The sequence below is a fragment of the Alsobacter sp. genome (assembly GCF_059501845.1).
The window spans coordinates 445,243-500,937 of the sequence record NZ_JCACDK010000011.1 but is presented as its reverse complement, the minus strand read 5'-3'; the positions used below and the strand labels follow the sequence as shown (position 1 = coordinate 500,937).

At 68.0% G+C, this 55,695-nt stretch carries 52 protein-coding genes and 3 pseudogenes (2 of these 55 cut by a window edge); 29 read left to right on the top strand and 26 right to left on the bottom strand.

All coding sequences use genetic code 11. The annotated features are described in order from the left end of the window. The 3 genes in view from rpiA to gorA are tightly spaced (at most 46 nt apart) and all read left to right on the top strand, a layout consistent with a single transcriptional unit that may run on beyond the window. Positions 1–75, top strand: the final stretch of a protein-coding gene (gene rpiA, locus AC5JCN_RS09855; RefSeq protein ID WP_495754853.1) for a ribose-5-phosphate isomerase RpiA. The gene continues 651 nt to the left of window position 1, outside the view; the window shows 75 of its 726 coding nt (coding positions 652–726); its start codon lies off the left edge, out of view; its stop codon occupies positions 73–75. A 40-nt stretch (positions 76–115) separates the two neighbouring features. Next, positions 116–673 carry a DUF2059 domain-containing protein gene (locus AC5JCN_RS09850; RefSeq protein WP_495754852.1) on the top strand — a complete coding sequence of 186 codons (558 nt, stop codon included), beginning with the start codon at positions 116–118 and terminating at the stop codon, positions 671–673. 46 nt (positions 674–719) lie between these two features. Further along, positions 720–2,078, top strand: a complete 1,359-nt coding sequence (gorA, locus tag AC5JCN_RS09845) for a glutathione-disulfide reductase (RefSeq protein WP_495754851.1) — start codon at positions 720–722, stop codon at positions 2,076–2,078. A 3-nt stretch (positions 2,079–2,081) separates the two neighbouring features. On the opposite strand, the gene AC5JCN_RS09840 is transcribed toward gorA, so the two are convergent. The 13 genes from AC5JCN_RS09840 to phnC form a co-directional block, all read right to left on the bottom strand. Further along, positions 2,082–2,654 (bottom strand): MOSC domain-containing protein, encoded by a 573-nt coding sequence (locus AC5JCN_RS09840; protein WP_495754850.1) that lies wholly within the window; start codon positions 2,652–2,654, stop codon positions 2,082–2,084. 11 nt (positions 2,655–2,665) lie between these two features. Next, on the bottom strand, positions 2,666–3,232 hold the full coding sequence (phnN, locus tag AC5JCN_RS09835) for a phosphonate metabolism protein/1,5-bisphosphokinase (PRPP-forming) PhnN (protein WP_495754849.1): 567 nt from the start codon (positions 3,230–3,232) through the stop codon (positions 2,666–2,668). After that, a complete protein-coding gene (locus AC5JCN_RS09830) occupies positions 3,222–4,367 on the bottom strand; it encodes an alpha-D-ribose 1-methylphosphonate 5-triphosphate diphosphatase (RefSeq protein ID WP_495754848.1) in 1,146 nt (381 codons plus the stop codon). Before AC5JCN_RS09830 ends, phnN begins: the two co-directional genes overlap by 11 nt. A gap of 1 nt (position 4,368) precedes the next feature. Next, on the bottom strand, positions 4,369–5,073 hold the full coding sequence (gene phnL, locus AC5JCN_RS09825) for a phosphonate C-P lyase system protein PhnL (protein WP_495754847.1): 705 nt from the start codon (positions 5,071–5,073) through the stop codon (positions 4,369–4,371). Between the two features lies 1 nt (position 5,074). Beyond that, positions 5,075–5,860: a phosphonate C-P lyase system protein PhnK gene (phnK, locus tag AC5JCN_RS09820; RefSeq protein WP_495754846.1), complete on the bottom strand. Its 786-nt coding sequence runs from the start codon at positions 5,858–5,860 to the stop codon at positions 5,075–5,077. Continuing rightward, positions 5,857–6,726 (bottom strand): alpha-D-ribose 1-methylphosphonate 5-phosphate C-P-lyase PhnJ, encoded by an 870-nt coding sequence (locus tag AC5JCN_RS09815; protein ID WP_495754845.1) that lies wholly within the window; start codon positions 6,724–6,726, stop codon positions 5,857–5,859. The genes phnK and AC5JCN_RS09815 overlap by 4 nt, the downstream gene beginning before the upstream one ends. After that, positions 6,723–7,838, bottom strand: coding sequence for a carbon-phosphorus lyase complex subunit (locus tag AC5JCN_RS09810; RefSeq protein WP_495754844.1), 1,116 nt, complete (start codon positions 7,836–7,838; stop codon positions 6,723–6,725). Before AC5JCN_RS09810 ends, AC5JCN_RS09815 begins: the two co-directional genes overlap by 4 nt. Positions 7,839–7,845: 7 nt before the next feature. Then, the gene (gene phnH, locus AC5JCN_RS09805) at positions 7,846–8,439 is read right to left on the bottom strand and encodes a phosphonate C-P lyase system protein PhnH (protein WP_495754843.1); all 594 of its coding nucleotides are present in this window, start codon (positions 8,437–8,439) and stop codon (positions 7,846–7,848) included. Then, positions 8,436–8,912: a phosphonate C-P lyase system protein PhnG gene (gene phnG / locus AC5JCN_RS09800; protein ID WP_495754842.1), complete on the bottom strand. Its 477-nt coding sequence runs from the start codon at positions 8,910–8,912 to the stop codon at positions 8,436–8,438. The genes phnH and phnG overlap by 4 nt, the downstream gene beginning before the upstream one ends. A 43-nt stretch (positions 8,913–8,955) precedes the next feature. Continuing rightward, on the bottom strand, positions 8,956–9,846 hold the full coding sequence (gene phnE, locus AC5JCN_RS09795; protein WP_495754841.1) for a phosphonate ABC transporter, permease protein PhnE: 891 nt from the start codon (positions 9,844–9,846) through the stop codon (positions 8,956–8,958). Then, positions 9,843–10,727: a phosphonate ABC transporter, permease protein PhnE gene (gene phnE / locus AC5JCN_RS09790; RefSeq protein ID WP_495754840.1), complete on the bottom strand. Its 885-nt coding sequence runs from the start codon at positions 10,725–10,727 to the stop codon at positions 9,843–9,845. The genes phnE (AC5JCN_RS09795) and phnE (AC5JCN_RS09790) overlap by 4 nt, the downstream gene beginning before the upstream one ends. 137 nt (positions 10,728–10,864) lie before the next feature. Beyond that, entirely contained in the window at positions 10,865–11,800 is a 936-nt protein-coding gene (phnD, locus tag AC5JCN_RS09785; protein ID WP_495754839.1) for a phosphonate ABC transporter substrate-binding protein, read from the bottom strand. Positions 11,801–11,847: 47 nt separating this feature from the next. Then, a complete protein-coding gene (phnC, locus tag AC5JCN_RS09780; protein WP_495754838.1) occupies positions 11,848–12,654 on the bottom strand; it encodes a phosphonate ABC transporter ATP-binding protein in 807 nt (268 codons plus the stop codon). Positions 12,655–12,809: 155 nt separating this feature from the next. Between phnC and AC5JCN_RS09775 the strand changes: the two genes are divergently transcribed. From AC5JCN_RS09775 to AC5JCN_RS09760, 4 genes are all read left to right on the top strand, one after another. Further along, a complete protein-coding gene (locus AC5JCN_RS09775) occupies positions 12,810–13,433 on the top strand; it encodes a DapH/DapD/GlmU-related protein (RefSeq protein WP_495754837.1) in 624 nt (207 codons plus the stop codon). Beyond that, on the top strand, positions 13,430–14,143 hold the full coding sequence (locus tag AC5JCN_RS09770) for a DUF1045 domain-containing protein (protein ID WP_495754836.1): 714 nt from the start codon (positions 13,430–13,432) through the stop codon (positions 14,141–14,143). Before AC5JCN_RS09775 ends, AC5JCN_RS09770 begins: the two co-directional genes overlap by 4 nt. A 284-nt stretch (positions 14,144–14,427) precedes the next feature. Further along, entirely contained in the window at positions 14,428–15,444 is a 1,017-nt protein-coding gene (locus AC5JCN_RS09765; RefSeq protein WP_495754835.1) for a CorA family divalent cation transporter, read from the top strand. A 114-nt stretch (positions 15,445–15,558) separates the two neighbouring features. Beyond that, positions 15,559–18,444, top strand: coding sequence for a PAS domain S-box protein (locus AC5JCN_RS09760; RefSeq protein ID WP_495754834.1), 2,886 nt, complete (start codon positions 15,559–15,561; stop codon positions 18,442–18,444). Between the two features lie 64 nt (positions 18,445–18,508). Here AC5JCN_RS09760 and AC5JCN_RS09755 read toward each other — a convergent pair whose 3' ends face one another. Together AC5JCN_RS09755 and hdhA are read right to left on the bottom strand one after the other, a co-directional pair. Next, positions 18,509–19,945 carry an arylsulfatase B gene (locus tag AC5JCN_RS09755; protein WP_495754833.1) on the bottom strand — a complete coding sequence of 479 codons (1,437 nt, stop codon included), beginning with the start codon at positions 19,943–19,945 and terminating at the stop codon, positions 18,509–18,511. Between the two features lie 250 nt (positions 19,946–20,195). Beyond that, a complete protein-coding gene (gene hdhA, locus AC5JCN_RS09750; protein WP_495754832.1) occupies positions 20,196–20,963 on the bottom strand; it encodes a 7-alpha-hydroxysteroid dehydrogenase in 768 nt (255 codons plus the stop codon). Between the two features lie 359 nt (positions 20,964–21,322). On the opposite strand from hdhA, the gene AC5JCN_RS09745 reads away from it, so the two are divergent. Next, positions 21,323–23,788, top strand: a complete 2,466-nt coding sequence (locus AC5JCN_RS09745) for an arylsulfatase (protein ID WP_495754962.1) — start codon at positions 21,323–21,325, stop codon at positions 23,786–23,788. A 172-nt stretch (positions 23,789–23,960) separates the two neighbouring features. Further along, entirely contained in the window at positions 23,961–24,872 is a 912-nt protein-coding gene (locus tag AC5JCN_RS09740) for a type 1 glutamine amidotransferase (protein ID WP_495754831.1), read from the top strand. 31 nt (positions 24,873–24,903) lie between these two features. Here AC5JCN_RS09740 and AC5JCN_RS09735 read toward each other — a convergent pair. Continuing rightward, a pseudogene (locus tag AC5JCN_RS09735) lies at positions 24,904–25,284 on the bottom strand (DoxX family protein); the annotation flags it as partial. Positions 25,285–25,563: 279 nt separating this feature from the next. Between AC5JCN_RS09735 and AC5JCN_RS09730 the strand changes: the two are divergent. Beyond that, entirely contained in the window at positions 25,564–26,997 is a 1,434-nt protein-coding gene (locus tag AC5JCN_RS09730; RefSeq protein ID WP_495754830.1) for a DUF1254 domain-containing protein, read from the top strand. 76 nt (positions 26,998–27,073) lie between these two features. Here the strand turns inward: AC5JCN_RS09730 and AC5JCN_RS09725 are convergent, their stop codons facing one another. The 4 genes from AC5JCN_RS09725 to AC5JCN_RS09710 all read right to left on the bottom strand — a co-directional run bounded on the left by AC5JCN_RS09725 (position 27,074) and on the right by AC5JCN_RS09710 (position 31,841). Beyond that, a complete protein-coding gene (locus AC5JCN_RS09725) occupies positions 27,074–27,502 on the bottom strand; it encodes a potassium channel family protein (RefSeq protein WP_495754829.1) in 429 nt (142 codons plus the stop codon). Beyond that, positions 27,499–29,190, bottom strand: coding sequence for a SulP family inorganic anion transporter (locus AC5JCN_RS09720; protein ID WP_495754828.1), 1,692 nt, complete (start codon positions 29,188–29,190; stop codon positions 27,499–27,501). The genes AC5JCN_RS09725 and AC5JCN_RS09720 overlap by 4 nt, the downstream gene beginning before the upstream one ends. Positions 29,191–29,263: 73 nt before the next feature. Then, positions 29,264–31,072 (bottom strand): adenylate cyclase, encoded by a 1,809-nt coding sequence (locus tag AC5JCN_RS09715; RefSeq protein WP_495754827.1) that lies wholly within the window; start codon positions 31,070–31,072, stop codon positions 29,264–29,266. A 325-nt stretch (positions 31,073–31,397) separates the two neighbouring features. Beyond that, positions 31,398–31,841, bottom strand: coding sequence for a cysteine rich repeat-containing protein (locus AC5JCN_RS09710; protein ID WP_495754826.1), 444 nt, complete (start codon positions 31,839–31,841; stop codon positions 31,398–31,400). 338 nt (positions 31,842–32,179) lie between these two features. On the opposite strand from AC5JCN_RS09710, the gene AC5JCN_RS09705 reads away from it, so the two are divergent. From AC5JCN_RS09705 to AC5JCN_RS09680, 6 genes are all read left to right on the top strand, one after another. After that, entirely contained in the window at positions 32,180–32,860 is a 681-nt protein-coding gene (locus tag AC5JCN_RS09705; RefSeq protein WP_495754825.1) for a hypothetical protein, read from the top strand. 253 nt (positions 32,861–33,113) lie between these two features. Further along, a complete protein-coding gene (locus AC5JCN_RS09700; protein WP_495754824.1) occupies positions 33,114–34,319 on the top strand; it encodes an acetate/propionate family kinase in 1,206 nt (401 codons plus the stop codon). 28 nt (positions 34,320–34,347) lie between these two features. Further along, positions 34,348–34,848, top strand: a complete 501-nt coding sequence (locus AC5JCN_RS09695) for a hypothetical protein (RefSeq protein WP_495754823.1) — start codon at positions 34,348–34,350, stop codon at positions 34,846–34,848. Between the two features lie 34 nt (positions 34,849–34,882). After that, on the top strand, positions 34,883–35,674 hold the full coding sequence (ppk2, locus tag AC5JCN_RS09690) for a polyphosphate kinase 2 (RefSeq protein WP_495754822.1): 792 nt from the start codon (positions 34,883–34,885) through the stop codon (positions 35,672–35,674). A gap of 14 nt (positions 35,675–35,688) precedes the next feature. Next, positions 35,689–36,093: a hypothetical protein gene (locus AC5JCN_RS09685; protein ID WP_495754821.1), complete on the top strand. Its 405-nt coding sequence runs from the start codon at positions 35,689–35,691 to the stop codon at positions 36,091–36,093. A 3-nt stretch (positions 36,094–36,096) separates the two neighbouring features. Continuing rightward, positions 36,097–37,332, top strand: coding sequence for an HlyD family secretion protein (locus AC5JCN_RS09680; protein ID WP_495754820.1), 1,236 nt, complete (start codon positions 36,097–36,099; stop codon positions 37,330–37,332). A gap of 39 nt (positions 37,333–37,371) precedes the next feature. Here AC5JCN_RS09680 and AC5JCN_RS09675 read toward each other — a convergent pair whose 3' ends face one another. Beyond that, a complete protein-coding gene (locus tag AC5JCN_RS09675) occupies positions 37,372–37,692 on the bottom strand; it encodes an ATPase inhibitor subunit zeta (RefSeq protein ID WP_495754819.1) in 321 nt (106 codons plus the stop codon). Between the two features lie 596 nt (positions 37,693–38,288). Then, on the bottom strand, positions 38,289–39,029 hold the full coding sequence (locus AC5JCN_RS09670) for an EAL domain-containing protein (RefSeq protein WP_495754818.1): 741 nt from the start codon (positions 39,027–39,029) through the stop codon (positions 38,289–38,291). Between the two features lie 352 nt (positions 39,030–39,381). Here AC5JCN_RS09670 and AC5JCN_RS09665 point away from each other — a divergent pair, with 352 nt between their 5' ends. The 10 genes and pseudogenes from AC5JCN_RS09665 (at position 39,382) to AC5JCN_RS09620 (ending at position 49,914) form a co-directional block, all read left to right on the top strand. After that, positions 39,382–40,539: an FIST signal transduction protein gene (locus AC5JCN_RS09665; RefSeq protein WP_495754817.1), complete on the top strand. Its 1,158-nt coding sequence runs from the start codon at positions 39,382–39,384 to the stop codon at positions 40,537–40,539. 5 nt (positions 40,540–40,544) lie between these two features. Then, positions 40,545–41,021, top strand: a pseudogene (locus AC5JCN_RS09660) (PAS-domain containing protein); the annotation flags it as partial. A 259-nt stretch (positions 41,022–41,280) separates the two neighbouring features. Next, positions 41,281–41,859, top strand: coding sequence for a hypothetical protein (locus AC5JCN_RS09655; protein WP_495754970.1), 579 nt, complete (start codon positions 41,281–41,283; stop codon positions 41,857–41,859). Continuing rightward, complete coding sequence (locus tag AC5JCN_RS09650; RefSeq protein WP_495754816.1) at positions 41,856–43,226, top strand: ABC transporter permease; 1,371 nt, start codon at positions 41,856–41,858, stop codon at positions 43,224–43,226. The genes AC5JCN_RS09655 and AC5JCN_RS09650 overlap by 4 nt, the downstream gene beginning before the upstream one ends. A 46-nt stretch (positions 43,227–43,272) precedes the next feature. Then, entirely contained in the window at positions 43,273–43,974 is a 702-nt protein-coding gene (locus AC5JCN_RS09645) for a bacteriorhodopsin (protein WP_495754815.1), read from the top strand. A gap of 57 nt (positions 43,975–44,031) precedes the next feature. Beyond that, positions 44,032–45,717, top strand: a complete 1,686-nt coding sequence (locus tag AC5JCN_RS09640) for a flotillin family protein (RefSeq protein WP_495754814.1) — start codon at positions 44,032–44,034, stop codon at positions 45,715–45,717. Between the two features lie 137 nt (positions 45,718–45,854). Then, positions 45,855–46,280: a hypothetical protein gene (locus AC5JCN_RS09635; RefSeq protein ID WP_495754813.1), complete on the top strand. Its 426-nt coding sequence runs from the start codon at positions 45,855–45,857 to the stop codon at positions 46,278–46,280. Then, a complete protein-coding gene (locus AC5JCN_RS09630) occupies positions 46,277–48,226 on the top strand; it encodes a sodium:solute symporter family transporter (protein WP_495754812.1) in 1,950 nt (649 codons plus the stop codon). Before AC5JCN_RS09635 ends, AC5JCN_RS09630 begins: the two co-directional genes overlap by 4 nt. A gap of 31 nt (positions 48,227–48,257) precedes the next feature. Then, the gene (locus AC5JCN_RS09625; RefSeq protein ID WP_495754811.1) at positions 48,258–49,415 is read left to right on the top strand and encodes an iron-containing alcohol dehydrogenase; all 1,158 of its coding nucleotides are present in this window, start codon (positions 48,258–48,260) and stop codon (positions 49,413–49,415) included. 34 nt (positions 49,416–49,449) lie between these two features. Next, complete coding sequence (locus AC5JCN_RS09620; protein ID WP_495754810.1) at positions 49,450–49,914, top strand: acyl-CoA thioesterase; 465 nt, start codon at positions 49,450–49,452, stop codon at positions 49,912–49,914. Positions 49,915–49,924: 10 nt separating this feature from the next. On the opposite strand, the gene AC5JCN_RS09615 is transcribed toward AC5JCN_RS09620, so the two are convergent. The 3 genes from AC5JCN_RS09615 to AC5JCN_RS09605 all read right to left on the bottom strand — a co-directional run bounded on the left by AC5JCN_RS09615 (position 49,925) and on the right by AC5JCN_RS09605 (position 51,545). Further along, complete coding sequence (locus AC5JCN_RS09615) at positions 49,925–50,236, bottom strand: DUF1272 domain-containing protein (RefSeq protein WP_495754809.1); 312 nt, start codon at positions 50,234–50,236, stop codon at positions 49,925–49,927. 245 nt (positions 50,237–50,481) lie between these two features. Continuing rightward, positions 50,482–50,817, bottom strand: coding sequence for a hypothetical protein (locus AC5JCN_RS09610; RefSeq protein WP_495754808.1), 336 nt, complete (start codon positions 50,815–50,817; stop codon positions 50,482–50,484). Positions 50,818–50,852: 35 nt separating this feature from the next. After that, positions 50,853–51,545, bottom strand: a complete 693-nt coding sequence (locus AC5JCN_RS09605) for a DUF1223 domain-containing protein (RefSeq protein WP_495754807.1) — start codon at positions 51,543–51,545, stop codon at positions 50,853–50,855. Positions 51,546–51,827: 282 nt separating this feature from the next. Here AC5JCN_RS09605 and msrB point away from each other — a divergent pair, with 282 nt between their 5' ends. After that, the gene (gene msrB, locus AC5JCN_RS09600) at positions 51,828–52,301 is read left to right on the top strand and encodes a peptide-methionine (R)-S-oxide reductase MsrB (protein ID WP_495754806.1); all 474 of its coding nucleotides are present in this window, start codon (positions 51,828–51,830) and stop codon (positions 52,299–52,301) included. A 104-nt stretch (positions 52,302–52,405) separates the two neighbouring features. Beyond that, on the top strand, positions 52,406–53,131 hold the full coding sequence (msrA, locus tag AC5JCN_RS09595) for a peptide-methionine (S)-S-oxide reductase MsrA (protein ID WP_495754805.1): 726 nt from the start codon (positions 52,406–52,408) through the stop codon (positions 53,129–53,131). A 657-nt stretch (positions 53,132–53,788) separates the two neighbouring features. On the opposite strand, the pseudogene AC5JCN_RS09590 reads toward msrA, so the two are convergent. Continuing rightward, a pseudogene (locus AC5JCN_RS09590) lies at positions 53,789–54,703 on the bottom strand (alpha/beta fold hydrolase); the annotation flags it as partial. A gap of 103 nt (positions 54,704–54,806) precedes the next feature. Between AC5JCN_RS09590 and AC5JCN_RS09585 the strand changes: the two are divergent. Beyond that, a protein-coding gene (locus AC5JCN_RS09585; RefSeq protein ID WP_495754961.1) for a LysR family transcriptional regulator crosses the window boundary here: on the top strand, positions 54,807–55,695 show its 5' portion. It continues 14 nt past the right edge of the window; only the first 889 of its 903 coding nucleotides appear in the window; the start codon lies at positions 54,807–54,809; its stop codon lies beyond the right edge, outside the window.

The following is a 55,695-nucleotide window of genomic DNA, read 5'->3' as shown; positions in this document are numbered from 1 at the left end:
CTTTTCATTGCCATCGCGTCGGCCGCCATTCTCGCGACACCGTCCGGCGTCCGCATCATCGGCGACATGGCCTGAACGGCCGGCCCCTGCCGGCCACCAGAACGGGAGACGTCTCTTGAAGCTCATCACCGCCGCGACCGCCCGGCGCTTTGCGCCGGCGCTCTGCCTGTCCCTCACTCTGGGCTGCGTCACGCCCGTTTTCGCCCAGCAGCAGGCAACCCCGGCCACCCCGGCCCAGCCGGCGGCCCCGCCGATCTCGCCGTCGCATCTCGCCATCGCACGCGACCTCGTGATCAGCTCCGGCATGTCGCGTGGGTTCGACGCGCTGATCCCCCAGTTCATGGAGCAGCTGAAGCAGACCTTCGCGGCTTCGCGGCCCGAGATCGCCAAGGAACTCGCCGACACGCTGACGCAGCTGCGGCCTGAGTTCGACGCCAAGCGCGACGAGATCGTCGACACCGCTGCGCGCCTTTACGCGCAGGCGCTGAGCGAGAACGACCTGAAGAACATCGCGGCCTTCTTCAAGTCGCCGTCGGGCTCGGCCTATGTCGCCTCGCAGCCGCGCGTGCTGGACGGCCTCTTCGGCGCCATGCAGGCGTGGAGCCGCGGGCTCTCCGAGTTCATGCTGACGCGCGTGCGCGCCGAGCTGAAGAAGAAGAACATCGACCTGTGACGGCGGCGGGGGCAACGGCGCCCCCGGTCCATCCCGGAGACGGCGCATGAGCGAATTCGACCTCGATCTCTTCGTCATCGGTGGCGGATCGGGCGGTGTCCGGGCAGGCCGCATCGCGGCCGGCTATGGCGCGCGCGTGATGATCGCGGAGGAGTACCGGGTCGGCGGCACCTGCGTCATCCGCGGCTGCGTGCCGAAGAAGCTCTACGTCTATGCCGGCCGCTACGCCGACGAGTTCGAGGAGGCGGCGGGCTTCGGCTGGCAGGTGCCGGAAGCCCGTTTCGACTTCGCCGCGCTCAAGGCGGCGAAGGACAAGGAGATCGCGCGCCTCGAGGCCGCCTACACGACCAATGTCGAGCGTTCGGGCGCGGAGATCGTCAAGGAGCGCGCCGTCGTCGTCGATCCCCACACGGTGCGCCTCTCCGGCGGGCGCACTCTGACCGCCGGCACCATCCTGGTGGCCACGGGCGCGAGGCCCTACTTCCCCGAGAGCATCCCGGGAATCCACCTCGCCGAGTCCTCCGACGACCTCTTCGAATGGGCCACGCGGCCGCGCTCCGTCGTGATCGTCGGCGGCGGCTACATCGCTGTCGAATTTGCCTGCGCGCTGGCGCGGATGGGCGTCGAGGTCACCGTCGTCATCCGCAGGGAGGCCGTGCTGCGCGGCTTCGACGAGGACCTGCGGGCAGCGCTCACGGCCGAGATGCTGCGGGCGGGCATCCGCGTGCTGCCGCAGACCGACATCGTCGCCCTCGACGGCAGGCCCGGCAACGTCGCCGCCACGCTCCTCGACGGATCCGGCGTCTCGGCCGAGCACATCGTCTACGCCACTGGCCGCGTGCCCAACACCAAGGGGCTCGGGCTCGCCGAGGCGGGCGTGCGGCTGGACCCGCTCGGCGCGGTGGTGGTCGACCGCTTCTCGCAGAGCAGCGTCCCGTCCATCTATGCCGTCGGCGACGTCACCAACCGCGTCAACCTGACGCCTGTCGCCATCCGCGAGGGCCATGCCTTCGCCGACACCGTGTTCGGCGGCCGTGAGGTGATCGTCGACCACTCGCAGGTGCCTACCGCCGTGTTCTCCACCCCGGAGATCGGCACCATCGGCATGTCGGAGGCCGAGGCTCGCGCCTGCGGCGACGTGACGATCTACAAGACGAGTTTCCGCCCCCTCAAGGCGACGCTTTCGGGCGGCGAGAGCCGGGTGCTGATGAAGCTCGTCGTCGACACTGCGACGGACCGCGTCGCCGGCGTCCACATCATGGGCGAGGGCGCCGGCGAGATGGTGCAGTGCCTCGCCATCGCTGTCCGCATGGGCGCCACCAAGCGCGACTTCGACGCCACGCTGGCTGTGCATCCTACGGCCTCGGAAGAACTCGTGACCATGCGCACGCCCTTCAAGGGCTGAGGCTCACACGCGCTCCAGCGGGATAAGCGGGGGATCCGGCAGAATGATGCGGATCTGATCGCCCGGCGCCACCCGCCCTCCGGCGATCATGATCCCCATGATGCCCGCGCGCCGGACGGGCCTGCCTTGTCCGTCTCGCGTCAGGACGCGAGCCAGGAGGCCTTGCCGGTACGCCTCGATCTGCCCACACGGGTTTCGCAATCCGGTCACCTCGACGATGGCCTCGGAGCCGATGTGCAGCCTTGTCCCGCGGGGCAGCGCCAGCCCATCCAGGCCCGCCGTGGTGATGTTCTCGCCGAGCCCGCCGGGAGGCACCTCGAATCCGGCGGCCGCGAGTTCGTCCAGCAATTCGCCGGCCAGCAGGTGCACCTGCCGGAGATTGGGCTGCGTCGGGTCGATGGCTACGCGGGAACGATGCTTGACGGTCTCCCCGGCATGCGCGTCGCCAGCGACGCCCAGCCCCGCCAGGAGATGGATCTCTTTCAGCGGCTGCTTGCTGAAGCCGTGCACGGGGCTCGTATGCACGCTTGCGACCTTGGCCGCGCTGCCCATGCCCTGCCCGTCGCGGGACGTCATGACATTCGCTGTCACGCGCTGCCCTGCAGGAGGTCGAGCAGGCGACGCGCTTCCTGGTGCGGCACCCCCACATTCTCGATGACGAGGTCGGCGTCACAGCTGTCGGGCCCGGGCGCCGTGCGGGCGATACGGCCGTCGAGGGCCGCTTCGCGGCCGCGCCCCGCGACGCGGGCAGCCAGGATGTCCGGCGGGGCCGTGACGTAGGCCACCGAGACATTCACGAAGCACTGTCGCGCCGTACCGATGACGTGCCGGGACACATTGGCGACCACGGTCCGCCCCGCAGCCACGTCGGCCACGATGCTGCCGGGAAGCCCGTAATGCAGGCCATGCGCCTCCCAGTGGAGGGGATAAAGCCCGAGCCGCAGTCCGGCTTCGAACTGCTCGGGGGTGACCGTGTCGTGGTCTTCCCAGGCGTTGCTGTCCCGCGTGACGATCCGCCGGGGGAAGACGATCTGCCCGCCATCCCCGATCTGCTCGCGGGCGAGGCGGATGAGCGTGTCCTTGCCGGCGCCGCTTGGTCCGACCACGAGGACCAGGCGGCCGGGGCCGATGCGCTCCTTCAGCTCACACGACACGCCGCCCCTCCCGCCAGACGGCGCGGATGACGGGCACGTCGCCCTCCTTGACGAGGACGAGATCGGCGCGCAGCCCCGGCGCGATCCGGCCGCGGTCGGTGAGACCCGCGGCCCGTGCCGGATTGTCCGTGACCGTGGCGATCGCCTGCGGCAGCAGGATGCCGGGCACCCGGCGGGGAAGCTCCATCGCCGCCTGCAGCAGGCTTGCGGGGACGTAATCGGACGAGAAGATGTCCAGAGTGCCTTCGCGCGCCAGGTCTTCCGCGGCGACGTTGCCCGAGTGGGAGCCGCCGCGCACGAGGTTCGGCGCGCCCATCAGCACGCCGATGCCAGCCTCGTGCGAGGCACGTGCCGCCTCCACGGTGGTGGGGAACTCGGCAATCTTGACGCCGTCCTCGAGCGACTCCCGCACCTGCTCGACGGTCGTGTCGTCATGGCTCGCCAGCGCCACGCCGTGCGACCTGGCGATGTCGACCAGCCTGCGGCGGTTGGGGATCGCGCGGGCCGCATGCTCGGCGCGGCGGCGATCCACCATCTGCATCAGCTCACTCTCGTTGAGCGTGGTCTTGCCGCGGTAGTAGATCAGGAACTTCTCGACATCGCGGAACTGGCGCTCGCCCGGCGTGTGGTCCATCAGCGACATCAGGTGGATGGGCCGCTTCCGGGCGAAGGCCTCGGTGACCTCGATCACGTCCGGCGTGCAGATTTCGCAGCGCAGATGCGTCAGGTGCTCGGCCCGCATGAGTTTTCTGTCGCGGGCCTCGTCGAGGGCGTCCGCGAGGATCTCGAGGCTTCCAGTCACTGCGTCGCGGCGGTCCTCGAGGCCGGCCCGCAGCGAGTCGAAGACGGTCGTGATGCCGGACGCCGCAATCTGCGCGTCATAGGCCAGCACCGCCGAGAGCGCAGGCCAGCGCACGGCCGGGCGCGGCGTGAAGTGCAGCTCCAGATGGTCGGTATGCAGCTCGACGAGGCCGGGGAGAACGAGGTCACCTCCCAGGTCGAGGCCGCGCTCCGGGGCCTTTCCCTCGCCGGTCTCGACGATGCGGCCGTCAGCCACCGCCACCCAGCCCTGCGCGACCACCCTGTCGGGCAGGACGAGACTTGCGTTCTCCAGCACGTAGCTCGACGGGTCCATCTCACATCTCCTGGGCCGCGGCGAAGCGGGTGACGTCGACAATCCGGTCGGCGACGCGGTCGCGAACGTCCTCGTCATGGAAGATGCCGAGCAGCGCCGTGCCCGCAGCCTTCTTCTCCCGGATGAGTTCGACGACGGCGGCGCGGTTGGCGGCGTCCAGCGAAGCGGTGGGCTCGTCCAGCAGCAGCACCGGGTGCGTCGCGACGAAGCCGCGCGCGATGTTGATGCGCTGCTGCTCGCCGCCCGAGAAGGTGGCGGGCGGCAGGCTCCACAGCCGCTCGGGCACGTTGAGCCGCGCCAGCAGGTCGCGGGCGCGCGACTGCGCCGCGCCGGGTTCCGCCCCGTTCTCGACGGCCGCGGCCGCGACGATGTCGAGCGCTCCGACACGCGGGATGACACGCAGGAACTGGCTGACATAGGCGAGCGTCGTGCGCCGCAGGCGCAGGATCCGGCGTGGCTCCGCGGAGGCGACGTCGACCGCCTCGCTGCCGTCGCGCACCATGACCGAGCCGGTATCGCAGCGGTAATTGCCGAAGACGATCTTGAGCAGGGACGACTTGCCGGCACCGGAGGGACCGCCGAGCACGACGCACTCGCCCGGCAGCACGGTGAAGCTGACGCCGCGCACGACGGGCAGCCGCGTGCCGCCGCGCAGATGCATGGTGAAGGTCTTGCCGACCTGATCGAGGGAGAGGGCGGGCGTCATCTCACACCTGCAGGACGGAGGAGACGAGGAGCTGCGTATAGGGCTCGCGGGGGTCGTCGAGCACTTGGTCGGTCAGCCCGGTCTCGATGACGCGGCCATGCCGCATCACCATGATCCGGTGCGAGATCAGGCGGGCGACGGCGAGGTCATGGGTGACGACGACCACGGCGAGGCCGAGATCGGCCACGAGGCCGCGCAGCAGGTCGAGCAGGCGGGCCTGGACGGAGACGTCGAGGCCGCCCGTGGGCTCGTCCATGAAGACGAGGCGAGGGGAGGTGACGAGGTTGCGGGCGATCTGCAGGCGCTGGCGCATGCCGCCGGAGAAGGAGCGCGGCGCGTCGTCGATCCGGTCGGCGTCGATCTCGACGCGGCCGAGCCAGTCGAGCGCGGTGTCGCGGATGTGGCCGTAGTGCCGCTCGCCGACGGCCATCAGCCGCTCGCCGACATTGGCACCGGCTGAGACAGACATGCGCAGGCCTTGGGATGCATCCTGGTGCACGAAGCCCCAGTCGGTCCGCATCAGGAAGCGGCGCTCGGCCTCGGTGAGCGAGCCGAGGTCGCGCATCACGCCGTCGCGCATGCGGTAGGAGACCCGCCCGGCCGTCGGCTGGAGCTGGGTGGAGAGGAGGCCCAGCAGCGTCGACTTGCCCGAGCCGGACTCGCCCACCACCGCCAGAACTTCCCCGGGGTACAGCATGAAGCCGACCTCGCGGCAACCGATGCGGGCGCCGTAGGACTTGCCGAGGTTTTCGGCGACGAGCAGGGGAAGGTCCTCGCCGGTGCTCATGGCCGGCCTCCCGCATCGCCGGCATGGCCGTCCGCCCGGCGCGTCTCGCAATGATCCGTGTCCGAGCACACGAACATCCGCCCGCCGCGGTCGTCGAGCACGACCTCGTCGAGATAGACGCCCTCGGCGCCGCACAGGGCGCAGGGCCTGTCGAAGCGGTTGACCTCGAAGGGATGGTCCTCGAAGTCGAGCGACACGACCTCGGTGTAGGGCGGGATGGCGTAGATGCGCTTCTCGCGGCCAGCGCCGAAGAGCTGCAGCGCGGCGGACATGTGCATCTTCGGATTGTCGAACTTCGGCGTCGGCGACGGGTCCATCAAATAGCGGCCCTGGACCTTCACCGGGTAGGCGTAGGTGGTCGCGATGTGGCCGTGGCGCGCGATGTCCTCGTAGAGCTTGACGTGCATCAGCCCGTATTCCTCGAGCGCGTGCATGGTGCGCGTCTCGGTCTCGCGCGGCTCGAGGAAGCGCAGCGGCTCGGGGATGGGCACCTGGTAGACCAGGATCTGGCCTTCCGAAAGCGGCGTCTCCGGGATGCGGTGGCGCGTCTGGATGATGGTCGCGGCCGTCGTCGACGTGGTGGTCGCCACACCGGCGGTGCGGGCGAAGAACTTGCGGATGGAGACCGCGTTCGTCGTGTCGTCCGAACCCTGGTCGATGACCTTGAGCACGTCGTCCGGGCCGATGACGGCCGCCGTCACCTGCACGCCGCCGGTGCCCCAGCCATAGGGCATGGGCATCTCGCGCGAGGCAAACGGCACTTGGTAGCCGGGGATGGCGATCGCCTTCAGGATCGCCCGCCTGATCATCCGCTTCGTCTGCTCGTCCAGATAGGCGAAGTTGTAGGTGGTCCGTGCGGCGCTCATTCCGCGGCCTCGCGGCGCCCATCGTCCGTCTTTTCCGCCCGTGCCGCTGCGTGTTCGGCCCGCAGCAGGCGCACGAGGCCGAGCTCGGCCTGGAAGTCGACGTAGTGCGGCAGCTTCAGGTGCTCGACGAAGCCGGTGGCCTGGACGTTGTCGGAGTGCGACAGCACGAACTCCTCGTCCTGCGCCGGGGCGACGCGGTCCTCGCCCAGTTCGCCCGCCCGCAGCGACCGGTCGACCAGCGCCATGGACATCGCCTTGCGCTCGGACTGGCCGAAGACGAGGCCGTAGCCGCGTGTGAACTGCGGAGGAGCGGCCGCACTGCCGGTGAACTGCGTGACCATCTCGCATTCCGTCACGGCAATGCGCCCCAGCGGGACCGCAAAGCCGAGTTCCGGCGGCACGAAGTCCACCTCGACGTCGCCATGCCGGATCTCGCCGACGAAGGGATGCGTCCGGCCGAAACCGCGCTGGGTGGAATAGGCGAGCGACAGGAGAAAGCCTTCGTCGCCGCGCGCGAGGTTTTGCAGGCGCAGGTCGCGGTCGGCGGGAAAGGACAGCGGCTCTCGCGTCAAATCGCCGACCGGGGCGTCCTGCACCGCTGGCGGATTGGCCTCGATCAGCCCTTCGCCGTCGAGGAGCGACGTGACGTGGGGGGCGTCCACCTCCGCCGCGCCAGCCATCCGCGCCGGCTCGGCGACCGAGGTGCCCTCAGCGAGGTCGAAGTCGATCAGCCGGTGCGTGTAGTCGAATGTGGGGCCCAGCACCTGTCCGCCCGGAAGATCCTTGTAGGTGGCGGAGATGCGCCGGCGGATCGTCATGGCGTCCGTCGCCAGCGGCTCGGAATGGCCGAAGCGGGGGAGGGTCGTGCGGAAGGCGCGGACGAGGAAGATCGCCTCGATCAGGTCTCCCCGCGCCTGCTTGATGGCCAGTGCCGCCAAGGCGGGGTCGTAGAGCGAGCCTTCGGCCATGACGCGGGCGACGCCAAGGGCCAGCTGCTCGCGGATCTGGTCGACGCCCAGCTCGGGCACGGCAGGGTCACCGCGGCGTTCGTGGGCGAGCAGTTCGTGTGCGTTGCCGATGGCCTTCTCGCCACCCTTGACCGCGACGTACATGAATGGATCAGGCCTCCACCATGGTCGAGCGCGGCAGGGCCGCTAGGCGGTTTCCTGCAACGAAGAGGAGGTCGACCCCGCGGGGGAACAGTGCGTGGTTGGCGGCGAGGCGGTGCGGCATGTCGGCGGGCAAGGGCCAGGCGCGGAACCGCGCGGCGCCGGCAATGCCGGGCCCGGCGATGCTCCAGCCGGCCGTCTCGTCAAAGTCCTGGACGGCGATGACGAGCGTGGCGCCGCGGTCGGGGTAGGAGAGATCTCCTTGCGCGAAGCTGGTGAAGTCCGGCAACTCCGCGCCACGCGGGAGAAAGGCGAAGTGGGCCGCTTCCAGCGTCGCCGTCACCGGTGCTCCGGTGTGGAAGGCGAGAAACGAGGTCACCGCGTCGTCGGCCGCCAATGCGGGATCCAGCCAGACGGGCGTCTCGAAATCGCAGAGCGCGAGCGCGATCGCGGCGGCTGCCGGCTCGAGCGCGTCGGGCGTGCCGGGGACAGCCTCGATCCGGCGCACGGTGCCTGGACGGGCCATGGCCATCATCACGCTTCGGAAGGCTGCCTGCGCGTCATGAACAGGCGAGCCGAAGCCGGGCTGAACGGCGGCGCTCATGGCTGATCCTCTCCGCGAACGAGGGTGAAGAAGTCGACACGGGTCGCTGCCGTGCGCTCGGCCGCGAGCGCCTGCTCCCCGGCCAGCCGGGCGGCGATCGGGGCGCAGAACACGGTTTCCAGCTCGTCGCCGCGGCCGGCCACGAAAGCGGCGTCCAGAACCGCGCCGAGCCTCGCCTTTTCCGCGTCGCGGCCCAGGACATAGGAAAAGCCGGTGGCACCGCCGTCCAGCCGGACGGCTGCCCGGGTCACGGTCGCTTCGCCCATGTTGAAGGGTGCCCCGTCGCCCCCGATGCGTCCCCGCACCATGACGAGCCCCGTCTCGGTTGGCCGCAGTTCGCGATAGGGAGGTGGGCCGAGCGCCTCGACCGCCGCTGCCAGCTCCCCGACGGAGGCCTCGGCGACGAGCGCCATGACGCGCTGCCTCTGAGCAGTGTCCGCGGTGGCGTCGCGACCGGATCGAGGGTCTTTCATGCCGCCCTGCTAGGGGCTTCGTCTGACAGTCCGATGACGGTTGTCACCGATCGTTTGCCGGGCTCGCCATGATCGCGGACCGCAGGCGCCCGGAGACGAAATCGATGACCGACACGGTGACGAGGACGAGCAGGACGAGGAAGGAGACGTGCTGCCACTCGAGCGTCTTGATCTCCTCGTAGAGATACTGACCGATGCCGCCGGCCCCCACGATGCCGATGATGGTCGCCGACCGGGTGTTGGACTCGAAGAAATAGAGCACCTGCCCCGCGATCACCGGCAGCACCTGCGGCAGAAGGCCGAAGCGCACCCCATGCAGATGGTTGCCGCCGGTCGAGGTGACGCCCTCGACGGCCTTCCTGTCAGCCGCTTCCACGGCTTCCGAGAAGAGCTTCCCGAAGGAGCCGAGATCCGACGTCATCACGGCCAGGACACCCGCGAAGGGGCCGAGGCCGACCACGTTGATCCAGATGAGCGCCCAGATCAGCGTGTCGACGCTTCGCACCGTGTCGAGGAAGCGCCGCGTGGCGAAGCGTGCCAACCAGTTCGGCAGGACGTTGCGGGCGGCGAGGAAGCCCAGCGGAAACGCGAGGATCGCCGCCAGCAGCGTGCCGAGGAAAGCAATGGCCAGCGTTTCGCCCAGCGAGCGGAGATAAAGCAGCAGCTTCTCGGTGGAGCTGAAGCTCGGCGGCAGCATCAGCCCGACGAAGTCGGCGAGGCGGGCAAAGCCGCCGAACACCCGTGCCCACGAGATGTCCAGCGTCGCGAAACCGTAGACGAAAACCGCCAGCGCGAGCGCGATGCTGCCCAGCATGATCGCGCGCCGACGCATGTTGGGGCGAAACACGTCGGGGTAGGTCGAGCGCAGGCGCTGCAGGTCGCTGCGCGCCGAGGCGCGCAGGAAGCTCGCGTCGCGATCCGGAGCGGCGCTCATCGGGAGGCCTCCCGGCCCAGCAGAGCATGGCGGACACGCTCGGTGAGCAGGTCGATGATTGCCACGGTGATGATGATGAGCACGATGATGGCGCTTACGTCGGAGTAGTAGAACTTGCGCACGGCTTCGAGCAGGTCCTGCCCGATGCCGCCGGCGCCGACGAAGCCCATCACGGCTGCACCGCGCACGTTGATCTCGAAGCGCAGCAGCGCGTAGCTGGCGAAGTTGGAGAGGATCTGTGGCACGACCGCAAACCGGACGGTCTGCACCCAGCCCGCTCCCGTCGCCGAGACGCCTTCCACCGGCTTCATGTCGATGTTCTCGACGACCTCGAAGAAGAGTTTGCCGAGCGCGCCCATGGTGTGGATGGCAAGGGCCAGTACGCCCGGCAAAGGGCCGAGGCCGAAGGCGACGACGAAGATCAGGGCGAAGACGAGTTCCGGTACCGTGCGGCAGAATTCGAGAAAGCGACGGACGCAGAACTTGATCGCCGGAGAGCGCACCAAGTTGTCGGCCGCGGCGAAGCACAGGAGAAAGCCGCCGAGCGCACCGAGCACAGTGCCGAGATAGGCGATGAGCAGCGTCTCGCCCATCAGCCTCAGCCACTTGCCAAGGCCCCAGAACCATTCGCGGACGTCGGTGAAGACAAGCTGGCCGTTGTCGAGGAAGAAGATGCGGCCGATATAGCTCGTGAACTTCCCGATGTTCGTGAAGAACACCAGGGGCCGCACCTCCGCCATCCAAGCCGATGCGAGCACGAGCGCGATGACGGCGGCGATGCCCACGAGCATGCGGCGGCGCTTGGCCGAGACTGCAGCGTCATAGGCGGCCGCGAGCGCGGCCGCCTGTGGATCAGGCAGTGTGGGGATGCTTAGAGCCATGGCAGAGCCCGGAATGACGCCTCGGACCGCGCGTCTTCAGACGCGCCTGCACCGGCAATGCCGAAAGTGCGGGTCGTAAGACGCGCGCTCCGGATGCAAGCGCACGGCATCGGCTCGCGTCCCGAAGTCAGCCGCTCTCAGGACGACTTCTTGCGCAGCGTGTCGACGAACTTGATCAGCTCGATGGTCTGGTCGTAGTCGCCGTTGGTCGCGGGCGCCCAGGGCTTGTTCTTGCCGTCCGAGATCTTGTCGAAGGCGGCCTTGTCCTTGGTCGGAGCGTCGAAGAAGGCCTTGCGGATCGCCGCCTTGGCGTCTTCGGGGAGGCTGGAGAGATACGTCGTCGGGCCGTTGATGATGGGCTGGGACTTGTGGATGATCCTGAAGTCCTCGTACTTCATCGGCGAGCCGTCGGCCTTCTTCAGCATGCCCTTGGTCAGCATGCGGTAGAGATAGCTGTCGTCATCGCTCGTCCAGGCGTTGGCGGCGACGTCGACGGTGCCCTGCGACAGGGCGAGCACGGCGTTCTCGTGGCTGCCGGCAAAGACGACCTTGTCGAAGAACTTCTCCGGCTCGATCTTCATCTTGTCGAGCTCGAAGCGCGGCACGTTGTTGCCGGAGGTCGAGTTGGGATCGACGAGGCCGAGGTTCTTGCCCTTCAGGTCGGCGATGGTCTTGTAGGGGCTGTCGGCCTTCACATAGAACACCGAATAGTAGCCCTTCGAGCCGTCATTGTTGACGTCGATGGCGAAGGCGTCGGTCTGCACGCCGGTGACGCGGGCGCGGGCGAAGCCGGCCGGGCCGTAATAGGCGATGTGGATGTTGCCCGAGCGCTGCCCCTCGATCATCGCGGCGTAGTCCTGCACGGTGCGGACCGTGACCTTCACGCCGAGTTCCTTCGAGAGATAGGCGGCGAACGGCGTGTAGCGGTCCATGACGCCACTGGCGTTCTCGGCCGGAACGATGGCGAAGACCAGCTCGGGATACTTGGCGCGCCAGTCCTCTGCAAAAGCCGGTGCGGCGGCAAAGGTGGCGCCCAGGGCGAGGGCGGCGACAACGTGGCGTCGGTTCAGCATGGGTTCGTCCTTTCGGGGATGAAGGGCAGACGGGGTCCGAGCCGCGGTCAGGCGGCGGATGGAACGGGGAGAGCGGCCGGTGACGGCGCGGCGGGGGCGTGCGCGTCCATGACGTCGCCGGCCTCCAGGCCATAGAGCTCGCGGGCGACGTCTTCGGTGAGAGCCTCCGGAACGTCGTCGAACACGACGCGGCCGCTGGCCATGCCGACCAGCCGGTCGCAATAGCTGCGGGCGAGGTCGAGGGAGTGCAGGTTGCACAGAACGGTGATGCCGAAATGACGGTTGATGCGCAGCAGCGCGTCCATCACCACTTTGGTGTTGCGCGGATCGAGCGACGCGATCGGTTCGTCGGCGAGGATGATCTTCGGCTCCTGCACGAGAGCCCTGGCAATTGCGACGCGCTGCTGCTGGCCGCCCGACAGGCTGTCGGCGCGCTGGGCCGCGAGCGAGGCGATGTCGAGCATTTCCAGCGCGGAAAGCGCGATGGCGCGGTCCTCCGGGGACCAGAGCCTGAGGACGGAGCCCAGCGTTCCTGCCTTGTTGAGGCGTCCGAGCAGGACGTTGGTCAGCACGTCGAGACGGCCGACGAGGTTGAACTGCTGGAAGATCATGGCGCAGTCGGCCCGCCAGTCTCTCAACGCCCGGCCGCGCAGGCCCGTGACGTCGACGCCGTCGGCCAGGATGCGGCCTGCAGTCGGCTCCTGCAGCCTGTTGATCATGCGCAGCAGCGTGGACTTGCCTGCGCCCGAACGGCCGATGACGCCGACAAAGGCTCCCTTGTCGACGGTGAGGTTAACGTCCTTCACCGCAGCCTTGGAGCCGAACGTGCGGCTCAGTCCCTCTATGGCAAGCATGCAAGCGCTCCGCGGAGTGGGCCTTGCGAGTCCGGTAGCGGGGCCGCGCAACGGTTTAGTGACACCGTCCACAGGCTTGAGCCGAGCCGTTCCGTCATGCGTTCGTCACAACGCGGTGGGAGCGCTGGCCGCCGGACCAGCCGGGCGGAGAACCCATGCCGAAGCTCTCGACCGAACCCCTCGTGCACGCCACGGCAATCACCAGCGGTTGCATCCTCGGCCGCTACACTGAGGTGGGTGCGCGGACGACGCTGCTTGAGACGGAACTCGGCGATTACAGCTACGTGGTCAACGACAGCGACATCGCCTATGCCCGGATCGGGCGCTTCTGCTCGATTGCCGCCCACACGCGGATCAACCCTGGCAACCACCCCATGCAGCGCGCCAGCCAGGCCCACTTCACCTACCGGGCGTCCGCCTACTTCGAGGGGGAAAGCGACGACGACGCCTTCTTCGCGTGGCGGCGCAGCTTTCCCGTGACGATCGGCCACGACGTGTGGATCGGCCACGGCGCCATCGTCCTGCCGGGGCGGTCCATCGGCACGGGAGCGGTCGTGGCGGCCGGCGCCGTCGTCACCAAGGACGTGCCGGCCTGGACCATCGTGGGTGGCAATCCCGCCCGTCCCATCCGGCGCCGCTTCGACGAGCGGGTCGCAGCGCGCCTCGAAGCGCTCGCGTGGTGGGAGTGGGATCACGAGCGGCTGCGCGAGGCCCTTCCTGCTTTCCGCTCCCTCCCGGCGGATGCGTTCTGCTCGCACTACGAGGAGAGCCGGGCGTGATCGGCGAAGCGCGCTACGCGGTGTACTTCGCGCCAGATCCCACCTCGGCGCTCTGGCGGTTCGGCAGCGCCGTCATCGGCTATGACGCCGCGACGGGCTTGGACCTGCCGCTTCTCGTTTGCAACGGCTGGGCGCCGGAAGCGTGGCTTGCGGCCACCGAGGAACCGCGCCGCTACGGCTTTCACGCCACGTTGAAGGCACCGTTCCGGCTGAGGGAGGGCCGCACGGAAGCGCAGCTTGTCCAGGCCCTCGCGGAGTTTGCGGCATCGCGGCCTCAGCCAGCGCCCGTGCCCCTGAAGGTCGAACTGGTGGACCGGTTTGTTGCGCTGATCCCGGCGGAGGACGCGCCGGACATCTCGGCCCTCGAAGCGGCTGTCCTGCACGCGTTCGAGCCGTTCCGGGCGCCATTGACCGCCCAGGAGCGGGATCGCCGCAGGCCGGAGACTCTCACGCCACGCCAGCTGCACGCGCTGGATCGGTGGGGTTACCCCCACGTGCTCGACGGTTTCCGGTTCCACATGACGCTGAGCGGCCGGCTCGAGCCCGACAGAGCCGCCGCAACACGCGACGCGCTCGCCAACCTCGCCGCAGATGCGGGGCTCGGACATCCTGCACCGGTGGACAAGCTCGCCCTGTTTCGCCAGGCCACGGCCGTGAGCCGGTTCACCATCGTCGCGGCAGAAACCCTGTCCAGCCCGGCCAAGGCCTGATCGCGCGCTGTCACAGCCCTGTCTCATGGCACGCGTACCGCGCCATCCCAGACGTCCCGTCGCGGGCGTGGTCTTCTGCGGCACAGGCACTTGATCAGCTCCAGGACTTCCGGCCCCACGACGCCCAGGCTGCTGGACGTGATCCGGTCAGGCTCTTCACAGCCGGGTAGACTCATGCCGACCCGGGTGCGGGCCTCTTGACGGGCGCGGGTTCGCTGCCCTTGTCTGGATCGCAGGAGCCGCGGAGCGCGCCCAATCCCGGAGCGCAAGGCTCGTCCGCGACCATGCCCTCTTCGCTCGAGGCGTTTCCCCTTGCAGACGACCGCTACAGCCGCGGGATCGTCTTCGGCTTCAGCTTCGACGAGGAGGGGAAGGCGCAGCCTCTTCCTCTCGGCGCTGCGCCGGACATCGCCGAGCCAGGGCCCGGCTACCTGTGGCTGCACGTCAATCTCGCCGACAATCGCGCGACGACGTGGCTGCACGGCCTCGATGCGCTTCCCGAGGAAGCCAAGGACGTGATGCTCGAGGCCGGCTCGCACGACCGCATCGATATCGCGGGTCACGTTTTGGCAGGTGCCTTTGTCGACATGCGCCTCGACTTCTCGAACGCGACGGAGGACATGGCGCAGCTGCGCTTCATCCTCGGGCCGCGCTTTCTGATCACCGGAAGGCGGCAATCCCTGCGCTCGATCGAGGCGACCCGTGCCTCGATTCTCGCGGGAACCGCGATCGACACCCCCATCGACCTCTTCGAGGCCATCGTGGACCGCGAAACCGATGCGCTCGCGACCGCGGCGACGCAACTGGCGCAGTCCGTGGACCGGATCGAGGACCGTATCCTCGGGGACCAGATCGACGACGAGCCGCAGAAGCTCGGCACGCTGCGGCGCCGTGCAGTCGGCCTTCACCGGCAGCTCGCGAGGCTGATGAGCCTGTTCCGGCGCGTCGAGCAGGCGCCGGCCTCGCGCCTGCCATCCGACATCAGGGCGGCTGCCGGGCGCATCGCGCAGCGCCTCGAATCGGTGAACCAGGAGGTGGTGTCCAGCCAGGACCGGGCCCGCCTCCTGCAGGACGAGGTGGCCGCGAAGATGGCGGCGCAAACAAACCGGCAGCTCTACGTGCTGTCGCTGCTCACCGCGGTGTTCCTGCCCGCCACGCTCGTCACCGGCCTCTTCGGCATGAACACGAAGGGGCTGCCTTGGGAGAGCGACGAACACGGCTTCCTGCTGGCCTCGCTCCTCGCCGGCGCAGCCGCGCTCCTGGTCTACGTCCTGCTGCGCCGCCTGACCGCCAGCCGCTGACAGTCCTCCCTCAGACTTTGATCCGCAGGTTGAACGTGGCGGCTCCTTTCGCGTTGTGCTCCAGCCGCGCCGGGTGGCGGAAAGGTCTTGTCTGATCTGGAGCACGGAAAGCGAGTGTCTCGGAGCCTCCCCCTCTCGTCGCAAGCGCACAGCACCGAAATCGCCAGGCTCCTTGCCGAGCTCGACTGGTCTCGTTCGCCGATCGGTGACCCCGAAGGCTGGCCTCAGAGCCTGAAGACGACCGTCGGTCTGATGCTGGCCGCGCAGGCACAGATCGTTCTGTTCTGGGGGCCGGAGTTCGTCGCCCTCTATAATGACTCCTATGCGCCGACGATCGGGGACAAGCATCCTCGCGCCCTCGGCCGCCCCGCCCGGGAGAACTGGGCAGAACTCTGGGACGATCTCGGGCCGCTTCTGCGCGACGTACGCAAGACGGGCAGGACGTTCTCCGCGAAAGACCGGCCGTTCTACATCGAGCGCCAGCGCGACCGGGGCGAAACGGTGTACTTCGACGTCTCCTACTCCCCGGTCCCCGAAGCGGACGGATCCGTCGCCGGCGTGCTCTGCATCGTCGCGGAGACGACGGCGCGCGTTTTGACCGAGCGGCGGCGGGAAGCGCTCCTCCAGCTCGACGAGCGCCTGCGCAACGTCACCGACACGGCCGAACTGTCGTTCACCGCTTCGCAGTTGCTGGGCGAGACGCTCGGCGCAGCGCGGGTCGGTTACGGCGTCATCGACGCTGCCGCAGGCACGGTCTCCGTCGAGCGCAACTGGAGCCGCCCCGGCGTCGCCGACGTCGCCGGCCACCATGACCTCGACGAATATGGCAGCTACTTCGAGTGTTTGCTCCGCGGCGAGGCGGTGGCCGTCACAGACGTTGCCACCGATCCGCGCACCTGCGCGAAGCCGGAAGCCTTCGTGCGGCTCGGCATCCGATCGTTCCTGGACATGCCCGTCGTCGAGGAGGGGCGCGGAGCGGCGATCCTTTTCGTGCACTCCGTCGGTCCCCGGGTCTGGACCGACGAGGAACACACGCTGGTGCGCGACTTCGCCGAGCGCACCCGCGCAGCCATCGCCCGGCGTGCGGCCGAGCGCGAGCTTCGCGAATACGCGTCACGGCTTGCGGCGGCCTTCAGCCAGGCTGCGGCGGGCTTCGCCGAGGGCGATCTTGACGGCAAGTTCTTCGCCGTCAACGACAGCTACTGCGAGATCGTCGGCCGTACACGCGAGGATCTTCTCTCCCTTCGCATGCAGGACATCACCCATCCCGACGACCTGCAGGTCAACCAGCCCCTGTTCCGGGCCGCGGCCGCCGGCGGCCCGGCTTTCGACATCGAGAAGCGATATATTCGCCCCGACGGTTCGGTCGTTTGGGTGCGCAACAGCGTCACCGGGGTGCGCGACGCCCATGACGAGGTGCGGTCCATGCTGGCCGTGTCGGTGGACATCACCTCGCGCAAGAACGCCGAGGCGGCCCTGCAGACGCTCAACGAAACCCTCGTCATGCAGGTCGCCGCGCGGTCGGCGGAGCGCGACCGCCTGTGGGACCTGTCCCAGGACATGCTCGCCCGTGCGGACTACACCGGCATGATGTCGGCGGTCAGCCCTGCCTGGGAGCGCGTGCTCGGCTGGAGCGAGAGCGAGTTGCTGAGCCGGGGCTATGCCTCCTTCATGCACCCCGACGACATGCCACCGACGCTGGAGGCCATCACCCGGATGAGCCAGACCATGCAACCGGCCCGCTTCGAGAACAGGATCGCCACCAGGGACGGCGGCTGGAAGCCCATCGAGTGGACCGTCGCGCCAGAACCCGACGGCTTCAACTTCATCGCCGTCGGACGCGACCTCAGCGAGGCCAAGGCCCGGGAGGCCGAACTTGCGGCGGCCCAGGAGCAATTGCGCCAGAGCCAGAAGCTCGAGAGCATGGGCCAGCTGACCGGGGGCGTCGCGCACGACTTCAACAACCTCCTCACGCCGATCCTTGGAACCCTCGACATGCTGCAGCGCGGCGGCGCCGGGGGAGAACGGGAGCGGCGCCTGATCGCGGGGGCGGTGCAGTCGGCCGAGCGCGCCCGCATCCTCGTCCAGCGGCTGCTCGCCTTCGCCCGCCGCCAGCCGCTCCAGGCGAGCCCGGTCGACCTCGCCAAGCTCGCGCACGGCATGGTCGAGCTCGTCGCGAGCACGACGGGACCGCAGATCGAGGTCGTCGTGGACGCCCCTGACGGGCTTCCGCTCGCCAACACAGATCCCAACCAGATCGAGATGGCGATCCTCAACCTTGCGGTGAACGCACGCGACGCCATGCCCCGCGGCGGCGTCCTTCGCATTGCGGTGTCGGCGGAAAACGTGGGGACCCGGCATCACTGCCGTCTCGCGCCAGGCCGGTATCTCTGCATGTCCGTCGCCGACACGGGCACCGGCATGGACGGAGCGACGCTGGCGCGCGCCGTCGAGCCCTTCTTCTCCACGAAGGGTATCGGGAAGGGCACCGGGCTGGGACTGTCGATGGTCCATGGTCTGGCTTCGCAGCTCGGCGGGGCACTGGCCATTCGCAGCGCGCCGGGGGACGGCACCTGCGTCGAGCTTTGGCTGCCGCAGAGCGACGATGCCGCCCCGGCTGCGGAGCCGGATGCCGTGGTGATCTCGCCGCAGGACCGGCGACGATCCGTCCTGCTCGTCGACGACGAGGAACTCGTGCGCCTCAGCACGGCCGACATGCTGTCCGAGCTCGGCTACGAGGTCAGGGAGGCTTCGTCGGGGGAAGAGGCGCTCAAGCTGCTGGAACGCGGATTTGCTCCGGATATCCTCGTGACCGACCATCTCATGCCCGGCATGTCCGGGACCGAGCTCGCCCGCCTCGTGCGCCAGAGGTCGCCCGACATCCGCACGCTGATCGTCTCGGGCTACGCGGAGACCGACGGCATTGCTCTCGACCTGCCGCGCCTGACCAAGCCGTTCAGGAACATCGAGCTGGCGGCCTGCCTGTCCGATCTGCACTGAGACGCGGGCCAGCGTCCATAGCTCTGCCGGCGTACACGAGGGGCCGAAAAACCACCCCGTGCGATCAGTCCCCCTGCTCGTAAAAGCTCTCCTCGTTCGGGAAGGCCGGACCAGGCGCGTGCCGACCCAGGTAGGCCTTGAAGGTCGCCTCGAAGAACAATGAGGGCTTCATCTCGCGAGACAGGGTGTCGATGCGCCGCTGGAGGTCGGCCACGATCTCGGGATGATCCGCCGCGACGTTCGTCGCCTCTCCGGGGTCCTGCGGAATGTTGAAGAGTTCGAGCTTCGCGGGGAGGGGGGTCCGCCACATGAGCTTCCAGTCGCCCTGGCGGACGGCTCCGCGAAACATCTCGACGTTGTAGACGATCTCGGAACGCGGCGAGGCCGCGCCCTCGCTGATCGTGCTCCAGACATCCTTGCCGTCGAGGGGCTTCGCCCCCGAGGTGCTGGCCCCGGCGAGACCTGCCAGAGTCGGCAGCATGTCCACCACATGAATCGGCTCGGTAGACTTGCGAGGCTTGATGCGGCCGGGCCAGTTCGCCAGCGCCACGGCGCGCGTCCCGCCCTCGTAGAGCGACCCTTTTCCGTCGCGGAACGGGGCATTGCTCGCCGGGAGGTCGCCCTTTGTCGCGATCTGGCCAGCGAAGGCGGCCGACTTCACGCCGCCATTGTCGCTGTGGAAGACGACCAGCGTGTTGTCGCGCATGCCCTTGCGCTGCAACGCCGCCAGCACGCCGGCGATCTGGTCGTCCATCGCGGAGACCATCGCCGCGTAGGTGCGCCGGTTCTCGTCCTTGATGGACGAGTAGCGCTCCAAATACTCCGGCGGCACCTGGAGCGGGGTGTGAGGGGCCGTAAATGCGAGGTACATGAACATTGGCCGCTTGGGATCGTGCGCCTCGATGTAGCGCACCGCATCCTTGCCGAGCAGAGTCGTCACGTAGCCCGGTTCCTGGAGAAGGCGGTCGTTGCGATACCAGTCCGTGACGCCGTGCACCTTGTGGGTGAAGTAGTCGATCTCGCCGATGAGGGCGCCGTACTGGTAGTCGAACCCGCGCTGGCGCGGCCAGAGCTGGCGATCGGCGTGGCCGAGGTGCCACTTCCCAATGATTGCAGTGTCGTAGCCCGCTTCCTTCAACATCTGCGGCAGCAGCTTTTCGTCGAGCGGAATGCCGTAGCTCTGCTCCGGGAGGATGACGAAGCTCTGCAGCCCGTAACGCAGCGGATACCGGCCGGTCATCAGCGCAGCCCGAGTCGGCGTGCACATGGGCTGGACGTAGAACTGGTCGAGCGTGGCGCCCTCGTTGGCCAACTGGTCGAGGGTCGGCGTCTTGATCTCGGCGCCATGAAAGCCGACGTCGGCCCAGCCGAGGTCGTCCGCGACGATGTAGAGGATGTTGGGCTTGGCTGCCGACTGGGCCCGCGCCTCCCGTGTTCCGGTTGCGGCCAGGCCTGCGGTGACCATGGCGAGAACGGCGGCGAACTGGAGCAGGCGGCGCATGTCTCGACTCGTGCAAGGGAAGATCCATCAAGCCTAAGCCGCCGCCATTTCAGGCGCTAGCTGCACCTTGGGGTTTTCAAAAGTGATGACGCAACCGGCTGTAGCCGCTCGTGCCACAGCAGTGCAATCGGCCAGGAGCTGGATCGGGATGGACGGCAATGGCCGGCCGCCGGGGGATCCCGGCATGCCGCTATTCGGCGAAGGGGTCGAAGCTCATGCTGTCCTCCAGCTGGAGCCGGTCCCGGCGGGGTCAGTCCAGCTCCTGCACGCCGCCGCCGCTCACGGTCAGCACCTGGCCGCTGATCCAGCTTGCTGCGCGCGAGCACAGGAAGAGCGCGGCATTGGCGATGTCGGATGGCTCTCCCAGGCGGCTGAGCGGCGTGTGCCGGAGCATGGCGCTCTCGATCGCGGGCGTGAGCACGGATGCGAGCGCCTGCGTGCGGATGGCGCCGGGGGCGATGGCGTTGACGCGGATGTTCTTTGGCCCGAGGTCGAAGGCGGCGTTGCGGGTGAGGTGGTTCACCGCGGCCTTCGACGACCCGTAGGAGGACATGCGCTCGTTCTTGTTCTCGCCCGCCATGGATGAGATGTTGAGCACTGCGCCGTGCCCGGCTGCCGCCATGTGGGGCGCCGCGAGCTGGGTCAGCCTGAACAGCGAGAAGACGTTGAGCTCGTAGGCCCAGCGGAAATCGGCCATCGGCATGTCGAAGGGCTTGGGGCCGCCGCCTCCGGCATTGTTGACCAGCACGGTCAGGCTCCCGAACGTGCCGGTCGCGGCCCGCACAGCCGCCTCCAGCTGGTCCTCCTTGGTCACGTCGCAGGCCTGCGCGAGGGCGCGGCCTCCGCTGTCCACGATCTCCCGGGCCACGGCCGTGGCCTCGTCGGCGCCCCGGTCGGTCACGACGACGCTGGCGCCTGCGGCAGCGAAGGTGATGGCGATCTCACGCCCGATACCGGCGCCTGCCCCGGTGACCAGGGCGACATCCCCATCGAGACGAAACAACGACGGATCGTACATGCGGCCTCCCTCGGTCAACCTCCTCAGTCCGGGGCGGAGACACAAGGGGCGGGGCGCTCACATTGGGCGGCCCGGCATCCGTATGAAAACGTAGCGCTCAGGTCTTGGCGCACAAAGGCAAGTTGAGCGGATTGGATTGCTGTAGCTTGAGCAGGCCGAGCTGCCTGACCGGCGGCGCGGCGCCGGCTTGCGCTGGAGTGCCCGGGGAGGGCGCCACGTCGTCGCACCCCGGCAGAACCCGGCACACATCACCAAGGACGGGGATCAACATGTCTCGGACAACGCATCTCGCGCGAACGCTGGCCGTCGCCGCCCTGATGGCGGCGGGGCCCTTTGTTGCAACCGCTCGCAGCCAGGACATGCTGAGCCCTTCGGTTCAGGCCAGCGACATCCGCGGCACACCGGGTTCGCCCAGCGCCGTGATGACATTGCCTGGCCTCCAGCTGCCGGCGCCGACGCCGCAGTTCTCCGGCGCCATCCAGCCCAACGCCGTCGACAGCGCGCCGGCCTGGCCGCCGCAGGTCATGCCTCCTGCCGGGGCACCCAACGTGCTTCTCATCCTGACGGACGATGTCGGCTTCGGCGCGCCGTCCACCTTCGGTGGGGTGATCCCGACCCCGACGCTGGACGAAGTGGCCAATCAGGGCCTGCGCTACACCACCTTCCACACCACCGCGCTCTGCTCGCCGACCCGTGCAGCCCTGTTGACGGGCCGCAACCACCACAATGTCGGCTTCGGCAACATCAGCGAGCTGTCGACGGGCTTCCCCGGCTACAATTCCATCATTCCCCGCGAGACGGCGACGCTTGCGGCCATCCTGAAGCAGAACGGCTACTCCACCGCCTGGTTCGGCAAGGACCACAACGTCCCGCCATGGGAGGCGAGCACGGCCGGGCCGTTCACCAACTGGCCTGTCGGCCAGGGCTTCGACTATTTCTACGGCTTCGTTGGCGGTGACACGAGCCAGTGGCAGCCCGGCAACCTGTTCCGCAACACCACCCCGATCCACCCCTATGTTGGCCAGCCCGGCTGGAACCTGATCACCGCGATGGCTGACGACGCCATCGACCACATCCGCAACAATTCCGAAATCGCGCCGAACCGGCCGTGGTTCATCCACTACGCGCCGGGCGGTACGCATGCGCCCCACCATCCCACCAAGGAGTGGGTGGAGAAAATCGAGGCCATGCACCTCTTCGACGATGGCTGGGAAAAGCTGCGCGAGCGCATCTTCGCGAACCAGAAGAAGCTCGGCGTGATCCCCGCCAACGCGGTCCTGCCGCCGTGGCCCTCCGACATGCTGAAGCCCTGGGACACGCTGACGGATCTCGAGAAGAAGCTGTTCATCCGCCAGGCCGACATCTACGCCGCCTACCTCGCCTATACCGACCACGAGATCGGCCGGGTGATCGACGAGGTGAAGCGGCAGGGACAACTCGACAACACGGTCGTGATCTACATCAGCGGCGACAACGGCTCGTCGGCGGAGGGCTCGGTCAACGGAACGCCCAACGAGGTGATGTACTTCAACGGCGTGGCGCTCGACGCCGAGAAGCAGATGCCCTGGTACGACGCCTGGGGCACGGACCAGACCTACAACCACATGGCGGTCGGCTGGACCTGGGCCTTCGGCACGCCCTACCGCTGGACCAAGCAGGTCGCCTCGCATTTCGGCGGCACCCGCAACGGCATGGCCATCTCGTGGCCCGCGAAGATCACGGACAAGGGCGGCATCCGCTCCCAGTTCCACCACGTGATCGACATCGCGCCGACCCTTCTCGACCTGATCGGCATCCCGCAACCCAACGAGGTGAACGGCATCGCCCAAAGGCCGATGGACGGCGTGTCGATGGCCTACACGATCCCGGCGGAGAACAAGGCCGCGCTGTCGACCCACAAGACCCAGTACTTCGAGATCCTCGGCAACCGGGCGATCTACAATGACGGCTGGATCGCCAGCACCACGCCGCCCGTGCCGCCATGGGCCAGCATCGCGGCGCCGCGCCCGTCGGACGTGATGAACGGCTATTCCTGGGAGCTCTACAAGCTGGCGGACGACCCCACCCAGATGAACGACCTCGCCAAGGTGGAACCGGCCAAGCTGCAGGCCATGAGGGAGCTCTTCACCATGGAGGGCCAGAAGTACCAGGTCTTCCCGCTGAACAACTCTATCGCTGCCATGGTGACACAGCGGCCGGGGCCGACGGCGGGGCGCAAGCGCTTCGTCTACTCGGGCCCGTCCTGCTGCACGCAGGCCAATGCGGCGCCCGGCATCCTCAACCGCTCGTTCAGGATCACGGCAGACGTCACCGTGCCCGCCGACGGCGGAAACGGGGTGCTGGTGACGCAGGGCGGCCGTTTTGCGGGGTGGGGGCTCTACCTGAAGGACGGGAAGCCGACCTTTACCTTCAACCTGCTCAACCTGGAAAGGCCGAAGTGGCAGGCGAAGGAGGCCTTGGGCGCCGGCAAGCACACGATCGTCTTCGACTTCGCGCTCGACCAGAAGGGCGAGATCCCGTTCGGCCATGGCGGGACCGGCGTGCTGTCCGTGGACGGAAAGGACGCCGCGACGATCACGCTGCCTCACACGACGCCGTTCACCTTCGCCTGGGACGAGACCTTCGATATCGGCATGGATACCGGCACGCCGGTCGACGACAAGGACTACCAGGTCCCGGCGAACTTCACCGGCCAGATCGGATCGATTGCCGTCGATCTCGGCGAGGGACCGGTGTCGCTCGAGTCGATGACGGCCTGGATGAAGGCGATCTCCAGCCGGGACGTCGAGCGTCCCGCAGCTGGCGTGGCTCCCAGCAAGCCTTGACGAGGTGAATGCCCGGCCGCGGGTCCGCACGCGGCCGGATCGTGTTGCAGAGGGCTTCCGCCGCCCTGCGGGGGTTCGCTGCGAGAGCCTTTAGGGAGCCGGTCAAAATCGCCGCAGGGGCGAACGGGTGTCGCGCGGAGGGGTTGTAGGCCTCTCCTCGAGGTTCACTCTCATGTTCCGACAATCCGCTCTCGACGGCCGGGCTTCCGTGCAGCCTGCGGCCCGCCCACCCCGCGTCCTGGTCGCCGAAAGCGAGCCGCCGGACGCACGGCAGAGGCGCCGGAAAAGCGTGGGCCGCTCGTCCGGAGAGTCTTTCGCAGAGACGCTGGAGCAGATCGCGCCGGGCCTACAAATCCTGCGCGTGTCGCCCGTCGAAGGGGATGCAGATCTACCGTCGGGCACCAGCCTGGACGCGTTCGACGCGGTGTTCCTGACGGGATCGCCGCTGCACCTCTACGAAGATACGCCTCCGGTCCGCAGGCAGGTCGCCTTCATGCGGGCCGTGTTCGAGGCCGGCACTCCGGCCTTCGGCTCCTGCGCCGGGCTGCAGGTCGCAACTGTCGCGGCCGGAGGTGCGGTGCGCCCCTGCGCCAAGGGAAGGGAAGCCGGCTTCGCTCGCCGGATCTCCTCGACCGATGCGGGCCGCGATCATCCTCTGCTCGCAGGGCGTCCTGCCGCTTACGACGCCCTTGCTATCCATACCGACGAGGTCGAGACGCTTCCTCCCGGAGCCCTGCATCTTGCTACCAGCGAAGCCTGTACTGTCCAGGCCGCCGAGATCCGCATGGGCAAGGAAGGCCTGTTCTGGGGTGTGCAATATCATCCTGAACTCGACCTCGAGCAGATCGCCATGGCCATGGTCAGGGATGCCGACGAAATCGTCGGCGAAGGACTGGCCTCGACGACAGGGGAGGTGGAGCGTTATGCCGGCGACTTCAGGCTCCTTCACGAGGATCCGTCGCTGTGCCCGGTTGCATGGCGGATCGGCGCCGATCGCCAGGTGCTGGATCCCGTACTGCGGCGGACGGAGCTGACGAACTTCTTCCAGCGCTGCGTTCTCCCGCGGATGGCGGAGCGGAGATGACGCCGCTCGCGGAAGCCCGCATCGAATTAAGACCGGACCGCCTGGGGCGGAAGGGCCAGTCGATGACACCCGCGCAGAAAAGGCTCGCCCAGACCAGCACAGGCTGCAGGGCAAGCCGCGGGGCGTGATACCACCACTGCGTCGGCAGGCCGGGCACCTGGATGCCCTCGACGGCATGTCGGATGTTGGCGGGAAAGACGCACACCGCGTAGAGCGCCAGCATGATCCCGGCGAGCCTGCGCAGCCGCGGCACGAGAAGTCCGGCTGCGCCCGCGAACTCGCAGACACCGGTGGCCAGCACGACCTCCCTGGGAAATGGAACCCAGAGAGGGACGATCGGCAAGAACGCGTCGGGCGATCTCAGGTGGAGGACACCCGCCGCCGTGTAGAAGACGACGAACGCCAGCCTCATCGCCATGCGCGTTCTTGGGTAAGCGTCCGGGTCGTTTGCCATGGCGTGACTACGTGCGCCGCCGGGTCGAGGTTTCAGGCCGGCGGGTAGACCTTGGCCGGCGCGGATCCTCGCACACCGGGCCATTGACGCGGAATGCGGCTTGCTGATCTCTGCGGCGGCAGGTCGCCGCAACGTCCAGCAACTGTCGGCGATCGAGCGCATGCGCCACATTGAGCAACTCAAGCTCAAGCTGCATTATGCTAGCCGGGGCCTCAGCGTTGGCCCGCGGAGGACGACATGATCACGAAGCGTGACCTTCTGCTCACAGCGGCCGCCGGCGCCTTGATGAGCCCGGTCCTTGCCGCCTCCGCCACTGCTGGCCTCTCCAGCCGGCCCGGCTTCTTCAAGGCCAAGCACATCGCCGAGGCAGGCTTCATCTATGGCCTGCCGCTCGTGATGTTCTACGCCATCATGTACGAGTACGCCGTCGACAGGAATTCAGGGCAGTTCAAGGCCCCGTTCAACGTGCTCTACAACGAAGCGCGGGTGTTCACGCCCGACGACACCGCCGTCATCACGCCCAACAGCGACACGCCCTACTCGTTCGGATCACTGGATCTGCGCGCGGAGCCGGTCGTGTTCACCGTGCGGGCTGTCGACCCCAAGCGTTACTACTCGCTGATGCTGTGCGACATGAACACGTACAATTTCGGCTATGTCGGCAGCCGGGCCACCGGCAGCGGGCCGGGCAGCTACATGGTGGTCGGGCCGGACTGGGAAGGCGCCACGCCGCCCGGCATCGGCAAGGTCTTCCGCTCCACCTCCGAGCTGGCGCTGGCGGGCTTCCGCACGCAGCTCTTCGACGCCGCCGACATCGAGAACGTCAAAAAGGTCCAGGCCGGCTACAGGCTGCAGACGCTGTCCGCCTTCCTCGGCACGCCGGCGCCGGCTCCTGCCCCGGAGCTCGCGTTCCCGAAGTTCGAAAAGGACCTCGTGAAGACGGACTTCTTCGAGTACCTCGATTTCGTCCTCTCGCTGATCCCCGAAATTCCGGTCGATGGCTGGATCCGCGGACAGCTCGCACGCATCGGCGTGGGACCGGGCAAGACCTTCGACTTCAAGTCCCTGTCCCTCGAGGACAAGGCCGAGATCCTGCTCGGCATGAAGGAGGGCCAGAAGAAGATTACCGACGCGCTCGATAACTTCGGCGCCAACATCAATCACTGGCGCGTCGGATCAGCGTTCGGCGACGAGGCCTTCTTCCACGGCGACTGGCTGCTGAGGGCGGCTGCCGCGCAGGGCGGCATCCTCGGCAACGATGCCGTCGAAGCCATGTATCCGTTGGCCAAGACCGATTCCGACGGCCAGCCGCTCGACGGCTCCAAGGCCAGCTACACACTGACCTTCGCGCCGGGGCAGCAGCCGCCGGTCAACGCATTCTGGTCCGTGACCATGTATGACGGGAAGACTCAGCTGCTGGTGAAGAACCCCATCAACCGGTACCTGATCAACTCGCCGATGCTGCCCGGGATGAAGCTCGGCGCCGACGGTTCGCTGACCATCTACATTTCCAAGACGTCGCCGGGGGCGGACAAGGAAGCCAACTGGCTGCCCGCGCCGGACGGCCCGATCTACCTCGTCATGCGCCTCTACTGGCCGAAGGAGACCCCGCCGTCGATCCTGCCGCCGGGGCAGGGCACCTGGCAGCCACCCGGGATCAAGCGCGTCTGAACCGCGGGATTAACGTTGGAAGCAGTGGGCGAACTCGCGCCCTCGAGCCGCGGCCAGCAACATCGGCTGCTATCCACTACCCCGGTATCTCCTCCATCCGCAGCAGTGTCCGCCGCAGCACCTCGAAGATGACGGCTGTGGACCAGCCGAAGAGGAGGATCCCGTTCATGGCCGTGAGCGGGCCGAGCCAGCGCCACTCGGGGACGGGAGTGATGTCGCCGTAGCCCAGCGTGGCGTAGTTCACGAAGGCGAAGTAGAGCAGGTCGGAGCCGGGAGGCGCGGCACCGACGAGCCAATAGACCAAGGCCCAGAACGCCACCTCGATCACGTGGACGAGCATGAGGGCGAGCACCGTCACGACCATGACGCGGGGAAGGAACAGGGGCCCGGGGTCTTTTCTCGCAGCCTGCTGCCGCGACAGGGCGATCACCGTGGACATGAACAGCGAATGCAGGACCACGGTGACGCAAGTGGCGCCGCCGGCGACGAGGATCTGGCGGATCATTCGCGTCTCTCGGTCGACGGCGTGATCTCCATTCCCGCCCGAGACGCGTCGGGCTCTGCACGCACTAGGAGCCGTGTCCGCTCGTACTGGGCAACCGCCGCACGCGCGTCGATGAACAGGCGGTCCGGTCCCAGCTTCTCGGCCAGTCCCGCCCGCCGCACGACCTCCTCGACGCCAGGGTTCAGGCCCGCCAGCCAGAACTCCGCGCCCATGTCCCTGGCCAGCCGTTCACCGTCGGCAAGACCGAGGAGGGCCGAGTATTCCACGTCGGGGACGCGGCTGAGGTCGAGCACGAGCACTTTGGGCTTGTGCTGGCCCAGAAGGTCCTGCACGCGGTCGGCGACGTTCTGGGCGTTGATGAAGAAGAGCCGTCCCTCCGGCCTGACCAGGAGCAGGCCCTCGATCGCTTCGTCGCCCTCGCTTCCCGGTCCTTGCGGCCGCAGCGTGTCGGATCCCGGCAGCCGCCGCAGGAGTGAGATGCGCGGCTGGGCGGTCTGCGCGGCGAGGCCGACCAGCGACATGACGATGGCGACCACGATCCCCTGCAGCGTGCCGAAGACGAGAACGCCCAGTGCCGCCGCCACCGCCCAGTAGAACTCCATCCGCCGCACCCGCAGGATGGCGGCGAACTCGTCCGGCCTGATCAGCGGGGCCGAGTAGACCATGACAATCGCCGCGAGCGCGGCGGACGGGAGCAGCCCCAGCACCGGCGCGAGAAGCAGCATGGTGGCGAGAGCCGCCGCGGCGGTGACGAGACCTGCGACCTGCGTTCGGCCGCCAGCCGCGCGCACGACCCCGGTCTGCGACGTGCCCCCGCCCGCCGGCATGGCGCCGAACAATCCTCCGGCGACGTTCGCCAGCCCGGTCGCCACCAGTTCCCGGCCTGGCTTGATCGGCGGTTCGCCTGCCCCGGCAAAGGCCCGCCCGGCGGCGATCGTCTCGGTGAAGCTCATCAAGGCCAGCCCCAGCGCGCCCGGGATGAGCGCCTGGATCAGGTCCGGATCCGGAATGACGAGCGAGGGCAGGTCGCGTGGAATGTGGCCGACGACGGCAACGCCATGGTCCTGGAGGTTCAAGAGCCACGTCGCCGCGATGACGATCGCCACGATGACGAGCGGTGCGGGCGAGTGTGGCCGCATTTTCTCGAGCAGAACCAGCGCGGCGATCGTGGCCCCGCCCACCACGATCGTGGGCATCGAGAGGTGCGGCAGTTCCCGCACGATCGACAGGGCATCCGCCAAGAAAGAATGCTTTTCGATGTGGATGCCGAAAAGCTTGGGGGCCTGGTCGAGCAGGATGACGAGACCAATGCCCGCCTTGAAGCCGGTCAGGACGGGAGAGGAGATGAAGTTGGCGAGAAACCCGAGCCGCAGGACGCGGGCGATGAGAAGCGCGGCGCCTACGAGGACGGTCAGGGTCGCGGTCGCGACCGCGAGGCGCACGGGATCTCCGTCCGGCACGACGCTGCCGAGCTGCGTCCCGGTCAGGATGGCGAGGGTTGTCGTCGAGCTGACGCTCAGCACGCGAGACGTGCCGAGAAGGCCGTAGATCACGCCGGGCACGAAGGCCGTGTAGAGCCCGACCTGCACGGGAAGACCGGCGACCGTGGCGTAGGCCATCGCCTTGGGCAACACGACCGCGGCGGCCGTCAGCCCGGCGATGAGATCGTACCGGCCAACGCGACCCATCTGCATTCTCCGCGGCGAACCCGTGACTCTGGCTGAAACGGCGCCTTCAGCGACCCAGGAGTGACCGATGCGGCTAGGGCTCCAGCATCGAGGCTCTGGCGGTAGGAACGGGCACTCCCGCCAGGGTGAGCGCGTTCCGGATACGCTCCACGGCCGCAGGCGCGAAGTTCCGCTTCCTCATTTCCGCATCGAAATGGGAAGCGAAGCCGGGGCGGGTCCGCATCACGACCTCTCCCTCGCGACGCGCGTCGTCAAGCCTTCCGGCTTGCGCGTACACGAGAGCCGCGACGATGTGGTAGCCGGAGTACCGCGACAGGTTCGAGGCCTCGATCTCGTTCACGGCCTGCTCTGTCCGGCCCTCGGTGAAGGAAATCAGGGCCAGATTACCCATGTAGTACCCGGAATTCCCCGGATTGAGCGTCATGGCCTTCATCAGCAAATCCCTGCCGCGCGCGGGATCTCCGGCCTGGGCTATGCGCGCCCCGAGTTCGCTCAGCAGTTCTGGATCGTTCGGATTGATCGCGAGAGCCTTCTCCCCCGCCGCTAGCCCCTCGTCAGGCCGGCCGGCGAAATAAAGGGCCAGCGACAGGGCCTGGAGCGCGCGGACGTCGTCGGGATCGGCGGCGACAGCCTTGCGGCCGGCATCGAGGGCTCCCTGCAGTCCCTTCTGCCCCGGCCCGGAGGGATAACCGCCCCGGTCCTCGTCCAGATAGATCATGGACAGCATCCCCCAGCCCGTGGCGAAGGTCGGGATGCGCGACACCAGCTGCTCGAGGCAGTCACGGGCAGCGGCGTGGCTCTCCCGCGAGAGTTCGATCCGGTAGTTGTAGTACTGGAGCGTGCAGCGATAACCGGCCCAGTCCAGCGTTCCCCGCCCGGCGAACTGCCCGGTGTCGTGGCGGAAGATGATGCCGTAGGGCTGGCCGATCTTGCTCGCCAGCGTCTGGGCGACCTCGATCTGGAGATTTGACGCGTCCGAAACGGGCCTGTCGTCGAAATGGTCGAGCCAGATCACCGCACCGGACTTCGTGTCCACCAGCCTCGCCACGACGCTGATGCGGTCGCCGTTCAGCCGGACGCTGCCTTCCACGAGGTAGCGGACGCCAAACTGCGACCGCAGGCGATCGAGGTCGAACTCGCGCTGCGCCCAGCGGGATGTCTCGCGGCCCATCACCCGCAACTCGCCGAAAGCGGCGAGCCGGTCGATGAGCTCGTCGGACACGCCGGAGGCCAGCGCCTGGCTCGCGCTGTCCTTCGCATCGGCCGAGAACGGCAACACGACGACCGTGGGGACCGCGACCTCTGCCGGCGGGCTTGTCAGCCACCGGGCCACCCATCCCCCCGTCGCCGCGAGAACCAGCGCGCCGGCAACGAAGGCCGCGCCGAGGCGCTTGGCTCTCGGGCGCGGGACCGCGCTCGTGACGGGCACGCTTGCGGCCGTGGAAGGTGCGCTGGCCTCGGGAGCGCGCCAGGTGAAGTGAGGAGTATAGCCGCCCTTCGGCACAGTCACCTGGACCGGGTCGTCCCTTCCCTGCGTCAGATAGTAGTGCTCGAGCATCCGCCGGAGTCGCCCCGCCTCGATCCGCACGATCGGGTCGGCCTGCGAGTCGAAGCTTTCGCGCCGCTCGAAGACGCCGAGGGCGATGGTATAGGCCTTGAGCCGGTCCCCCCGCCCTGCGAGCGTCTCCTCCGTGATGAAGCGGAGGAACCGTGTCAGGCGTGCCGACGGAGCGAACTCCGGGCCGCTGCAGATGCGCTCGATCTGGGCCCAGATCGCGCCTTCGCAAGGCTCCGCGGCTTCATCCCGGGCCTCCGGCTGGGCCGCGGGTTCAGGCCGGGACAGACGGATCGACGCGGTTTCGAACCAATCAATGACGCTCATGATGACCGCAGTAAAGTTGCAGGCGTCAACGTCGTCAATGCGTCAGGTCAATAGAATTTTTGCACGTTGAGCAAAATTAAATCGCGTCCAGACAGGTCAACACAGGGTCCATGTATTCAGGGCGTTTGCCTTCGCAAATATCATGGTGGACCCCGGTGGCGCGTGTTTCGCGGCCCTCACGCGGCAGGATGCGAGGGGCGTGAGCAACATGCCGTTGAGTGTCTGGCCCGCATTAAGCCCCTCCACGTTTTCCCAGCATGAGGGACGGGCCGGCCGGACAAGGCGGCCGGCCCGGGTTGCCACGCGATGCCTCGCCCGGCAGAGCCTATTTCGATGCCGCTGCCTGCACCTTTTCCATCACGCGCCGGCATGCCTTGCCGAGCTGCGATTCGTTGGCGGCGAGGCACCTCAGGATTCCGCCGCCGCCCGGCTCGACGTTGGAGCAATGCTTCTCGGCATCGGCAGAGCAGGCGTCGGCGGCCATCTCCAGGCGGTCCAGCGCACGGTGCAGGTTCCGGGAGGCCTCGAACAGCGCGTAGTCGCATTTCGGGCTCAGCTTGTCCTCGTGTGCCTGCATGCACAGGATGATGTTGCCGCCGCCCGGCGTGACCTGCCCGCAATACTTGGCGACGTCATCGCCGCAGGCAGAGCGGACCTTCTCCACGCCCTGCTGGATCCGCGCCTCGAGCTTTCCCTGTGCGGAGGCTGGCCCGCTTGCCAGCGCCAGAAGGGCTCCTGCCGACAAGGCCGCGATCAGCTTCATGGTCATGGCGTCTTCTCCTGAGTTTGCGCACTGCGCGCGGTTTGCCTCGGGAAACCCCGGCGGCACTCCAGATGCCGCCCGGATCGAGCCTGCGGACGGACGGGCCGGCTCGGCCGTCCCCGGACCCGCAGCGCTCTGCACGCTGGACCGTCCCGCAAGCCGCGAAAGCAAGGGCGTCTCCCACCCCTGCCGGGCTCATGGAGCAGGCTATGCGCGGGACGGGCTGCGCAGGAGTGCGAACACGTAAGTTACCGTAGCCGAGGGAACAGTCGTGGCCGATTGCGGTCGATTTCGCCCATGATCGCGAAGCGCGATGAACGCGCGGGCCGGATGACTGGACGCTGATGGTCGATGTGACGCGCAGCGGACTGAAGAGCCCGAAAGCCGCAGGCATTGCCGGCGTGCTCTTCGCCGTGCTCCTGCTGACCGCGCTGGCCCTGATCCTCCAGACCGTTCAGGTGCGGCCGACCGACCCGGGAGCCTGGCTCGTCGAGGATGCCTGGCGCGTGCGGCTGGCCATCAACCTCATCCCGTTCGCGGGCGTCTCGTTCCTGTGGTTCGTCGGCGTGCTCAGGGACCGGCTCGGCCCGGCCGAGGACCGGCTGTTCTCGACCGTGTTCCTCGGCAGCGGCCTGCTCTTCGTCGGAATGCTGTTCGTCTCCGCGTCGATCACCGGTGCGATCCTGGCGACGCACGCGGCCGAGCCCTCCCGCTTCGCGGGATCGGAGACGTTCGTGTTCGCCCGGTCGCTGGCCTACATGATCACCAGCGTCTACGCGGTGAAGATGGCGGCGGTCTTCACGTTCACCGCCTCGACCCTGATCTACCGCACGGGCGTGACCGCGCGCTGGACCGCGCTGGCCGGGTATGGATGCGGCCTCCTGCTGCTGTTCGTGACGCAGACACTTCCCTGGATCCTGATCCTCTTTCCGGGATGGGTGCTGGCCGTCAGCATCTGCATCCTCGTCGATTCCTACCGCCGCGGCGGGGCCACAACCGGCCCGGCTGTCGAGCCGCGGCCGTGAAGCCCGCCCGGATCCCCCAGGCAGTTTACCGTTTCATACCTCGTCGAACCTTCCCAAGGCCGCTCACCCCGGATGTCCTCTGACCGCGCAGGGAGAGCCGCAACATGGATCCGATCCGCACCACGACCTGGCAGGACCTGAAGGTCGGCGCGACAGCCTCCCTGCGTCCGACCTCGATGGCGGCAACATGCTGGACAAGGGGCTGACCGGCGGCGCGAGGGCGCGGCGCTCGGCGGCTGAACGGGAGAGGGCAATGGACTCCCTGATCCTGACACTCAACGCAGGCTCGTCCTCGCTGAAGTTCTCCGTCTTCGATGCGGGGGATCTGCCGGCGGGTGCTCTCGCCGCCGGCCAGGTCGAGGCGCTCACGACGACGCCGCGGTTGAAGGCCCGCCAAAGGACCGCCGGGGGCGACCTCGTCCACGACCGCGCGCTGACCAGCGCCGTCACCCATGCCGAGGCCGTCCGGGCCCTGCTGCGCTGGATGTTCGACGCCTACCCGCAATCAAGGCTGAAGGCGATCGGCCACCGCGTCGTCCATGGCGGGATCCAGTATGCCTCGCCCGTCATCGTCGACGACACGGTGCTGGTCTCGCTGCGGCGGCTGGAGCGGCTTGCGCCCCTGCACCAGCCGCACAACCTCGCCGGGATCGAGGCCGCGCGGGAGGCGTTCCCGTCGGCTTCCCAGGTCGCCTGCTTCGACACCGCCTTCCACCGCGGACACCCTTTCGTGTCCGACGCCTTTGCAATCCCGCGATCCTTGTATGACGAGGGCGTGCGGCGCTACGGCTTCCACGGCCTGTCCTACGAGTTCGTGGTGAGGCAGCTGCGCGAGGTGGCCCCTGCCGATGCGCGCGGCAACGTCGTCATCGCCCATCTCGGAAACGGGGCCTCGATGTGTGCTGTCCGCAACGGCGTTTCCCTGGCATCGACGATGGGCTTCACCGCGCTGGACGGGCTGCCGATGGGCACGCGCTGCGGCCAGCTCGACCCCGGCGTGCTGCTCTATCTGATGACGGAGCGTGGCATGAGCGCCGGCGACCTCACCGAGCTGCTCTACAAGCAGTCCGGCCTGAAGGGCCTTTCTGGCGTATCCAGCGACATGCGGGATCTCGAACGGTCGGAAGACCCGCGCGCCAGGGATGCAATCGCCTATTTCGTCGCGCGCATCCGCCATGAGCTCGGCGGCCTCGCCGTTCAGCTCGGCGGCCTCGACGCGATCGTCTTCACCGCCGGGATCGGGGAGAACTCGGCGCGGCTTCGCGAAGCCGTCCTGCAGGATCTCGACTGGCTTGGCATCGAGCTCGACCGCGCTGCCAACGTGTCCGGCGGCCCTCTGATCTCGACGCAGGAGAGCCCCGTTCGCGCCTATGTCCTGCGCACCGACGAGGAGCGGATGATCGCCGAGCACACGCTGGCCGTCATGCAATCGCCGCGCCCGCCAGTCCTGTCCGCCTGAACCCGACATATCGCCCAGGAGCACCAGCATGTCGTCGCAAGCAACGCCCACAAACGCGGCAACCCTCGGGGACGAAGGCTTCATGGCCGCCGCGGATCTCCGCGCCTACATGACCGAGATGTCCATGGCCAACGTCTCGCAGGAACTGCAGGCGATGGACAGGGCCGAAAAGGCCAGGGCCGAACTCATGAAGAGCCTCGCCGAACCGGTCAAGCTGACCCCGGAGTTCGTGTCGGCCCTGATCAAGCGCCTCACCTCCAGCATCCGCACCGCCGCGCTGCGCGGCGAGACCGAGATGATGGTGATGCGCTTCCCCAACCAGCTCTGCACGGACAAGGGGCGCGCCATCAACAATGCCGAAGAGGGCTGGCCGGACACCCTCACCGGGCGCCCGCGCCAGGCCTATGAGTTCTGGCGCGAACACCTCCGGCCGCAGGGCTACGGGCTGAGCTCGATGATCATCGAATGGCCCGGCGGCCTGCCGGGCGACGTGGGCCTGTTCCTGAACTGGAAATCGGCCAAGGCCTGAGACTGCGCGACGACAGATCCCCGGGGAGGGAGCCATGCTGGAGACCATGCCGAAGTCGATGAGCCGCAAGGCTTACGAGAAGGAGCTGCGTGCGCTTCATGTCGAGCTCGTCAAGCTGCAGGAATGGGCCAAGGCGACCGGCGCCAAGGTCTGCATCGTCTTCGAGGGCCGGGACGGTGCCGGCAAGGGCGGCACCATCAAGGCCATCACGGAACGGGTCAGCGCACGCACGTTCCGCGTCATCGCACTGCCCGCGCCGACGGAGCGCGAGAAGTCGCAGATGTTCATCCAGCGCTACCTCCCGCACCTCCCGGCGGCCGGGGAGATCGTGATCTTCGATCGGTCCTGGTACAACCGCGCCGGCGTCGACCGGGTGATGGGGTTCTGCACCGAGGAGCAGGCCAGGAAATTCCTGGAGACCACGCCGGCGGTCGAGAAGGCCATGGTGGAGTCCGGTGTCCTGCTGATCAAGTACTGGCTCGAGGTCGGGCCGGAGGAACAGCAAAAGCGCATGGAAGCCCGGATCAAGGACAAGCGGAAGATCTGGAAGCTGTCGCCCATGGACCTGGAATCCTACCGGCGCTGGTTCGATTATTCGCGTGCCCGGGACGAGATGTTCGCCGCGACCGACACCAGCTGGGCTCCGTGGTTTGCCGTGAGAACGGACGATAAGAAGCGCGGGCGGCTGAACATCATCACCCACCTGCTCGGGCGCATCCCCTACAAGGAGGTCGAGCGGGAGGCCGTGAAGCTGCCCAAGCGGCAGAAGGCGCATGGCTACGAGGAGCCGGCGTTCGCCCGCAACTGGGTTCCTGAACGGCATTAGCGGAGGCGTCCCCCATGCACCCCGCCGCTCCGCACACTCTCCCTGTCTTCGTCACCGCGCCCGAGGGGACGGACGTCCTGATGGTCGTCATGGCAATCGTCCTCCTCGTCGCAGTGCTCGGCGTCGGAACGATCTTCCTGCGCCTGCACACGCTGCCGGAGAGGCTGGCGCACAAGGGCCAGAAGCTGCAGTTCGAGATCGTGGCGGTTCTCGGCCTGATCGCGCTGTTCACCCACGAGCACATCTTCTGGGTGGCCGGGCTTCTGCTCGCGTTGATCGACCTGCCCGACTTCGGCGGACCGCTCGGGCGCATGGCGGGCTCGCTCGAGAAGATCGCCGGAATCGAGCCGGGGCAGGGGGATTCGGAGGCCGACGCCGCCGAGCAGTCCAAGCCCGATCACGTACACGCGGGGCATTGAGTGATGCTGGAATTGATGCTGTGCTCGCTCGTGACGCTGGTGCCGGACTATCTCTACCGGCGCTACGGCCAGGGCAAACGGATCGGCAAGGAGATCACGCTCTATTCGGTGTGGTTCGAGCTGCGCTGGGGCATCGTCACCTGCCTAATGCTGGCGGTGGCGCTGATCACCACGATCTTCTACTTCCATCCCGCCACGTCGAACGTGACGGCCCTGTTCCGCACGGTGCCGATCGTGCCCGAGCGCAACGGCAGGGTGGCGGAGATCTTCGTCGGGCTTTCCGACACCGTGAAGCAGGGCCAGCCTCTCTTCCGGCTCGACAGCCGGGAGCAGGAAGCCGCGGCGGACAGCGCCAGCAAGCGCATCGCCGAGGTGGACGCCTCGATGACCGTGGCGGAGTCCGACATCGCCGCCGCGGAGGGCCAGATCCAGCAGGCCCAGGCTGCGCTGCAGCAAGCGCAGGACGAGCTTGCAACGAAGCAGGAACTCTCACGCCGCAACGCGGACGTGGTGACCAAGCGCGAGCTGGAACGGCTTCAGGTGGCCGTGGATGGTCGCACGGGGGCTCTCGACGCGGCCAATGCGGCTCGCGATGCCGCGCGGGCCAGGCTGACCACCCTGCTGCCGGCGCAGAAGGCGAGCGCCGAGGCGGCGCTGGCGCAGGCCAAAGTCGATCTCGACAAGACCGTGATCCGCGCCGGCGTCTCCGGCCGCGTGGAGCAGTTCGCCCTTCGGGTCGGGGACATCGTCAATCCGTTCGCGCGGCCGGCCGGTGTGCTGATTCCCGAGAACTCCGGGCGAAAGTCCCTCGTTGCGGGCTTCGGCCAGATCGAGGCGCAGGTGATGCGCCCGGGCATGGTGGCGGAGGCGACGTGCGTCTCCAAGCCCTGGGTCATCATCCCCATGGTGGTGACGAACGTGCAGGACTATATCGCCGCCGGCCAGTTCCGCGGCGGCGAGCAGCTGGTGGACCTGCAGCAGTTCAACAAGCCCGGGACGATCCTCGTCTTCATGGAGCCGCTGTACGACGGCGGGCTCGATGGCGTGACGCCGGGCAGCAGCTGCGTGGCCAATGCCTATTCCAGCAATCACGACGAGATCGTGGATCCCAGGACAGGCACGATGCGCGGCATCGTCCTGCACGCCGCCGATGCCGTGGGGCTGGTGCACGCCATGCTGCTGCGCGTCCAGGCTCTGCTTCTGCCCATCCAGACGCTGGTCTTCAGCGGTGGTCATTGATGCCTGCCAAGGACAGGCGCGCGCACCTTGCGCGGGCGCTCAGCCGGTCAGGTTGCGCTTCAACGCGAAAGCCGCGCCGTCGGCGAGGCCGCCGGTCCCGGCCGGACTGCCGCCTGCCTTGATGGTCAGCTCGGTCAGGGCGCCGAGGATCTGGTCGTCCGTCACCGCGATGCCAGCCGCGTCAAAGTCCGAGCGGATCCTGCCGAAGACGTCGCTGCCGGCGGGGTCGGTTGCCGCCGCCGCGAACGCCTTGGAGTAGTCCTCTGCCTCGGTTCCCGAGAGGCCGAGCTTCCCGGCGGCCCATCTGCCGAGCAGCCTGTTGCGAAGGATCGTGCGCCCCGCCTCGTCCAAGCCGGCCATGACGTGCCTCCAGATCGACGACGTGCCATGCGGCGATCGAATCTTGCCGCGGCCCTCGCCAGTGCGGCACCCCGATCCCTGCCCATGGCAACCCCCGCCATCCTGCCACACCGTCCGGCATCTGTAATCGCGCCAATGCGCTTTGCCGCCCCTGTCATCCCCGGCGGACGGCGGATCCGGCCGGGAATGACGAGGGGGAGGATTGGACCGCGCTTCTCGAGACGCGCTTGCGGGCAAAGAGCGGGTCTGAAGACCCGCGCTCCGAGGGACCGCCACCGCCCTTGTCATCCCCGGCGGCCCGCAGGGCCGGGAAGGGGATCCAGAGGCTTTCTGGCGTGAAGTGCCCCACGGCCCCTGGGTTCCCTTCCCCTGCGCGCCTTCGGCGCTCCGGCCGGGAATGACGAGGTGGGAGGGTTGGACCGCGTCTCCAGACGCGCTTGCGGCACAAAGAGCGGGTCTGAAGACCCGCGCTCCGAGGGACCGCCACCGCCGTTGTCATCCCCGGCGGCCCGCAGGGCCGGGAAGGGGATCCAGAGTCCTCGAAACGGCTCATCCCACGGCGGGAATGACCAAGGGGGTGGACCGCGTTGTGCGTCCTACGCCACGGCGGCGATTGGCGAAGCGGCCGGCGCCTCGATTGCTGGCCAGCAGGGTTTGACCGGCGATGCCAGCGCCGGCCGGGCGAAGAAGTAGCCCTGCATGTACCTGACGCCGAGATCCTGAAGGGTCATCCACTCGCCCGCCGTTTCGACGCCTTCGCAGACGGCGGCAATGCCGAGGTCGCCGAGCATGCGCAACGCGTTGCGGACAATGGCCTGCTTTGCACGATCCCTGTCGATCGCGCGGATCAGGTTCATGTCGAGCTTGACGATGTCGGGCTGAAAGCGCGAGAGCAGCTCCAGCCCCGCATAACCGGCTCCGAAGTCGTCGATCGCCGTCAGGAAATTCATGGCGCGATACGCGACCAGGATGTTGAGCAGGTGCTCCGGGTTGATCTTCTCGACTTCCGTGAACTCGAAAATGATCTGGTCGAGCGGGAAGCCGACCTGCGAGGCCGTTGCGAGCGTCAGGCGGATGCAGGCCCTTGGGTCGTAAACGGCATTGGGGAGAAAGTTGATCGACAGCTTCTGGCCGTTGCTGGCAAGCCCGGCGTCGGCGGCAAGCCGTATCGCGGTGACCCGGCATTTCTGGTCGAAGGCGTAGCGGCTCTCGTCGTCGACGCGGGCGAGGACATGGCCGGCGCTCTCGCCGGCGGCCCCGCGCACGAGCGCCTCCTGGGCGAAAACGCTGCGGGTCTCGACGTCGACGATGGGCTGGAACGCCATCGTGATCGGCATGTCGAAAGCCAAACCGCCCCGGCAACCTTGGCATGCTGTCTGATGAGTCATGATGGAGCACCCGCCACTTGAACCCAAGTGACGCTCAACCCCTTAAAGGACGGTATTGGCGCTCGGGCTCGGCGTGCGAATTCTGCCCGGCGCATCCAGAAACCTGCCACGCCGGAGCAATCCGGGTGGAGCCGGCTGGGGTCCGGACCCGAAAACCCGCGTGATCCGGGAGTGCCGTTTACGAGTGATTAGACAACTATCCTAACGTGATCTTTGCAGCTCAATGGCAGAGAAAAGGGAGCTAAAGCGTAGCAACGTCCGGCGGGTGAGTTAAGCCGGAGCACTCCCGAGAACGGTGGTCATGCGCGTCGAAAACCTGTTCTGGAATGGGCAAGACGAGCGGCCGCTGGCCGCGCTTTCCTTCCTCCGCCCCGACCTTCTGCTCTATTTCGGGGAGCGCCGCCGGCTTTCGTCGCCCGATGTCTTCGCCAGGCTCCGGGCATCCTGCCCCGATGCGCTGATCGCCGGCTGTTCGACCGGCGGCCAGTTCCTGGACGGGGAGGTCGTCGACGACGACATCGCCTGCCTCGCCATGCGCTTCGACCACACGCGCCTCAAGCTTGCCCAGGCCGAGATCCAGTCGCAAGGCGCCTCCCGCGCGGCTGGAACCAGGCTCGCGCAGACGCTCCGCGCGGACGACCTGAAGGGCATCTTCGTCCTGTCGGATGGCCTCCACGTGAACGGCAGCGAACTCGTCGCCGGCTTTACCGACATCCTCGGCTCCGCCATCCCGGTCACGGGCGGCCTGGCCGGCGACGGCTCGGCGTTCGAGACCACGCTCGTCGGCGCGGATCAGGCGCCGCGCAGCCATGTCGTGGCGGCGATCGGCTTTTATGGCGCAGCGGTCCAGTTCGGGCATGGCAGTGCCGGCGGGTGGAACGTATTCGGACCCGTGCGCCGGATCACGCGCTCGCAGGGCAACGTCCTCTTCGAGCTCGACGGCGAGCCCGCGCTCGAGCTTTACGAGCGTTATCTCGGACCGGAAGCCGAAGGCCTTCCCGGGTCGGGCCTGCTGTTTCCGCTGCAGGTCTACGATGACGCCAATTCCGATCACAAGGTCGTTCGCACCATCCTGGCGATCGACCGCGAGCAGGGGTCGCTGACCTTCGCCGGCGACATGCCGAACGGATGGCGCGCCCAGCTCATGCGCGGCAACTTCAACCGGCTCGCCGACGGCGCCGCAGAGGCAGCCTCCCAGGCCGTGGCGGACGCGGCTCTCGAGCATCCCGAAGGCGAGGGGGTGGCGCTGATGGTGAGCTGCATCGGCCGGCGCCTCCTCATGGGTCAGAGAATCGGCGACGAGGTCGACGCCGCATCGTCGATGCTGGGGCCGGCCTATCGCAAGCTCGGCTTCTACGCCTATGGCGAGATCGCGCCGCATGCCACGTCGAACCGCTGCGAGCTCCACAACCAGACCATGACGATTACCACCATCCGCGAAATGGCCCGGGGCTACTGATCATCATGCGCCGGCTTTTCGCGAGACAGATGGCGCGGGCCACGCGTGAGGATGGCCAGCTCGACCTGAACGCGCTCGCCGAGATCGTCGAGGCCGCCTACATCGAGGCCGAGCGCGATCGCGAGAGAACCGACCGCGCCATTGCCCTGATGGCCGACGAGCTGCAGGAGGCGAACGCTCGCCTGATGGACGCCTTCGAAGTCGTGTCCGAAGGACTTGTCCTGCTCGATCCGAAGGGGCGCTACCTTCTTTTCAACCGGAAGTTCCTCGAGCTCTACGATACCGCCAGCGACGCCATTAAGGTCGGTGCAAACTTCGCAGACTCGGTGCGCCTCGGCGTCGAGCGAGGGCACTACCTCGAGGCTATCGGGCGCGAGGAGGAGTGGCTCGCCGAGCGGGCCGCGCGGCACAGGGGTCACCACAGCGCCTTCGAGCAGCACCTGCGGGGCGACCGCTGGGTGCGGGTCGAGGAGCGCAGGACGGCCAATGGCGGCAGCATCGGCATCCGTGTCGACATCACCGATCTGAAGCGGCGCGAGGAAGCGCTGAAGAAGCGGTCCGAGGAACTGCTGGAGGCGCAGCGGATCGGCAAGATCGGCGACTGGAGCTTTCACCTCGGCCAGAAGTCCGTCTGGTGGTCGCCGCAGAGCCAGCGTCTTCGGCTCCCTGCTCGGCGCGCTGAACCTCTATCTGATCACTTTCGTCCTCGCGACGTTCTCGTTCGGGGCGGTGCAGAGCTTTGTGACGAACCTCGCCTATGGCTCGATTCTCGTCGTCTCGCTGCTGCTGACGCTGATCATCCCGTTCATCCAGCGCCATCTCCGGCATTTCTCGCCGCTGCTCTACTTCGTCGTCCTGTCGGTCGTCGGCCTCGGCATCGTCCTGCACTCCTCGTTCGACCGGGCTCCGGCGCAGCAGGCCGCCGCGCAGCAGGAGGCCGAAGCCTCAGCCGCTGCTCCTCCGGCCGAGGCACCCGCCGACGGGTCCGCGCCTGCCGCCGAGGCGGTGGCGCCGGCAAAGGCTGTTCGGGTGCCGCTTGAGCGCATCCCGGCGGAGAAACTCTATGTCGGGCCGCTCGAGGTCGGTGCGCTCGGCCCCGAGGACGTCGCCCTGCGGCAGGCTGCAGGCCCGTGGGTCCTCGCCGTCATCGTCCTGGTCCTGGCCGCCGTGTTCGCGCGCGTCGCGATCAGCCAGTCGAGCCGCCGCAGCGTCGGGCCCGCCGTGGCCGTCGTGGTCGCGGCGCTCGTTCTGCTCGGCGCCTACCTGATGGCCAGGGACCATGCGGGCCCGTCGCCTCCGGCCGCGGAAGAGACGCGATGACGACCCAGACCGCTCCCCAGCCGCTTGGCCTGGCGACCCGCATCGTCGGCCTCATCGTCGCGATCGTCCTCACCGGGATCGGCGTTATTTTCGGCTTCATCCAGGGCGTCGCGGTCCAGACGATCATCCTCGCGGCGATCGCGACTCTCGCGGCCTTCATGTGGGGCTGGCGCTTCGTCCTCGGCCAGTTCGCCGGCGAGGCCCGTCCGGCTTCGGAAGGACCGGGCGAGTTGCAGCGGGTCTGGCTGCAGTTCCGCTGGCCGCTGCTCGGGCTCGGGCTGATCCTTCTCGTCTTCCTCGTCCTGTCCCTGACGATCGAGACGTTCTTCAACATCTGGAACGTCATTTCGCTGCTCATTCTGCTGGCGATCATCGTGCTCACGCGCACGCTGGGGCAGCAGTTCCAGCAGAACAAGTCCGCCTTCATCGGCATCATGGTCCTGTCCGGCCTGTTCTCGGTCGGCGCCATGAACATCGACGGCTTCGCCTCGTCGATGAACATCAAGTCGATGCTGCTCTTTGCGTCCTTCCTCGGCATCGCCTCCGTCGGGCAAACGCTTGTGGCGCTCCTCGGCGGCCTCGACCTGTCGATCCCTTTCATCATCGGGGCGGCGAATGTGGGCCTGCTCTACCTCATGGGACTGGGCGTGCCGCCCTGGCTGGCCGCGATCATCGTCCTCGTCATCGGCGCGGTACTCGGCACGATCAACGGCCTGCTCAGCTACAAGCTGCAGGGCCAGGCCCTCATCCTGACGCTCGGGATGGGCTTTGCGATCTCCGGCGGCGTGCAGATCCTGACCTCGATCGGGTCGGCCTATTCGGGCAACGTCTTCGGGACGGTGCCGGACTGGCTCGCCAATTTCTCCTCGATGGCCGGGACGACGTTCGGGCTGCCGTTTCCCCCGGTGATCCTGCTGTGGGGCCTCATCGCCCTCGTCCTCATCGTCGGCATGCGCGTCACGGTCTACGGGCGATACCTCTACGCGCTCGGCGTCAATCGCACCTCGGCCAGCCGGGTGATGATCTCCGAGATGAAGTACTGGGTGCTGATCTACGCCATCTCCGGCTTCTTCGCCGCGATGACGGGTGGCTTGCTTCTCGGCTGGAGCGGCGGCGGCTTCATCGGCGTCGGCGACCAGTACCTGTTTCTCACACTCGCGGCCGTCGTCGTCGGCGGCACGTCGCTCCTCGGCGGACAGGGCGGCTACGGGTTCACGCTGATCGGCGTGCTCGTGCTGCAGGTTCTCTCCTCCTTCCTCGTCGGCATCGGGCTCAGCTTCCAGGCGCAGCAATTCATCTTCGGCCTGCTGATCCTGCCCATGGTCGCGCTCTATGCGCGCATGCCGCACATCCGAACCCAGATCTGAGGTCGCGCCATGACCCACGACGAAGTCCTCCAAGGGAGCCAGTGAGATGCCGGTCTTCGCGACAACCGACCTGACGGCAGCCAGCTTTTCCGTGGCGCTGTTCGGCCTCGCCGCGACGAGCGTGCTGCTGCTGATCGGCACGACATGGACGAACCTCGGCTGGCGGCTTCCCGTCGTCCTCTGCGCCCTGGCCGCGCTCGTCGGCGTCGGCGCCGCCTATGAAGGGCGGGCCGCACTGTCGGCGGCGGGGAACGTCCCGGTCGTCTATTTCTATGCCGGCTGGGCGGTCTCCATGCCGCTGCAGGTCATCGCGCTCTTCTTCTTCGCTCACCAGGCCGGGCGGCAGCGCATCGGGCTGTTCTGGCGTCTCGTGATCGTGTCGGTGCTCATGGTGTTCGTCCGCTATCTCGGCGAGGCGGAATACATGAACGCGACGCTGGCCTTCCTCATCGGGCTGATCTTCTGGCTCTACATCCTCGGCGAGCTCTATTTCGGCCGCATGGACGAGGCCGTGGCATCGTCGCCAAGCCCGTCCGTCAAGCGGGGCTACTTCTGGCTCCGCCTCATCGTGACCGTGGGCTGGGCCATCTACCCGCTCGGCAACTTCATCACCTCGTTCGGCGGCTACGTCGACACGGGCGCGCTGAGCATCGCCTACAACCTGACCGACATTCTGAACCGCATGGCCTTCGGGGTGGCCGTGCTCTCATCCGCCGTCCTTGCCAGCGGCACGGAAGACCTGGCCTGAACAAACTCCTGCACGGTCAGCCGGCCGGACGCGGACTTAAAGTGAAGGATCACGCCGATGAAGGGTGCAGACGTAATTGGCATCTTGATCTTGCTGGCGATCATCATCGCCGTCGCCGCCTATCTGCTGCACTGGCTCTACAGGCGTTCGACCAAGGACGTGTCCTTCGTGCGCACCGGCTTCGGTGGTGAGCGCGTGGTGATGGGCGGCGGCGCTCTGGTGCTGCCCATCCTGCACGACATCACCGAAGTCAACATGAACACCCTTCGCCTGGAGGTGACCCGGGCCAGGGAACGGTCCCTCATCACCAAGGACCGCATGCGCGTGGAACTGACGGTGGAGTTCTACGTCCGCGTCGCTCCCCGCATCGAGGCGGTGGCCACCGCCGCCCGCTCGCTCGGCAGCCGCACCCTCAATGCCGAGCAGCTGAAGGATCTGGTCCAGGGCCGCTTCGTCGACGCCATGGGCGGCGCCGCCGCCAGGATGACGCTGGAGCAGATCCACGAGCACAGGCAGGAGTTCGTCAAGGAGGTCAAGAAGGAGGTGGCCGACAGCCTCGCCCTCGACGGCCTCGAGCTGGAATCCGTGTCGCTCACCTCGCTGGACCAGACCGACATCAAGCTGTTCGACCCGTCCAACACCTTCGACGCCGAAGGCCTGACCCGGCTGACCGAACAGATCGAGGCGCGCAAGAAGACCCGCAACGACATCGAGAAGGACACGATGATCGCGATGCGGACGAAGAACCTCGAGGCAGAGAAGCGTTCGCTCGAGATCGCGCGCGACACCGAGTATGCCCGGCTCGACCACGAGGCCGAGGTCGCGATCCAGCGCGCGCAGCGCCGCAAGGAGATCGCCATCGACAGTGCGGCGCGCGAGCGCGAGGTCGAGGCGGTGAAGATCCAGGAGCGCGAGGCCGTCGAGCGCACCCGCATCGACATGGAGAGGGAACTCGAGCGCCTGGACATCAAGCGCCGCGAAACCCTCCAGATCGAGGAGCAGCATAGGGAAATCGCCATTTCGCTGAAGTCCAAGGAGCGTTCCGAGGCACAGAAGGACGCGGAGGACGCCCGGGCCCGCGTGGTCGAGGCTCAGGAGCGCGTGCAGACCATCCGCGACACGGAGATCGCCAACCGCCAGAAGCAGATCGAGATCATCGAGGCGGAGAAGGCGGCCGAGGCAGAGGCCACGCGCCTGCGCATCCTTGCGGAGGCCGAGAAGACCGCCGCCGCGGACCGCGCCGACGCCGACCGGCTGGCTGTCGCTGCGCTGCAGGAGCGCTACCGTGTCGAGGCGGAGGGCAAGGAGAAGCTCAACGCCGCGGAGAACCTGCGCTCCGACGCCAGCCGCCGCAGCGCGCTTCACCGTGCGCTGGTCGAGAACCTCCCGGCCATTATCCGCGAGAGCGTGAAGCCGATGGAGAAGATCGACGGCATCAAGATCGTGCATGTCGAGGGGCTGCCCGGTTTCTCGGATGCGGGCGGCGGGGGCTCCGGAGGCGGTGGAACGGGGCCGGAAGACGGTACCGGCACGCGCGAGGGCAACCTCGCCGAGGCCGTCGTCTCGTCGGCGCTGCGCTACCGCTCGCAGGCTCCGTTCGTCGACCAGCTCCTGGGCGAGATCGGACTGACGGGCGGGACGCTGCACCGGACCCAGGTGCTCGAGGACCTCTCGAAGGTCGTCTACACCGAAGCACCCGGGAAGGAGCCGCCGCCCCGCTCCAAGCCGGGGAAGCCGAACTGACGTGGCGGGCGGCGACCTTCCGCCGTCCGCGCCGGCCGCGATGACTGTTCCGCGAGGGACCGTCCGGCGACCGGGCCAGCACACACCCACACCCGGCCGGGACGCGCGCCGCCCCGTTCGCTGGAGGTAAGCCGGACATGCGCACGCCAGCCGCGCCAGAACGCAGCATCCTGATCTTCGCCATCTGGGCGGTGCTCGGCTTCCTCGGCCTGGGCTTCGTGCTGGAGGGCATGGTCCGCGAGTCGTTCATCGCCTGCGGGATCGGCCTCGTCCTGATCCTTGCCGCGTTCGCGGCGCACATCGTGGTCAACTTCGTCTTCCGCCAGGGCTTCACCCGGGGCGAGGCGGCTCTCGGTATCGGCGTCTACGGCCTGCTCGCGCTGGTTTTCGTCCTGGCATGGGCCAGCGGAAGGCTCGGACCGGCGGGCTATGCCGCCGGCCTCGCCATGTTCGGCGTCGTGGGCGTCGGGTTCATCGTCTATCTCGCGACGCGCCACGGATTGCGGGGCGCCTTCTCGCAGTTCCATATCGGCTCGCCGTCGGCCCGGGAAACTACGCGATGACGGGCGAGAGCACCTCGTTCTGGTTGTTGCTCTACGGGCTGTTCTACGGCGCCGTGGCCCTGTACTGGGCCCGCATCGCGGCGGTCGAGAACCAGAACGTCGAAACCTACTTCTCGGCGGGCCACCAGCTGGCGCCCTGGGTTTCGGCGCTCACCCTCGCGGGGGCCGCGATGTCCTGCTACTTCGTCCTCGGTGGCGCGGACGATATTACGAGGCGGGGGCTGACCTCGCCGGCGCTGCTGCAGGCGGGAATCGCACTGGCCCTGCCGGGCACGATCTTCTTCAAGCGGATGTGGTTCGTGTGCCAGCGCCTGCGTCTCTCCTCGCAGGCCGAGCTTTTCCGCGTCTACTACGGCAGCAACTTCCTCGTCGTCGTCTCGACAGCCATCGCCGTGCTCTTCGCCGTTGGTTTCGCCGGACTGCAGGTGCGGGCCCTGTCCCACCTGCTCTCCGCCCTGTCGGACGGAGCGGCGTCGCCGGTCGTGGTCGGCACGGTCCTCGGCTTCGTCATGGTCGGCTATGTCGTGATCGGCGGCATGCGGGCCGTGGGATATCTCGGCGCAATCCAGTCGGTCCTGATCGCCGCGGCGACCACCGGGCTCGCGGCCTGGGCGCTCTACGTCGTGGGCGGCTTCGGTGCGCTGAACGGCAAGCTCCAGGCGCTTGCCGCCGATCCGGCCGGCGCCGGGCTCTTCACGGTGTCGGGCGTCGTGCACTTCACCGCCGGGATGGGCCGGCAGGCGGACGACACGCTGGGCCCCACGGCGCTGACCAGCCTCGGCCTGGCCTTCGCCTTCATGGGCCTGCAGGCCAGCCCGCTGGCGGCCAAGATCGTGCTCTCGACCCGCAGCGCGCGCGGTTTCGGCGCGGGCCAGACCTGGGTGCTGGCCGGCGCGTTCGGCGGTCTCATTCTCTTTGGAACCGCCATCGTCGGCGCGGCCGCGCTGGTTGATGCCAGGCTCACGATTGCCGGCCTGTTCGACGCGATGCGGGAGACGTCCCCCTGGTTTGCGGCCTGGATCGCCATCGGCCTCGTTGCGGGCGTGCAGGTGCTTGCCGGGCTCGCCCTGCTGGTCGCCGGCGAGTCGCTCGTGCGCAACGTCTACAAGCGGTATTTCCACGCCGGGCTGTCGCGCCGCGCCACCGTCAACGTCACCCGCATCGTCGTCGGCCTGCTGGCGCTGGCCTCGCTGCTGTTGCAGGCCCTTGCTCCCGTCACGCTCTCCGCCCTCGCCAGCATCGCCCTGCCGCTGTCGTTCCAGCTGTGGACGCCGCTGCTCGGCGTGACGTGGCTGCGCTGGATCACGCGCCCCGCCGCTGTCACGGGCGTCGGCTTCGGGATCGCCGGGGTGCTCCTCACCGAGCCGCTGGGCTATTCGGTCCTGTCGTTCCTCGGCCTGGAACTGCCGTGGGGGCGCTGGCCCTGGACGATCCCGTCCGCGGCCTGGGGCGGCGCGGCGAACCTCGCGGCCACGCTGATCATTTCCGCGATCACCAACCGGCAGGCTTTCGGCGAGGAGGCGCGCGACATCCGCGACTTCCTGGCGACGACGCTGCGGCCGCTCCGGCGCATCCGCGGCATCACCTCTTTCGCATGGTCGGTGGTGCTGGTGTGGCTCTTCTTCGCGCTCGGTCCCGGGCTCGTCTTCGGCAATTTCGCGCTCGGCCTGCCGTCGGCGGGACGTCCATGGGTCGCCGGAATGCCCTCCCTCTGGGCGTGGTCCGCCGTGGCATGGGCGCTGGGCGTCGGGCTGATCTGGTTCCTGGCCTACCGCATGGAGATGGCCAATCCCGTCCACGCCGAGATACCGCCCTACGAGCCCCGCCAGCGGCTCAGGCCCGATACAAGACGGCAGGAGCGCGCGCGTCTCGTGGCGGCCGGCATCGCCGCCGCCGCCGCCTTCGGCATCGTGGTGCTGCTGGCGCTGGGCTTCGGCGGGCGCTAGGGCTGACGCATCGTTCCAAGAGGAGGCGGCGGTGAACCCTTTCACCTTCAACACCACCCGGTCCGTGCAGTTCGGCGCGGGACGGCTCGGCACCCTCGGCGACATCGTGCGTGCCCAGATCGGCGGCCGCGCGATGCTGGTCACCGATCCCGGCATGATGAAGACCGGCATCGTCGACACGGCACTCGCCGCCCTCGGCTCCGCCGGGGTCGAGACGGTCGTCTTCTCGGATGTGGCTGCTGATCCGCCTGAGAGCGTGATCCAGTCGGCGGCCGCAGCAGCCGTCGATGCGCAGGTGGATGGTATCGTCGCGGTGGGCGGCGGTTCGTCGCTCGACGTGGCCAAGCTCGTCGCAGTGTTGGCCCTCGGCCGCGAGACCCTGAAGACGATGTACGGCATCGGCAACGTCAAGGGTCCGCGCCTGCCCCTGATCCTCGTGCCGACGACGGCCGGAACCGGCTCGGAGGTGACCCCCATCTCGATCGTCACCACCGGCACCAACGAGAAGATGGGCGTCGTCTCGCCCGTCCTCCTACCAGATGTCGCCGTGCTCGACCCGGAACTGACGCTGGGCCTTCCCCCGCCCATTACCGCGGCGACCGGCATCGACGCCATGGTGCACGCCATCGAGGCCTACGCCTCCGCCAGTGCCAACAACAATCCGCTGTCGCGCATGCTCGCGACCCAGGCTTTGACGCTGATGGGGCGGTCGCTCCTCAAGGCCGTTCACGAAGGCCAAGACCTCGCCGCGCGGTCCGACATGCTGCTGGGCTCGATGCTGGCGGGACAGGCTTTCGCCAACTCGCCCGTCGCGGCGGTGCACGCTCTGGCCTATCCGCTCGGGGGGCACTTCCACATCCCGCACGGCCTGTCGAACGCCCTCGTGCTCCCGCACGTCCTGCGCTTCAACGCCGTCGTCGCGCCGAAGCCCTATGCGGAACTGGCGCCCTATGTCTTTCCCGACCTCGCCGCCCTCCAGGACCAGGAGCGAGCCGCCGCCTTCTGCGACGCGCTGGCGGGGCTGTCCAAGGCGAGCGGGTTGCCGCAGACCCTTGCGGACATGGGGATTTCCCGCGATTTCCTGCCCCGTCTCGCGAGGGACGCGATGAACCAGACGCGGCTGCTCGGCAACAATCCCCGCCCGGTCGGCGAAGCCGACGCGCTCGCCATCTACACTGCCGCGTATTGAAAGGGCGGGAAGCGGCCCGAGACCGGGAGGCGTGGTGAGCGACCTGATCAGATTGCCCCGGCAGGCCTTCCCGGCATTTCGCCGGATCCCGACCCGCTGGGCCGACAACGACATCTACGGCCACGTCAACAACGTGGTCTACTACGCCTTCTTCGACACTGCGGTGAACGCGGACCTGATCGATCGAAGGCTGCTGGAGCCCCATGGTGACGGCCCGATATTCGTCGTCGCCGAGACACGGTGCCGCTATTTCGCGAGCCTCGCCTTTCCCGTCTCCGTCGACGTCGGCATCGGCGTAGAGCGCCTGGGACGGACGTCGGTGACCTATGTCCTCGGGGCTTTCGCGGCGGGATCGGCGGAGGCAGCCGCCGCCTGCAGGTTCGTCCACGTCTGCGTCGACCGCGAGCACCAACGGCCGCAGGCCATCCCCGATGCGTGGCGCGCGGCCTTCGAGACGGAGCTCTCGCTCCGGTCCGGCGATGCCGCGCGACAGGACTGAGGATTTCGGGTCAGCGGTCCTCGGGCGGAACGTCGCGCACCAGAGCCGAAAAAGCCTTCACGTCGTCGATCGGGAACGAGAGGTGGACCCGCCGCACGGAGGGTGGACGCGTTGCGGTGGACAGGCCGGGCCGCCATTCCCTCCGGGGCCGGATCGGGCGGGGAGCGAAGCCGCCCCCGCAGTTCGGGCAGACATTCTCCAGCACATCCGCGACGCAGGCCGCGCAGAACGTGCATTCGAACGTGCAGATCATCGCCTCCCGCGCGTCGGCGGGAAGGTCCCGGTTGCAGCATTCGCAATTGGGGCGGAGTTCGAGAGCCATGGTGTCCTCCTGGCTTCCACTCTGCCGAGGCGGCAGCGCAGATACCAACGACGATCCTCGAAGCGTGCCATTCGGATCCGTGATGGACCCCTCGTCTTGAGGCGGAAACCTTGCCGCGGTCTCGGGCCCGGGCGGGAGCGTGCCCGTCCTGCGCTGGCCATGCTGGCCAACGGCCTGGAGTTCGCAGATCTGCTCGACCGATGGCCGTGGTCCACCGGCACATCGTGCAAGGCCTGATCGCCCGCCTACGTGCCCTCGATCGACCGCGCCCACTCGGCATAAGGCGTGTTCCGTGCCAGGCACTGGTTGAAGTCGGGAGCGCCGTCCGTCCACCACACGGGTCCTCGCTCTCCCAGGGCGACCTTCGCCCGGTCGACTGCCGCCCGCGCGGCCATGAGTGCCTCGGCGTCCGCTGACCTCTTTGCGACCCCGACGGCACGCCGTGCCGCCATCAGCTCCCGGGTCAGCTCGGCGCGCTCGTCCTGCGAGACGGCAGGGTTCGTGCAGCGCCAGAGGCGGCCGCGCACCATGAAGTACCGGCCGTCAGGGGTCCGGGGGTACCGGGGAGGGGGAGACTTCATCGATCGCCTGGGAACGCGGGTGCGGGAAGACGCCGCTAGTCGGTCGCGGCCGACAGGATCGGCCCGCCCCGCGGCAACTGGACGAGGACCGCTGTTCGCAGCCCGGCAGGTGCCGGCGGGACGGGGATGGTCGTGGCTGCCCCGGACCACGCGCCGAGACGGACGAGGTCGCGGACGACATGGCCGTGGGGGAGGGTGCGCCCGCCATTCTCACCGCGTCTGACGGGAACCTCCAGCACCGAGGGATCGTAGCGCACGAGCCAGATGTCGGCAGCCTCGGAAGCGGCGGCGTTGGCGATGCGGACGGACTGTCCGGCCAATGTGATTTCGGGCCCGGCCGGCGGGCGGGATGCGGCGATCACTTCGCTCGTCTCGGCAAGGTCGTTGCCGACGACGTCGGCGTTCCCGTTGACGACGATCTGTGGCGTGAACGATCCCGATCGGCCGAGGCGAGGTTCGTACCTCGCCTGCCTGTCCGTATAGTCAGGCCGCGCGAAGATGTCCTTCCAGCCCAGGTAATCCCAGTAGGTGACGCCGAAGCTCAGCGCCAGCACGCCCGGCCTCTTGCTCAGCGTGATCAGGTTGGCGTTCGCAGGGGGGCACGACGAGCAACCCTGGCTGGTGAAGAGTTCGACGACGACGAGCCTGGAGCTGGCCGCCTGCGCGCTCGGCAGCCCGAACGCGATCACGGCACATGCAGCACAAGCGAGACTGGCTCTCGAAACCATGACGATCGTCTCCCGGATATGTCATCCCAGAAGAGTTCGACGGTGATGAACGTTGGTTACGACGAATGACGCGTTCGTGAGCGGGCGACTCGGTAAGCCGACGATCCCAGTCCGGCAGAGGAATCCCCCGCAGCGCGACACCGGCAGGTGACCCGATGGCCGTACGTCGACGGTCGTTACGCCCGCGGTCCGGGTCACATCGGAGTGATCGGAGCCTCCGTCCCGTAACGGATGCGGTCGGCGCGCCGTAGGAGTCACGAGAAACCAGGGACGGAGGCTGCCATGTCGGTGTCGCGACGCGGAATGCTGGGAGGCGCAGCAGCACTTGCTGTGCTCCTGCTGAGAAGGAACACGGCCGCCGCGGAGACTTTCCCCGTGTCGAAAACCGACAGCGAGTGGCGCAGGCTGCTGACGCCGGCCCAGTTCTCGGTCCTCCGCATGAGCTCGACCGAGCGGCCATACACTTCGGCGCTGAATGACGAGCACCGGCGCGGCACCTTCACGTGCGCGGGATGCGCACAGAGGCTGTTCTCGTCCGATACCAAGTTCGACAGTGGAACGGGATGGCCGAGCTTCTGGCGTCCCCTCCCGAATGCGGTCGGCGAGACCAGGGACACGTCCCTGTTTATGACGCGCACTGCGGTGCACTGCAGCCGCTGCGGTGGCCACCTAGGACACGTGTTCGACGACGGTCCGAAGCCCACGGGCCTGCGCTACTGCATGAACGGAGTGGCGATGGCCTTCGAGGCGGCGTGAGCCATGGCAAGGGTGGGCGTGCGCAGACGCCGCGTCGCGCGACTGCAGCGTCCCATCTTGGAGTTCCAAAGCCACAGGTCGCTTTCAATCAGGGAGTAAGCACCATGCAACGTGTCTCGAAGCGGCCTGGCCGCGGGCTCGTTTTCGCCAGTCTCGGTTTCGCTGCGGCGGCGTTCGCCGTGCTGCTTGCGCCGTCGTCACACGCCGAGGCTCCCAGGATCGTCCCGCCGCCCGCCGTCGACGCCGCCAGGGCGAGGACGTCGGAGACCGCGATCCTCGCAGGCGGCTGCTTCTGGGGCGTGCAGGCCGTGTTCCAGCATGTCGACGGCGTCACCAGCGCCGTCTCCGGCTATGCCGGTGGCGATCGGGCGACTGCCCATTACGAGATGGTCAGCACCGGACAGACCGGCCACGCCGAGGCCGTCAAGGTCACATTCGACCCACGGAAGGTGAGCTACGGAACGCTCCTGCGCATCTTCTTTTCGGTCGCGCACGACCCCACGCAGCTCGACCGCCAGGGACCAGACAGAGGCACGCAGTACCGCTCGGCCATCTTCCCGGCCGACGAGGAGCAGGCGCGGGTGGCAGCGGCCTATGTGGCCCAACTCGACAAGGGCCGCGTGTTCGGCCGCCCCATCGTGACACGCATCGAGCCTCGGCGCGCCTTCTTCCCGGCGGAGGAGCACCACCAGGACTTCCTCGTCCGCAACCCCGCCTACCCCTACATCGTGATCAACGACCTTCCGAAGGTGGAAGCGCTGTCGCAACTCTATCCCGACCTCTACCGCACCAAGCCGGTCCTGGTCCTCGCCGCGGGGCAATCGAACTGACGGCTTGATCTCACACCGGCTAGCGGCCGATCGTCCGCGAGCCGATGTCGCTCCTGTTCGGCGAACCGCTCGCCGGTCCCGACGCAGTCCTAAGTGCAGACACGGCTGAAGTCGGGACCTGCAGAAGACCCCAATCCCGTCCAGCGGCTCGACCCGGACAAATCGGCAATCAGCAACCGGTCTCTGGCGCGAGGCGGACGGAGTTGCGCGAAGCTTCTGTCCGGGCGGACTGAGTTCCGTCGCCGCCCTTGGTCGTCATGGGCGTTCGAACGTCGTGTCGGTCGGCCCATTTCCGCTGATGACGACGGTAGCGCCGGTGTCGCCCGTTTCCGCGTAATGCCGGCGTCCCGCCGGCTCGGTGTAGACGCTTCCGGCCGGGAGCATGGCGAGCCCGCCGGCATCCGCGCCGGTTCCGTAACCGAACCACCATTCGCCGGAGACGACGACAGCCGACCGGTCGTCGCGGTGGCGGTGCGCGGCAATGCGCGTGTGCGGCGGCACGGTCAGCTGGATCGTATAGGGACCGGGCGCCGAGGGGTCGCCCGAGAGGACCCGGGTCTCCAGCCCGGCCACGCCCGACGTGCCGGGCGTGGCTGGAGCGACGGGGACCGCGGCGATCGCCTGTGGCGTCAGCCGCTGATCCCGCATGCCCGAGCGAAGGAACGCCCCGACGAGACCGACGGTGGCCGCCGGGTTCTCCTCCATGATCCAGTGCCCTGAATCCGGCACCACCGCGCCGGTGACCCTGTTCGCGGCAAAGCCCATCACCGCGGCCATAGTGAGGCCGAAGGATTTCTCCCCGCCCAGAGCGAGCACCGGCATGTCCAGCTTGCCTTGCGCGAGGAACGCCTTGTTGTCGGCCGCGTCCTCGTCGAACGCGGCGAACTGCGCGAAGCCCGCATGCATGGCCCCCGGCGCGGCGTAGAGAGCGGCGTAGTGGGACCGCGACTCTTCCAGGAAGCGGTCGGGATGGGCGGAGAACTCGTTCCAGAAGCGGTCGAGATAGATGCGCTCTCGTCCGGCGACGAGGCGTTCCATGTCCGGTCCGCCGAAGCGGAAATGCCAGAGCAGCGGGTTCTTGAGGATCTCCTCCCACGGCCCGACGCCGGGCAGCGGCGCGTCGATGAGCACGAAGCGGCGCACGATATCGCGGTGTTCCGCCGCGAAAGCGTAGCCGACCATGTTGCCGATATCGTGGGTGACGAGGTCCGTGTCGCCGACGCCGAGTTCGCGGAGCAGGGCGGCGACGTCCTCTCCCTGGGTCTTCTTGTCGTAGCCAGTTGCTGGCCGGGAAGAGAGCCCCATGCCGCGAAGGTCGGGCACGATGACGGTGTGGTCGCGGGCGAGGTCGGCGGCGAGCGCCCCCCACATGTCGCCGGTCTCGCCATAACCGTGCAGCAGCACGACCGCCGGCCCCTGTCCTCCCGTGCGCACGTGCAGGGTGGTCCCGTTGGCAGCGATCTCTCTCACCTGGAAGTCAGCCGGAAACGGGGCCGGTCCCCCGGCCAAGGCCATGCCGGCGGGCGCTGCGAGCAAGAGAGCGGCGAGAGCGAGAGGGGGAATGCTGGACATGGAAGGCTCCGGCTGTAGCGACAGTCTCGACAGCAGGGTGAGCCTGCCGCACCGTCGGGGATAGCCGCCGGCCGGCGGTCCAGGCGTTCGGGAAAGTCGAACAATCATGAAGCTGGACGGCATCACCGCCTTCGTCTGCGTCGCCGAGACCGGGTCGATCACGGCGGCCGCGCTGCGACTTGGGCTGGCCAAGTCCGTCGTCAGCGAGCGCCTGGCGGACCTGGAACGCGCGCTGGGCGTCACGCTTCTGCAGCGCTCGACGCGACGCTCCGCCCTGACGGAGAATGGCCGCATGTTCCTGGAGCGCGCCAGGCGCATTCTCGGCGAGGCGGAGGAGGCCGTGGCCGAGCTGGCCCGGCACAGCGGCGAACTCGCAGGGCCGCTGCGGATCTCCGCCCCCGTCAGCTTCGGGATCCTGCATCTTGAAAAGCCGCTCTACGCCTTCCTCCAGGCTCATCCGCGCATCGACCTGACGCTCGATCTCGACGACCGCTTCGTCGACGCAGCCGCGGACGGCTTCGACGCCGTCATCCGGCATGGCCCCGTGTCAGACCGGCACCTGATCGCCCATCGCCTCGCGCGAAGCTCCCGCCATCTCGTCGCCGCGCCGTCCTATCTCGAAACGGCGCCACCGCTTCGGGCGGTGACGGATCTCTCGGCGCACAAAGCCATCTTCTACAGCCGCCGGGAATCGGACTGGCGGTTCGAGGGCCCTGCCGGAACCGAGGTGGTGCGGTCACGCTCGGCCTTGAGGCTCAACAACGGGCTGATGATGCGCGGCGCGGCGCTGGCCGGGTTGGGCGTCGCGCTCCTGCCGCGCTTCCTGATCCATGACGACCTGCGACAGGGTGCTCTGCGGATCGTCGAACTCGACCGCACGCCGCAAAGCGCCGAGCTCTTCGTCGCCCATCCCCGCGACCCCGGAACGACGGGCAAGATCCGCGCACTTGTCGCCCACCTGCGCAAAGCTTTCGGCGACCCGCCGCCCTGGG

Excerpts from the sequence above, each read along its gene's own strand:
- gorA (WP_495754851.1), top strand. The coding sequence starts at position 720 with ATGAGCGAATTCGACCTCGATCTCTTCGTCATCGGTGGCGGATCGGGC.
- AC5JCN_RS09840 (WP_495754850.1), bottom strand. The coding sequence starts at position 2,654 with ATGACGTCCCGCGACGGGCAGGGCATGGGCAGCGCGGCCAAGGTCGCA.
- AC5JCN_RS09830 (WP_495754848.1), bottom strand. The coding sequence starts at position 4,367 with ATGGACCCGTCGAGCTACGTGCTGGAGAACGCAAGTCTCGTCCTGCCC.
- phnL (WP_495754847.1), bottom strand. The coding sequence starts at position 5,073 with ATGACGCCCGCCCTCTCCCTCGATCAGGTCGGCAAGACCTTCACCATG.
- phnK (WP_495754846.1), bottom strand. The coding sequence starts at position 5,860 with ATGAGCACCGGCGAGGACCTTCCCCTGCTCGTCGCCGAAAACCTCGGC.
- AC5JCN_RS09815 (WP_495754845.1), bottom strand. The coding sequence starts at position 6,726 with ATGAGCGCCGCACGGACCACCTACAACTTCGCCTATCTGGACGAGCAG.
- AC5JCN_RS09810 (WP_495754844.1), bottom strand. The coding sequence starts at position 7,838 with ATGTACGTCGCGGTCAAGGGTGGCGAGAAGGCCATCGGCAACGCACAC.
- phnH (WP_495754843.1), bottom strand. The coding sequence starts at position 8,439 with ATGAGCGCCGCCGTTCAGCCCGGCTTCGGCTCGCCTGTTCATGACGCG.
- phnG (WP_495754842.1), bottom strand. The coding sequence starts at position 8,912 with ATGAAAGACCCTCGATCCGGTCGCGACGCCACCGCGGACACTGCTCAG.
- phnE (WP_495754841.1), bottom strand. The coding sequence starts at position 9,846 with ATGAGCGCCGCTCCGGATCGCGACGCGAGCTTCCTGCGCGCCTCGGCG.
- phnE (WP_495754840.1), bottom strand. The coding sequence starts at position 10,727 with ATGGCTCTAAGCATCCCCACACTGCCTGATCCACAGGCGGCCGCGCTC.
- phnD (WP_495754839.1), bottom strand. The coding sequence starts at position 11,800 with ATGCTGAACCGACGCCACGTTGTCGCCGCCCTCGCCCTGGGCGCCACC.
- phnC (WP_495754838.1), bottom strand. The coding sequence starts at position 12,654 with ATGCTTGCCATAGAGGGACTGAGCCGCACGTTCGGCTCCAAGGCTGCG.
- AC5JCN_RS09775 (WP_495754837.1), top strand. The coding sequence starts at position 12,810 with ATGCCGAAGCTCTCGACCGAACCCCTCGTGCACGCCACGGCAATCACC.
- AC5JCN_RS09765 (WP_495754835.1), top strand. The coding sequence starts at position 14,428 with ATGCCCTCTTCGCTCGAGGCGTTTCCCCTTGCAGACGACCGCTACAGC.
- AC5JCN_RS09755 (WP_495754833.1), bottom strand. The coding sequence starts at position 19,945 with ATGCGCCGCCTGCTCCAGTTCGCCGCCGTTCTCGCCATGGTCACCGCA.
- hdhA (WP_495754832.1), bottom strand. The coding sequence starts at position 20,963 with ATGTACGATCCGTCGTTGTTTCGTCTCGATGGGGATGTCGCCCTGGTC.
- AC5JCN_RS09745 (WP_495754962.1), top strand. The coding sequence starts at position 21,323 with ATGCTGAGCCCTTCGGTTCAGGCCAGCGACATCCGCGGCACACCGGGT.
- AC5JCN_RS09740 (WP_495754831.1), top strand. The coding sequence starts at position 23,961 with ATGTTCCGACAATCCGCTCTCGACGGCCGGGCTTCCGTGCAGCCTGCG.
- AC5JCN_RS09730 (WP_495754830.1), top strand. The coding sequence starts at position 25,564 with ATGATCACGAAGCGTGACCTTCTGCTCACAGCGGCCGCCGGCGCCTTG.
- AC5JCN_RS09725 (WP_495754829.1), bottom strand. The coding sequence starts at position 27,502 with ATGATCCGCCAGATCCTCGTCGCCGGCGGCGCCACTTGCGTCACCGTG.
- AC5JCN_RS09720 (WP_495754828.1), bottom strand. The coding sequence starts at position 29,190 with ATGGGTCGCGTTGGCCGGTACGATCTCATCGCCGGGCTGACGGCCGCC.
- AC5JCN_RS09715 (WP_495754827.1), bottom strand. The coding sequence starts at position 31,072 with ATGAGCGTCATTGATTGGTTCGAAACCGCGTCGATCCGTCTGTCCCGG.
- AC5JCN_RS09710 (WP_495754826.1), bottom strand. The coding sequence starts at position 31,841 with ATGACCATGAAGCTGATCGCGGCCTTGTCGGCAGGAGCCCTTCTGGCG.
- AC5JCN_RS09705 (WP_495754825.1), top strand. The coding sequence starts at position 32,180 with ATGGTCGATGTGACGCGCAGCGGACTGAAGAGCCCGAAAGCCGCAGGC.
- AC5JCN_RS09700 (WP_495754824.1), top strand. The coding sequence starts at position 33,114 with ATGGACTCCCTGATCCTGACACTCAACGCAGGCTCGTCCTCGCTGAAG.
- AC5JCN_RS09695 (WP_495754823.1), top strand. The coding sequence starts at position 34,348 with ATGTCGTCGCAAGCAACGCCCACAAACGCGGCAACCCTCGGGGACGAA.
- ppk2 (WP_495754822.1), top strand. The coding sequence starts at position 34,883 with ATGCTGGAGACCATGCCGAAGTCGATGAGCCGCAAGGCTTACGAGAAG.
- AC5JCN_RS09685 (WP_495754821.1), top strand. The coding sequence starts at position 35,689 with ATGCACCCCGCCGCTCCGCACACTCTCCCTGTCTTCGTCACCGCGCCC.
- AC5JCN_RS09680 (WP_495754820.1), top strand. The coding sequence starts at position 36,097 with ATGCTGGAATTGATGCTGTGCTCGCTCGTGACGCTGGTGCCGGACTAT.
- AC5JCN_RS09675 (WP_495754819.1), bottom strand. The coding sequence starts at position 37,692 with ATGGCCGGCTTGGACGAGGCGGGGCGCACGATCCTTCGCAACAGGCTG.
- AC5JCN_RS09670 (WP_495754818.1), bottom strand. The coding sequence starts at position 39,029 with ATGCCGATCACGATGGCGTTCCAGCCCATCGTCGACGTCGAGACCCGC.
- AC5JCN_RS09665 (WP_495754817.1), top strand. The coding sequence starts at position 39,382 with ATGCGCGTCGAAAACCTGTTCTGGAATGGGCAAGACGAGCGGCCGCTG.
- AC5JCN_RS09650 (WP_495754816.1), top strand. The coding sequence starts at position 41,856 with ATGACGACCCAGACCGCTCCCCAGCCGCTTGGCCTGGCGACCCGCATC.
- AC5JCN_RS09645 (WP_495754815.1), top strand. The coding sequence starts at position 43,273 with ATGCCGGTCTTCGCGACAACCGACCTGACGGCAGCCAGCTTTTCCGTG.
- AC5JCN_RS09640 (WP_495754814.1), top strand. The coding sequence starts at position 44,032 with ATGAAGGGTGCAGACGTAATTGGCATCTTGATCTTGCTGGCGATCATC.
- AC5JCN_RS09635 (WP_495754813.1), top strand. The coding sequence starts at position 45,855 with ATGCGCACGCCAGCCGCGCCAGAACGCAGCATCCTGATCTTCGCCATC.
- AC5JCN_RS09630 (WP_495754812.1), top strand. The coding sequence starts at position 46,277 with ATGACGGGCGAGAGCACCTCGTTCTGGTTGTTGCTCTACGGGCTGTTC.
- AC5JCN_RS09615 (WP_495754809.1), bottom strand. The coding sequence starts at position 50,236 with ATGGCTCTCGAACTCCGCCCCAATTGCGAATGCTGCAACCGGGACCTT.
- AC5JCN_RS09610 (WP_495754808.1), bottom strand. The coding sequence starts at position 50,817 with ATGAAGTCTCCCCCTCCCCGGTACCCCCGGACCCCTGACGGCCGGTAC.
- AC5JCN_RS09605 (WP_495754807.1), bottom strand. The coding sequence starts at position 51,545 with ATGGTTTCGAGAGCCAGTCTCGCTTGTGCTGCATGTGCCGTGATCGCG.
- msrB (WP_495754806.1), top strand. The coding sequence starts at position 51,828 with ATGTCGGTGTCGCGACGCGGAATGCTGGGAGGCGCAGCAGCACTTGCT.
- msrA (WP_495754805.1), top strand. The coding sequence starts at position 52,406 with ATGCAACGTGTCTCGAAGCGGCCTGGCCGCGGGCTCGTTTTCGCCAGT.